The 41,405-nt window shown below is 69.8% G+C and carries 35 protein-coding genes and 2 pseudogenes (1 of these 37 running past the window's edge); 14 read left to right on the top strand and 23 right to left on the bottom strand.

The features are described 5' to 3' along the window. The first annotated feature begins 164 nt into the window (after positions 1-164). A complete protein-coding gene (cofD, locus tag ABZV38_RS09580) occupies positions 165-1,121 on the top strand; it encodes a 2-phospho-L-lactate transferase (protein WP_356326225.1) in 957 nt (318 codons plus the stop codon). Further along, positions 1,118-2,488, top strand: coding sequence for a coenzyme F420-0:L-glutamate ligase (locus tag ABZV38_RS09575; RefSeq protein WP_356326196.1), 1,371 nt, complete (start codon positions 1,118-1,120; stop codon positions 2,486-2,488). Before cofD ends, ABZV38_RS09575 begins: the two co-directional genes overlap by 4 nt. Before the next feature lie 164 nt (positions 2,489-2,652). Here the strand turns inward: ABZV38_RS09575 and ABZV38_RS09570 are convergent, their stop codons facing one another. The 3 genes from ABZV38_RS09570 to ABZV38_RS09560 form a co-directional block, all read right to left on the bottom strand. After that, positions 2,653-3,696: a DNA-3-methyladenine glycosylase 2 family protein gene (locus ABZV38_RS09570; RefSeq protein WP_356326195.1), complete on the bottom strand. Its 1,044-nt coding sequence runs from the start codon at positions 3,694-3,696 to the stop codon at positions 2,653-2,655. Between the two features lie 57 nt (positions 3,697-3,753). Beyond that, positions 3,754-4,845, bottom strand: coding sequence for an NDP-sugar synthase (locus ABZV38_RS09565; protein ID WP_356326194.1), 1,092 nt, complete (start codon positions 4,843-4,845; stop codon positions 3,754-3,756). A 130-nt stretch (positions 4,846-4,975) separates the two neighbouring features. Next, positions 4,976-6,439, bottom strand: coding sequence for a peptidoglycan recognition protein (locus ABZV38_RS09560; protein ID WP_356326193.1), 1,464 nt, complete (start codon positions 6,437-6,439; stop codon positions 4,976-4,978). Between the two features lie 138 nt (positions 6,440-6,577). On the opposite strand from ABZV38_RS09560, the gene ABZV38_RS09555 reads away from it, so the two are divergent. The 6 genes and pseudogenes from ABZV38_RS09555 to ABZV38_RS09530 all read left to right on the top strand — a co-directional run bounded on the left by ABZV38_RS09555 (position 6,578) and on the right by ABZV38_RS09530 (position 13,667). Next, the gene (locus ABZV38_RS09555) at positions 6,578-7,330 is read left to right on the top strand and encodes a TIGR03089 family protein (RefSeq protein WP_356326192.1); all 753 of its coding nucleotides are present in this window, start codon (positions 6,578-6,580) and stop codon (positions 7,328-7,330) included. 360 nt (positions 7,331-7,690) lie between these two features. Continuing rightward, positions 7,691-9,004 (top strand): LCP family protein, encoded by a 1,314-nt coding sequence (locus ABZV38_RS09550; RefSeq protein WP_356326190.1) that lies wholly within the window; start codon positions 7,691-7,693, stop codon positions 9,002-9,004. 223 nt (positions 9,005-9,227) lie between these two features. Further along, positions 9,228-11,030 (top strand): LCP family protein, encoded by a 1,803-nt coding sequence (locus ABZV38_RS09545; RefSeq protein ID WP_356326189.1) that lies wholly within the window; start codon positions 9,228-9,230, stop codon positions 11,028-11,030. A gap of 49 nt (positions 11,031-11,079) precedes the next feature. After that, positions 11,080-12,786, top strand: a complete 1,707-nt coding sequence (locus ABZV38_RS09540) for an LCP family protein (protein WP_356326188.1) — start codon at positions 11,080-11,082, stop codon at positions 12,784-12,786. 100 nt (positions 12,787-12,886) lie between these two features. Further along, positions 12,887-13,054: pseudogene (locus ABZV38_RS09535) on the top strand (TIGR03089 family protein); the annotation flags it as partial. Positions 13,055-13,238: 184 nt separating this feature from the next. After that, positions 13,239-13,667: a hypothetical protein gene (locus ABZV38_RS09530; RefSeq protein ID WP_356326187.1), complete on the top strand. Its 429-nt coding sequence runs from the start codon at positions 13,239-13,241 to the stop codon at positions 13,665-13,667. Positions 13,668-14,048: 381 nt separating this feature from the next. Here ABZV38_RS09530 and ABZV38_RS09525 read toward each other — a convergent pair whose 3' ends face one another. Next, positions 14,049-15,074, bottom strand: a complete 1,026-nt coding sequence (locus tag ABZV38_RS09525; protein ID WP_356326186.1) for a glycosyltransferase family 2 protein — start codon at positions 15,072-15,074, stop codon at positions 14,049-14,051. A 275-nt stretch (positions 15,075-15,349) separates the two neighbouring features. Here ABZV38_RS09525 and ABZV38_RS09520 point away from each other — a divergent pair, with 275 nt between their 5' ends. Beyond that, positions 15,350-16,714, top strand: coding sequence for an LCP family protein (locus tag ABZV38_RS09520; RefSeq protein ID WP_356326185.1), 1,365 nt, complete (start codon positions 15,350-15,352; stop codon positions 16,712-16,714). A 57-nt stretch (positions 16,715-16,771) separates the two neighbouring features. Here the strand turns inward: ABZV38_RS09520 and ABZV38_RS09515 are convergent, their stop codons facing one another. Continuing rightward, entirely contained in the window at positions 16,772-17,323 is a 552-nt protein-coding gene (locus ABZV38_RS09515; protein ID WP_356326184.1) for an acyl-CoA thioesterase, read from the bottom strand. Between the two features lie 120 nt (positions 17,324-17,443). Between ABZV38_RS09515 and ABZV38_RS09510 the strand changes: the two genes are divergently transcribed. Continuing rightward, a complete protein-coding gene (locus tag ABZV38_RS09510) occupies positions 17,444-18,748 on the top strand; it encodes an LCP family protein (RefSeq protein ID WP_356326183.1) in 1,305 nt (434 codons plus the stop codon). Positions 18,749-18,818: 70 nt separating this feature from the next. Here ABZV38_RS09510 and ABZV38_RS09505 read toward each other — a convergent pair. The 3 genes and pseudogenes from ABZV38_RS09505 to ABZV38_RS09495 form a co-directional block, all read right to left on the bottom strand. Beyond that, positions 18,819-19,142, bottom strand: a pseudogene (locus ABZV38_RS09505) (methyltransferase domain-containing protein); the annotation flags it as partial. Continuing rightward, entirely contained in the window at positions 19,114-19,608 is a 495-nt protein-coding gene (locus ABZV38_RS09500) for a hypothetical protein (RefSeq protein WP_356326182.1), read from the bottom strand. The pseudogene ABZV38_RS09505 and the gene ABZV38_RS09500, both read right to left, overlap by 29 nt. 155 nt (positions 19,609-19,763) lie before the next feature. Further along, complete coding sequence (locus ABZV38_RS09495) at positions 19,764-20,921, bottom strand: acyl-CoA dehydrogenase (protein ID WP_356326181.1); 1,158 nt, start codon at positions 20,919-20,921, stop codon at positions 19,764-19,766. Positions 20,922-21,110: 189 nt separating this feature from the next. On the opposite strand from ABZV38_RS09495, the gene ABZV38_RS09490 reads away from it, so the two are divergent. Continuing rightward, a complete protein-coding gene (locus ABZV38_RS09490; RefSeq protein ID WP_356326180.1) occupies positions 21,111-22,454 on the top strand; it encodes a UDP-glucose/GDP-mannose dehydrogenase family protein in 1,344 nt (447 codons plus the stop codon). A gap of 103 nt (positions 22,455-22,557) precedes the next feature. On the opposite strand, the gene ABZV38_RS09485 is transcribed toward ABZV38_RS09490, so the two are convergent. The 3 genes from ABZV38_RS09485 to ABZV38_RS09475 are packed head-to-tail and all read right to left on the bottom strand — an operon-like array spanning position 22,558 to position 25,499. Beyond that, a complete protein-coding gene (locus ABZV38_RS09485; protein WP_356326179.1) occupies positions 22,558-23,802 on the bottom strand; it encodes a dipeptidase in 1,245 nt (414 codons plus the stop codon). 21 nt (positions 23,803-23,823) lie between these two features. Then, on the bottom strand, positions 23,824-24,363 hold the full coding sequence (gene purE, locus ABZV38_RS09480; RefSeq protein ID WP_356326178.1) for a 5-(carboxyamino)imidazole ribonucleotide mutase: 540 nt from the start codon (positions 24,361-24,363) through the stop codon (positions 23,824-23,826). Further along, positions 24,360-25,499: a 5-(carboxyamino)imidazole ribonucleotide synthase gene (locus tag ABZV38_RS09475; protein WP_356326177.1), complete on the bottom strand. Its 1,140-nt coding sequence runs from the start codon at positions 25,497-25,499 to the stop codon at positions 24,360-24,362. Before ABZV38_RS09475 ends, purE begins: the two co-directional genes overlap by 4 nt. A 190-nt stretch (positions 25,500-25,689) precedes the next feature. On the opposite strand from ABZV38_RS09475, the gene ABZV38_RS09470 reads away from it, so the two are divergent. Next, positions 25,690-26,190 (top strand): GtrA family protein, encoded by a 501-nt coding sequence (locus tag ABZV38_RS09470; RefSeq protein WP_356326175.1) that lies wholly within the window; start codon positions 25,690-25,692, stop codon positions 26,188-26,190. A gap of 97 nt (positions 26,191-26,287) precedes the next feature. Here the strand turns inward: ABZV38_RS09470 and ABZV38_RS09465 are convergent, their stop codons facing one another. Together ABZV38_RS09465 and ABZV38_RS09460 are read right to left on the bottom strand one after the other, a co-directional pair. Next, positions 26,288-27,553 (bottom strand): ATP-binding protein, encoded by a 1,266-nt coding sequence (locus tag ABZV38_RS09465; RefSeq protein ID WP_356326174.1) that lies wholly within the window; start codon positions 27,551-27,553, stop codon positions 26,288-26,290. A 15-nt stretch (positions 27,554-27,568) separates the two neighbouring features. Continuing rightward, positions 27,569-28,246, bottom strand: coding sequence for a response regulator transcription factor (locus tag ABZV38_RS09460; RefSeq protein WP_356326173.1), 678 nt, complete (start codon positions 28,244-28,246; stop codon positions 27,569-27,571). Between the two features lie 490 nt (positions 28,247-28,736). On the opposite strand from ABZV38_RS09460, the gene ABZV38_RS09455 reads away from it, so the two are divergent. After that, the gene (locus ABZV38_RS09455; RefSeq protein WP_356326172.1) at positions 28,737-30,227 is read left to right on the top strand and encodes an oligopeptide:H+ symporter; all 1,491 of its coding nucleotides are present in this window, start codon (positions 28,737-28,739) and stop codon (positions 30,225-30,227) included. A 99-nt stretch (positions 30,228-30,326) separates the two neighbouring features. Here ABZV38_RS09455 and ABZV38_RS09450 read toward each other — a convergent pair whose 3' ends face one another. From ABZV38_RS09450 to ABZV38_RS09425, 6 genes are all read right to left on the bottom strand, one after another. Continuing rightward, the gene (locus tag ABZV38_RS09450) at positions 30,327-31,697 is read right to left on the bottom strand and encodes a hypothetical protein (RefSeq protein WP_356326224.1); all 1,371 of its coding nucleotides are present in this window, start codon (positions 31,695-31,697) and stop codon (positions 30,327-30,329) included. A 14-nt stretch (positions 31,698-31,711) separates the two neighbouring features. Continuing rightward, complete coding sequence (locus ABZV38_RS09445) at positions 31,712-32,791, bottom strand: hypothetical protein (protein ID WP_356326223.1); 1,080 nt, start codon at positions 32,789-32,791, stop codon at positions 31,712-31,714. A gap of 77 nt (positions 32,792-32,868) precedes the next feature. Next, positions 32,869-33,804 (bottom strand): hypothetical protein, encoded by a 936-nt coding sequence (locus ABZV38_RS09440; RefSeq protein ID WP_356326222.1) that lies wholly within the window; start codon positions 33,802-33,804, stop codon positions 32,869-32,871. A gap of 164 nt (positions 33,805-33,968) precedes the next feature. Then, positions 33,969-34,634: a peptidase gene (locus ABZV38_RS09435; RefSeq protein WP_356326171.1), complete on the bottom strand. Its 666-nt coding sequence runs from the start codon at positions 34,632-34,634 to the stop codon at positions 33,969-33,971. Between the two features lie 187 nt (positions 34,635-34,821). Beyond that, complete coding sequence (locus tag ABZV38_RS09430; RefSeq protein ID WP_356326170.1) at positions 34,822-35,325, bottom strand: ATP-binding protein; 504 nt, start codon at positions 35,323-35,325, stop codon at positions 34,822-34,824. Positions 35,326-35,564: 239 nt separating this feature from the next. Then, positions 35,565-35,933 (bottom strand): STAS domain-containing protein, encoded by a 369-nt coding sequence (locus ABZV38_RS09425; RefSeq protein WP_356326169.1) that lies wholly within the window; start codon positions 35,931-35,933, stop codon positions 35,565-35,567. Positions 35,934-36,238: 305 nt separating this feature from the next. On the opposite strand from ABZV38_RS09425, the gene ABZV38_RS09420 reads away from it, so the two are divergent. Beyond that, entirely contained in the window at positions 36,239-37,195 is a 957-nt protein-coding gene (locus ABZV38_RS09420; RefSeq protein WP_356326221.1) for an RNA polymerase sigma factor SigF, read from the top strand. Positions 37,196-37,305: 110 nt separating this feature from the next. On the opposite strand, the gene hutI is transcribed toward ABZV38_RS09420, so the two are convergent. The 4 genes from hutI to hutU all read right to left on the bottom strand — a co-directional run. Continuing rightward, complete coding sequence (gene hutI, locus ABZV38_RS09415) at positions 37,306-38,478, bottom strand: imidazolonepropionase (RefSeq protein WP_356326168.1); 1,173 nt, start codon at positions 38,476-38,478, stop codon at positions 37,306-37,308. Between the two features lie 32 nt (positions 38,479-38,510). Continuing rightward, positions 38,511-39,896, bottom strand: a complete 1,386-nt coding sequence (locus ABZV38_RS09410) for a formimidoylglutamate deiminase (RefSeq protein WP_356326167.1) — start codon at positions 39,894-39,896, stop codon at positions 38,511-38,513. Next, entirely contained in the window at positions 39,887-41,101 is a 1,215-nt protein-coding gene (locus ABZV38_RS09405) for an allantoate amidohydrolase (protein WP_356326166.1), read from the bottom strand. Before ABZV38_RS09405 ends, ABZV38_RS09410 begins: the two co-directional genes overlap by 10 nt. A gap of 143 nt (positions 41,102-41,244) precedes the next feature. After that, positions 41,245-41,405, bottom strand: the final stretch of a protein-coding gene (gene hutU, locus ABZV38_RS09400) for a urocanate hydratase (RefSeq protein ID WP_352265590.1). The gene runs 1,501 nt beyond the window's last position; 161 of the gene's 1,662 nt are visible here — the last part of the coding sequence; its start codon lies off the right edge, out of view; it ends in the stop codon at positions 41,245-41,247.

The following is a 41,405-nucleotide window of genomic DNA, read 5'->3' as shown; positions in this document are numbered from 1 at the left end:
GCCCACCCGTCGCCCGCCACCACCCCACCAACGATCAGGCTTCGCCCGACAGCCCACCCGTCGCCCGCCACCACCCCACCAACGATCAGGCTTCGCCCGACAGCCCACCCGTCGCCCGCCACCACCCCACCAACGATCAGGCTTCGCCTGACAGACTGTTCTGTATGCGCATTGTGGTTCTGGCCGGTGGTATCGGTGGTGCTCGTTTTCTGCGTGGCCTCAAGCAGGCCGCGCCCGACGCGGACATCACGGTGATCGGCAATACCGGTGACGACATCCATCTGTTCGGGCTGAAGGTCTGCCCCGACCTCGACACCGTGATGTACACCCTCGGCGGTGGCATCAACGAGGAGCAGGGTTGGGGGCGTACCGACGAGAGCTTCCAGGTCAAGGAGGAACTCGCGGCATACGGCGTGGGACCCGAGTGGTTCGGGCTCGGCGACCGTGACTTCGCGACGCACATCGTCCGTACCCAGATGCTGGGCGCGGGCTATCCGCTCAGCGCCGTCACCGAGGCACTCTGCGCGCGCTGGAAGCCGGGGGTCCGGCTGCTGCCGATGTCCGACGACCGGGTCGAGACGCATGTCGCGGTCGATGTGGACGGCGAGAGCCGGGCGATCCACTTCCAGGAGTACTGGGTGAAGCTGCGTGCCTCCGTGGAGGCCCGGGCGATCGTGCCGGTCGGCGCGGAGCAGGCCAAGCCGGCGCCCGGTGTGCTGGAGGCCATCGCCGAGGCCGACGTCATCCTCTTCCCGCCGTCCAATCCGGTCGTGTCGGTGGGGACCATCCTCGCCGTGCCCGGGATCCGGGAGGCCATCGCCGAGGCCGGGGTGCCGGTCGTCGGCCTCTCCCCCATCGTCGGGAACGCGCCGGTGCGAGGCATGGCGGACAAGGTGCTCGCCGCGGTGGGCGTCGAGTCGACGGCCGCGGCTGTCGCCCAGCACTACGGCTCCGGACTGCTCGACGGCTGGCTCGTCGACACGGTGGACGCCGGGGCGGTCGAGGAGGTGCAGGCCGCGGGCATCCGCTGCCGGGCCGTGCCGCTGATGATGACGGATGTGGACATGACCGCCGAGATGGCGCGTCAGGCGCTGGCGCTGGCCGAGGAGGTACGGGCGTGAGCGGCAGCGGGGCCCCGGGTGAGGCGCCCTCGTACCGGGTCTGGGCGCTGCCCGGGATGCCGGAGGTGCGGGCCGGGGACAACCTCGCGAAGCTGATCTCCACCACCGAGCCAGGGCTGGTGGACGGTGACGTCCTCCTCGTCACCTCGAAGATCGTCTCCAAGGCGGAGGGCCGGGTCGTCGAGGCGGCGGACCGGGAGGCGGCCATCGACTCCGAGACGGTACGGGTGGTGGCACGCCGCGGCACGCTGCGGATCGTCGAGAACCGGCAGGGTCTCGTCATGGCCGCTGCCGGGGTCGACGCCTCGAACACCCCCGCCGGAACGGTGCTGCTGCTGCCCGAGGACCCGGACGCGTCGGCCCGGGCGATCCGGGACGGGCTGCGGGACACGCTCGGCGTCGAGGTCGGGGTCGTCGTCACGGACACCTTCGGGCGGCCGTGGCGCAACGGACTGACCGATGTCGCGATCGGGGCCGCCGGGGTGCGGGTGCTGGACGATCTGCGAGGCGGCACGGATGCGTACGGCAACCCGCTGAGCGCAACCGTCGTCGCCACCGCCGATGAGCTGGCCTCGGCCGGTGATCTGGTCAAGGGCAAGGCGGAAGGCCTGCCGGTCGCGGTGGTGCGGGGGCTTTCGCACGTCGTGGCCATGGAGGGCAGGACGGATGTGTCCGAGCGCGGTGCCGGTGCCTGTGCCGCCGACGTCGAGCCGGGGGCTCGGGCGCTGGTGCGGGTCGCGGTCGATGACATGTTCCGGCTCGGAACGTCCGAAGCGGTACGGGAAGCGGTGACCCTGCGGCGTACGGTGCGGGAGTTCACGGACGAGCCGGTGGACCCGGGGGCGGTACGGCGTGCCGTGGCCGCGGCGGTGACGGCTCCGGCGCCGCATCACACGACGCCGTGGCGGTTCGTGCTCCTGGAGTCCCAGGAGTCGCGGACCCGGCTGCTCGACGCGATGCGGGATGCATGGATCGCCGATCTGCGGCGTGACGGCAAGAGCGAGGAGTCCATCGCCAAGCGGGTGCGGCGGGGTGACGTGCTGCGCCGGGCACCGTATCTGGCGGTGCCGTGCATGGTGATGGACGGCTCCCACACGTACGGGGACGCACGGCGGGATGCGGCGGAGCGCGAGATGTTCGTGGTCGCGGCGGGGGCGGGCGTCCAGAACTTCCTGGTGGCGCTGGCCGGTGAGCAGCTCGGGTCGGCGTGGGTCTCGTCGACGATGTTCTGCCGGGATGTGGTGCGTGAGGTGCTGGATCTGCCGGCGGAGTGGGATCCGTTGGGAGCAGTGGCCGTGGGGCGGGCGGCGGGTATGCCGCGGGAGCGGGGGAAGCGGGATGTGGGGGCGTTTGTCGCGGTGCGGTGAGGGGCGGGGTGGGGTTTTCTCCTCTACCCCCGCCCCTTCCCGACACCGGGGGCGGCCCCGGGCCCCGGTGTCGCGGCCTTCGGCCGCGGTCTGCCCTCAATCGCCGGACGGGCTTGATTTTGCCGGCCGTTCTCAGACGCCGGATGTGCTTGAGGCCGGTGGGGCTACAGGCGGGCGATGTCGCCCCTGGTCATGCGGGGGGCCCGGCGGGGTGGGGTGTGGCCCGACAGCAGGATCAGGCGGGTGGCTCGGTGGCGTTGGCCCTCGTAGGGGGCGAGCAGGGTCAGCATTTCCTCGTCGTCGGCGTTCCTGTTGCCTGCCAGTGCGTGGCCGATGATGCCGGGGAGGTGGAGGTCGCCCACCGTGACCGCATCGGGGGCGCCGTTGGCTCGCTGGAGCGTTTCGGCGGAGGTCCACGGGCCGATGCCAGGGATCAGTTCCAGCCGGGCGGTGGCCTCCGGGAGGGGCATCGTGGCCGCTTCCTCCAGGCGTCGGGCCACGCGTACCGCGCGCAGAATGGTGGCGGACCGTTTGGCGTCGACGCCGGCGCGGTGCCATTCCCAGGACGGGATCAGCGACCAGGTGCGTGGGTCCGGCATCACATGCAGGCCGTGCGTGGTGAACAGGGTGGCCGCGGGGCCGGGGGCCGGGGTGCCGTAGGTCCGGACGAGGAGGCGCCAGGCGCGGTAGGCCTCGTCGGTGGTGACCTTCTGTTCCAGGATCGACGGGATCAGCGACTCCAGCACCAGTCCGGTGCGCAACAGCCGCAGGCCGGGGCGGCGATGCTGGGCCGCGGCGACCAGACGGTGGCGGGGGCGGAACGCCTCCGGGTCGTCCGCCGCACCGAGCAGGGTCGGGAGCTGGTCCAGGAGCCATGAGGCCCCGGGTCCCCAGGCCGTCGCCCCGATCCCGCCGCCCCGGTCGGTGACGTGGAGGGTGCCGGGGCCGGCCGGGGTGCGGGTGGCCCGCCAGACCGAGCCGTCCCGGTCGATACGGAACGTGGGGTCGGCGGGGCCGCGGCGCAGCGGGGCCAGGACGAGGCGCAGGTCGAGCGGGCCGGGTGGGGTCCACTCCCGGGTCAGTGCCCCGTGAGCCTGCGGTGCCTCCGGTTCGTGCAATGCCCCGGATGCCTGCGGAGCCCGGTCCGCTGCGGCCTGGCGCGGGACGGACCTGCGCGGGGCGCTGCGGGGGGCGAATCGTCCTGCCACGGGTGAGGTCCTCGGTCGTCGGGGGGGCCTATCGAGCGTACGCGCCGCGGGGGCCCGTCATTCGTCCGACGAGAAACGCACGGACGCGTCGGGCAGAGTCGCCCCGCACCAGATGCGGATGCCGTCGCGCAGTTCGTTGTCGGCACCGACCTGGGCGCCGTCGCCGACGACTGCGCCCACCAGCACCGTACGACTGCCGATCCTGGCACCGGCTCCGACCAGGGAGTCCGTGATCACGGCTCCCGGTTCGACAACCGCGCCGGCCAGCACCGCGGAGCCGTCGATCCGGGCACACGCGCCGATCAGGGCGCCTTCGCCGACGACCGTACCGCCGCTGAGTTTGGCGTCGGCGGCGACGGAGGCCGTCGGCAGGACGAGCCGGTCGCCGCACCGCCCGGGGACGGCCGGGGACGGGGCGCGGCCGAGGACCAGGTCGGCGGAGCCGCGTACGAACGCCTGCGGCGTGCCGAGGTCCAGCCAGTACGTGGAGTCGACCATGCCCTGGAGGTGCGCACCGGAGGCGAGCAGCCCGGGGAAGGTCTCGCGCTCCACGGAGACCGGGCGGTCGGCCGGGATGGTGTCGATGACCGACCGGCGGAAGATGTACGCCCCCGCGTTGATCTGGTCGGTGACAATCTCCTCGGGCGTCTGCGGCTTCTCCAGGAACGCGGTGACCCTGCCGGTGTCGTCCGTCGGTACGAGACCGAAGGCGCGCGGGTCCTCGACCCGGGTGAGGTGGAGCGAGACATCCGCTCCGGAGGTGGCGTGCGAGGTGACCAGCGCCCGGATGTCGAGGCCGGTGAGGATGTCGCCGTTGAAGATGAGGACGGGTTCGTCCGGTCCGGAGACGAGGCGCGACGCCACGTTGCGGATGGCTCCGCCGGTGCCGAGCGGTTCGCGTTCGGTGACGTACTCGATATGGAGGCCGAGTGACGAACCGTCGCCGAAGTGCGGCTCGAAGACCTCTGCCAGGTACGACGTGGCGAGGACGATGTGCTCGACCCCGGCGGCCCTCGCCCGTGCCAGCTGGTGCGTCAGGAACGGGACGCCGGCTGCCGGAACCATGGGCTTCGGAGTGTGCACCGTGAGCGGGCGCAGTCGGGTGCCTTTGCCACCGACCAGGAGAATCGCTTCTTTTGCCTCTGTCACAGCACTGTCTCTGCTTCCTGCTGGGGCCGGGCCTGGTTTCGGCTGGCCAGTCTAAGCAGACCGGTTGGATCTCCCCGGTCAGCGGCCCGGTCAGCAGTCCGGCGTCCCTCGCCGGAGCCCGCACGGGCCGTCAGCGGCCTTGCAGGTGGGCAGAGCTGGTCCGGGCCGTGCCGAGTTTCTTGTAGAGACGGGTTCCCGGGCATTCGGTTGCGAAGCCGTCCCGATGTCCGGAGATGACGTTGAGTTTGACCTTTGTCCCCTTCTTGAACCGGTTTCCGCCGCCCGACACGAGGGTGGTCTTGGAGCGTGGGTTGGCACCGAACAGTCCGAGCTTCCAGGCGGTGAGCTTCGCGATGGCGTTCACCGCGGCGGCGGGCGGGTTGGACGTGGTGAAGGTGCCGAGCACGGCAATGCCCATGCTGTTGGTGTTGAAACCGAGAGTGTGCGCCCCCAGGACCGGCTTGGTCACGCCCCCGGCACGTCCTTCGTAGATGTTTCCGCACTTGTCGACGGCGAAGTTGTAGCCGATGTCGCGCCAGCCACTGCTCTTGACGTGGTAGCGGTAGATACCACGAAGGACCGACGGCGCCTGGGAGCACGTGTAGTTGTTGCCCGTGGCGCTGTGGTGGATGAAAGCGGCCTTGACGGTCTTCGTGTACGCGAAGGCACGCTCGCGGAGCTTCTCGTCGGCCCCCCAGCCCTTGCGGGTGATGATGCTCGGGCGGGGGCCGATGTACGGCTTGGTGCCCGGCGCGACACCGGCCTCGGCTTCGCTCTCCGCCTCGGTCTGCGCCTTGCTCAGCGCGGGTATGACGGAGCCTTGGTCAGATGTCCGGACGGATCCCTGGAGAGATGCCTGGAGGGACGCCTGGAGTGATGTGGCGAGCCGGCTGCCGCTGCCGGACACGAGACCCGCGGACTCGGCGCCTGCGGCTTCGACGCCCGCCGTTCCCATGCTCGCCGCTTCGAAGTCGCCCTCGTCGGTACCGGCCACGGACGACCGCTGCGAGTCCTCGCCGGGGTCGACGAGTTCGAGCCGCAGGCCTGCGGGCAGCGGTACCCGGGCGGTGGCCCGGTCATGGCCGTCGGGCATCTCCGGGATGACCCGGACCTCGACGCCGTCGCAGTCACCGACCCAGAGCGGGGCGGTGGAGCCGCGGACGGTCCCGGAGTCGCGCTCGGCGCTCCCTGGGTCGGCAGCGTGTTCGGCATTGTGGGTCTCCACGTCCTGCCAGTCCGACCAGTGGCCGGATCCGGTGGCGCGGGCGCGGACCTCGACGGCACCGTGGAGTTCGGCGTCGGCGTCGTCCCAGACGACGCCGACCAGCGAGAAGGGGTGGACGTCGCGTCGGGGCAGACCTTGTACGGCATTGGCCTCGGCGGTCCCGCTGGGGGCGCCGGTCGCCCGCGTGGACGCGGTGGACAGTGGCGACAGCGGCAGGGACTGCGTCGACCCGGGCACTTCTGCGGGGTCGGCGGCCTCGGTCGCTGCGGTGGCGGAGGTGTCGGGGGCGGCGCCCGCAGGCACGGCGGTCGGCAGTACGAGGGCCGCCGAACAGGTGACACCAATGGCAGATGCAATGAAGGCGCGCATACGAATGATATTGACCACAATGCGACAACGACGGCTACCGGGGCATCTCAGGACAATTGACGGGCCGTCTGCCGAACCGGTGTACCCGATGCCTGTGGCACACGTCCCCGCCCGGCACCGCCGCGTAGCCTTGCGCGGATGAATGCCAGCGACCGCACCCCTGCCGACCTGCTGCGTTCCGCGCTCGCCGCGGACCCGGCCCGCCCCATGGTCACTTTCTACGACGATGCCACCGGAGAGCGCGTCGAACTGTCGGTGGCCACCTTCGCCAATTGGGTGGCCAAGACCGCCAACCTGCTGCAGGGCGACCTGGCCGCGGAACCCGGCGACCGGCTCGCCCTCCTGCTGCCCGCGCACTGGCAGTCCGCGGTCTGGCTGCTCGCCTGCTCCTCGGTCGGCGTCGTCGCCGATGTGCAGGGCGACCCCGCCGCCGCCGACCTTGTCGTCACCGGTCCGGACACGCTGGACGCCGCGCGCGCCTGCCGCGGCGAGCGGATCGCCCTGGCCCTGCGTCCGCTGGGCGGCCGGTTCCCGCAGCCGCCCGCAGGGTTCGCGGACTATGCCGTGGAGGTGCCGAGCCAGGGCGACCGGTTCGCGCCGTACGCACCGGTGGACCCGGACGCGCCCGCGCTGACCGTCGGCGGGCTCGGGCTGACGGCGGCGCAACTGGTCACGCGCGCCCGCGAGGACGCCGTGGAACTGGGGCTGGCGCCCGGATCTCGGCTGCTGACGGGGCGCACGTACGACAGCTGGGACGGGCTCAGCGCCGGGCTCTTCGCCCCGCTGGCCGCCGGCGGTTCCGTGGTCCTGTGCCGGCATCTGGGACACCTGGACGAGGACGGGCTCGCCAAGCGCGTCGAGAGCGAGCGGGTCACCAACACCGCGGTATGACGGACGCCCTGACGGCCACTCGTCCGGCCCACAGCGGGCCGAGCCCCCGGGCCTGCGTATCAACTCCGGTACATCATCGGCGGGACAGACCACTCAGGCTCAAGGAACTCTCTCGTTTGGATCATGCCGGATCAGGGAGCCGCCCGCCCGCGAAGCGACTGGTGCCCCTGGTGCGTGCAGCTGCAAGGCGGAGGAGGAAGTCGGCGCGGAGCGCGGCGACTGGCGACAACGCCGCAGATGTGCGTGCCGGACCCGTCAGCCCGGCATGATCCACACGAGAGGACCTGAGCACAACCAAGCGTGAGGTTCAGCCGTCTACTCCTGCGACCGGCGGCCCCAGCGCGCCGCCGAACGTGAAGGATGGACGCAGACGTGACCGAAAGCGCCGGCACGCCGGACGACCCCGACCACTCGGCCGCGGACCAGGACGGGAACGACGGCGAGTCGCAGGACAGGGACGAGTCCCAGGGCAAGGACAGGTCCCGGGGCGACGGCAGTTCTCAGGACGGGCCGGAAGGCGAAGGCCGTCCCGACCCACTCGGCCCGGACGACCCCGCCAAGCGGAGGCACCACTGGCTGCGCTGGTCGGCGCTCGCCGCGTCGCTCCTCGTCCTGGTCGCCGCGGGCGGCGGCTGGTGGCTGTACAGGAAGCTCGACGGCAACATCAGGACCGACACGTCCGCGGCCGCCGAACTGCGGACGTACGAAAAGGAACGCCCCGTGTCCGTCGTGCACGACGCGGAGAACATCCTGCTCATCGGCTCCGACAGCCGCACCGGCGACAACCGCAAGTACGGCCGCAGCTACGGCAGCAGCCAGCGCTCCGACACCACGATCCTGCTGCACCTTGCCGCGGACCGGAAGAGCGCCACCGCCATGTCCATCCCGCGCGATCTGATGACGGAAATCCCCAGCTGCCACCAAGCGGACGGAAAGCCCACCAGGAAACAATTCGCCCAATTCAACTGGGCCTTCCAATTCGGCGGCACCGCCTGCACGATCCGCACGGTCGAGCGGATGACGGGCATTCGCATCGACCACCACATGGTCGTCGACTTCAACGGCTTCAAGGACATGGTCGACGCGGTGCACGGCGTCGAGATCTGCCTCAAGGAACCGATCGACGACTCCGCCGCGCATCTGAAGCTTCGCGCGGGACGCCAGAAGCTCGACGGCGAGGAGGCGCTGGGGTACGTACGGGCCCGCAAGTCCATCGGCAACGGCAGCGACACCGACCGCATGGAGCGCCAGCAGCGATTCCTCGGCGCCCTGGTGAACAAGATGCAGAGCAACGGCGTCCTGCTCAACCCGACCCGCCTCTATCCGGTGCTGGACGCGGCCACCAAGTCGCTGACCACGGACCCGGGCCTGGACAGCCTCAAGGACCTGTATGAGCTGGTGCGCGGCATGCGCAACGTATCTACAGAAAAGGTGCAATTCCTGACGGTTCCACGGCAACCGTATGTTGCCGACGCAAACCGGGACGAACTCGTCCAGCCTGAGGCCGACAAGCTCTTCAAGCGGCTGCGCGAGGACGCCCCCGTCGCAGTGGTCCCGGCGGATGAACTGGAACGCAAAAAACGCGGGAATTCGGACAGCTCGGACTCCACGAGCCCGACGCCCACACCCACCTATTCGGGCAGCAATGCGGCCACCGACCTGTGCGAGCAGTAAAGCAATTCCCAAGTAGGCATCGACAATCGGAGCATAATGAGCAGTATGACCGGTTGTAAGGGCCGTGGAATGTGTCACGCTCGTCGCTTGACAGCGAACCGGGCGGATAGTGTGACGCGATCCGGTGCTTCCGACCGTCAGGTCGCGCACTGCTGGAGCGAAAGATCGAGCGCCTCTCGGGGGAAGGCGCCTCGCGTGGCACCGACGGAGGACTCAAACAACCGTGGATGCGCAAAGCCGTGGGCGGGCGGACGAAATCGACCCCGCAGACCAGTGGGTCCTCAACCCGCAGACCGGCGATTACGAATTGCGACTGCCCCAATCCGGAGGGGATTCATATCGCACGCCAAGTGCGCCGAGTCCGCGTGGTTCCGGGCGCAGAGGCACGGCGCGTGAGGACGGCGGCGAGCGCAGAAGCGCGGTTCGTGACGGTGACGGCGAGCGCGGAAGCGGTGTACGGGACGGCGGGGGCCGGGGTCCGGCGCCGCGCCGTGAGGTGCCCGGGCAGCGCAGCCGTCGTTCGGCCAATGCGCGCGGCCAGGAGGCTCCCGAGACCGCGGGCCGGCGCAAGCGGAAGCAGCCGAAGGCCCGCCGCAGGAAGGCGCTCGTCTGGACGGGCGGCGTGATGGCCTTCCTGCTCGTCGGGCTCTCGATCGGCGCCTACACGCTGTACCGGCACTTCAACAGCAACCTGAGCACCGTCGACGTCGGCGACGCCGGCAACAAGGACGTCGCCACCGCCAACGCGCCCATCAACATATTGATCATCGGTACCGACAAGCGGACCGGTAAGGGCAATGAGGGGTACGGCGACAAGGGCAGCACCGGCCACGCCGACACCAACATCCTCTTCCACGTCTCCAAGGACCGCTCCAATGCGACGGCACTGAGCATCCCCCGCGACCTGATCACCGACATCCCGGACTGCGAAACCACGAAGCCGGACGGCACGAAGACGGTCATTCCGGGGACGCAGAACATCCGGTTCAACGTCAGCCTCGGCCAGGAGGGGCGCGACCCGGGCTGCACCATGCGTACGGTCAAGGAGATCACCGGCCTGCAGCCCGACCACTTCATGATGGTCGACTTCAACGCGGTGAAGGAGCTGTCCACGGCGGTCGGCGGCGTCAAGGTCTGCCTGGCCCACCCGGTCAAGGACTCCAAGTCGCACCTCGACCTGCCGGAGGGTGAGAGCACGATCCAGGGCGAGGACGCCCTCGCGTTCGTCCGCACCCGGCACAGTTTCGGCAATCAGAGCGACCTCGACCGGATCAAGGTGCAGCAGCAGTTCATCGGCTCGATGATCCGGCAGATGAAGTCGGACGACACGCTGACCAGCCCGACGAAGCTGTACGCCCTGGCGGACACCGCGACCAAGGCCCTCACGGTCGACTCGGCCATCGGCACGGGGAAGAAGCTGATGTCGCTGGCCAAGGAGCTCAGCAAGGTCGACACCAAGAACATCACCTTCGTGACGGCCCCGGTGATAGACAACCCGGCCGAGAAGGTCCACGCCACGGTGGTGCTCAACACCGCCCAGTCCGATCCGCTGTTCCAGATGATGCGCGAGGACACCTCGCTGACCGAGGTGAAGAAGCAGAAGAAGGCCGCCAAGAGCAAGCAGGACGCACTGCTCAAGGGCGCCAAGGCTGCTGCCGCCGACGTACGCGTCGATGTCCTCAACGGCGGCGACCGGGCGGGCGCCGCCCAGGAGACGGTCACCTGGCTACAGAACGACCAGGGCGTACTCAAGTCGACGAACAAGGCCAACGCCCCGGAGAAGATCTCCAAGACGACGCTCGCGTACGCACCGAACCAGGCCGACCAGGCCCGTGCACTCGCCGCCATGATGGGGCTGCCCGGCTCGGCCCTGAAGAAGGGCACCACGGACGCGGAGGGGCTCCAGGCGATGGTCCTGACCCTGGGAGCGGACTTCAAGGGCGCGGGTGTGCCCATCACCGGACCGGCAAAGGCGCCGGCCGACGTTCCGCTGGCAAACGCCGCCAAGTCAGAGTGCGCCAAGTGACACGGGGTCACTGCGCCATTCCAAGAGTCTGAGCAGCAGGGGGGTCCTGGTGGGACGGAGCAGCACACCCGGGGAGGGAACGCGACCACGCGTCCGGCACGCCGGACAACTCGGCTGGGACGACGGCCTCTACGACGACGGCCCGTCCGCCGGCTCCGACGACGGGCACGACAGCGGACGGGACGGCCGGCGGAACAGCGGCGGCGCCGGGGACCGGGACCGCCCGGGCCACGGCGGGCGCCGCCGCGGGCAGTCGCACCGGCACGGCCGACGCGGGAAGCGCCGCATACTGCGCTGGATCGCCTGGATTCTCGCTGTGGTCATACTCGGCGGCGCCGGCGCCGGATACCTCTACTACCAGCACCTCAACGCGAACCTCAAGAAGGCGGACCTGACGCTCGGCGACAAGAAGATGACCGAGCACAAGGCCAACGCCGCCGGTCAGACCCCGCTGAACATCCTGCTCATCGGCTCGGACGCACGGAACTCCAAAGAGAACCAGAAGCTCGGCGGGGCCAAGGACACCTTCGGGGCGCCGCCCCTCGCCGATGTGCAGATGCTGCTCCATCTCTCCGCCGACCGAAGCAACATGTCGGTGATCAGCATGCCGCGCGACACGCTGCTGAAGATCCCGAACTGCACCGATCCGAAGACGGGGCACACCTACCCGGCCACCACGGGTCTGGCAATGACCAACGAGACGCTCGGCCGCGGCGGCCCCGGGTGCACCGTGGCCGCCTGGTACGAGCTCACCGGCATCACCATCGACCATTTTATGATGATCGACTTTTCCGGTGTGGTCTCGATGGCTGACGCGATCGGCGGCGTCCCGGTCTGCGTCAAGGGCAACGTCTACTCCCACACGAGGGACGGTAAGGGCTCCGGGCTGAAGCTGGAGGAGGGCACCACGAAGGTCAAGGGCAAGCAGGCCCTCCAGTGGCTGCGGACTCGCTACGGCTTCGAGGACGGCACCGACCTCGGCCGTACGCACGCCCAGCACATGTACATGAACTCGATGGTCCGTGAGCTGCGCAAGGGCACCAAGCTCACCGACCCCACCAAGCTGACGGACCTCGCCGAGGCGGCGACCACCGCGCTGACCGTCGACAAGGACATCGACACGGTCAAAAAGCTGTACGACCTCGCGGGCGAGCTCAAGAAGGTCCCCACCAAGCGCATCACGATGACGACGATGCCGAACGTCTACGGAACCGGTGTGAACAGCGGCCGCGTGCTGCCCAAGCCCGTCGACGCCGACCAGCTGTTCCAGATGGTCCGCGACGACATCCCGCTCGATGGCAAGGCGTCCAAGCGCAAGGCTCCGGCCGCCAAGGAGCCCACGGCCCCCGTCGCCGAGATTCCGGTCAGCATCCGCAACGGGACCCGTACCGACACCGAGTACCCGGTCGAGGGCCGCGCCTCGGCGGTCAAGAAGCTGCTGACCGGGAAGGGTTTCACCCAGGCCACGGTCGACGTGCAGAACACCGAAGCGGCGGCGCGGACCGGGGTGCTCTTCCCGAGCGAGGACGCGGAGGGCAACGCCCAGGCCGTCGCCAAGGCGCTCGGCATCCCGCTGACGGCGGTGAAGAAGTCGACCGCCGTCTCGGGCATCACGCTGACCGTGGGGGCCGACTGGCGCGAGAGCGGGCCCTATCCCGCCCCCAGCGCCGAGGAGAAGACTCCGAAGAGCGCACGGGCTCTGAACGGCGACGACGAGACGGCCTGCATGGAAGTCCAGCCGGGCTTCGGCTGGTAGCTCCGAACCGGGCACAACGCACTGTGGGGGCCGTCCGGCACATCGGAGGCCCCCACAGTGTCGACACTTACACGGTGACGGCCGGGCGGCGGCCGGCGATGACTATGCCGTGGAGGTGCCGAGCCGGAGCGACCGGTTCGCGCCGATGGACCCGGACGCGCCCCCGCTGACCGCCGGCGCTTCCGTGGACCTGTGCCGGAATCCGGGACAGCTGGACGAGGACGGGCTCGCCAAGCGCAGCGAGAGTGAGCGGGTCACCAACACCGCAGACTGCCCCCGGGCACGCACGGGATTCCTGCCTGCAGGTCAAGCATGTGTCCCAACTCCTTCCAGACGAAGGTGACTTCATCGACCACCGGGCGTGACTCACTTCACTTGACGCCCAATTGCCTTGATCGATCACCGACGGTAGCTTCAACGAGCCTTATTTGCTGTCTACTTGGAGCTCAACCATGAACCTTGGCAAGAAGGTCGCCTCAACTCTTGGTGCCCTCACCGCGATAGCCGGCCTCTCTCTCGTCAACGCCCCCTCCGCCGCCGCCAGCACTCCCTCCGGCTGCAGCAGCGTGTCCCAGATCGGGAGCACCCGAGTGATTCAGGTCGGCGGAATAGACGCCGCCTCGGTCAAGCAGTACTACGGCTGCGGATACAACTACGCCTACATCTATGTGTGGCAGCAGTTTCGGGACACGCACACGAACTGGGACCTGTACATCCGCATCGTCAATGAGTCCGACTCCGGCAACGACTACGGCGCGGCTCAGCTGGCCAACACGACGCGATCCGAGCTCTGGGGAACCCCCGCCAACACCGCGGCCTACTGTACGCACGCCACGGGTTACCTGAACAGCACCGGCGGATCGACCTCCACGGTCTGCTGAGCGAAACGGCCCGTCGTCCCTCGACTGCTGCACCTGCCGATCACCCACGACTTCAGCCCAGCGCATCCCTGAATGCACGTCAAAACGCCTTTCCGGCAGTTGACATGCACGTGGCATCACTGAAAGGGCCCCCTGACGTCGTGCGCGCAGTCGTACGTCGACGGCGTCACCGGAGAGGCGCGCACGCGCACCGCCTCCTACTGATGCCTGACGCATCCCGCTGAGGCCTGACAAGCACCACAATGGCTTCGGCATCGTGCCGCGGATCGATGATCCTCGTACAGCGCAGGCGACGGTTCCGCGCCCCAACGGTTCGGCCGGACTTGAGTGGAGCCCTGACCAAATGCCTCGGGGCTCCACCCAGTGAACGTGTGCGTCGGCTCAGACCCCGCCGGAGACCTTCACCCGGGGGCGGCGGCCGGCCATGACTTTCTTCGCCAGCGAGCGCGGGCTGGTCAGGAAGCCGTAGCCCCAGGACATGTGCATGGTGGCCAGCGCCACCGGGATCTGTACCCGCGCCTTCAGCGGCAGGCCCTTGCCCGCCGGGAGCGACCCGGCGACTATGGCCGCGGCGTAACCGGCCGGGACGACGAAGGCCCACGGGGTGACGGCCGCGCCGACGACGATGCCCGCCGCTATGGCGCAGAGGGCGATCGGCGGGGCCAGGTAGCGCAGGTTGATCGAGCCGGCGTGGTAGCGGGCGACGACGTGACGCCAGCGGCCGTAATCCTTGTACTGCTTGGCGAGGGCCCTCACCGAGGGGCGCGGCCGGTACTGCACCTTCAGCTCCGGCGAGAACCAGATCAGCCCGCCCGCCTCGCGGATCCGGAAGTTCAGCTCCCAGTCCTGGGCGCGGATGAACTCCACGTTGTAGCCGTCCGCCTTCTCCAGCGCCTCGCGGCGGAAGACACCCAGGTAGACCGTCTCGGCCGGGCCCGCCTGGCCGCCGGTGTGGAAGGCCGCGTTGCCGACGCCGATCCTCGACGTCATGGCCGCGGCGACGGCGTCCTCCCAGGCATTCTCGCCCTCGGCGTGCATGATGCCGCCGACGTTCTGCGCGCCGGTCTCCTCCAGGAGGCGGACGGCGGTCGCGATGTAGTTCGGCGAGAGCATGCCGTGGCCGTCGACCCGCACCACGATGGAGTGCGAGGAGGCCTTTATCGCGGCGTTGAGCGCTGCCGGGGTACGGCCGGTCGGGTTCGGCACCGTGTGCACCCGGGAGTCCTCGCGCACGAGCTCGGCGGCGATCTCGTCCGTTCGGTCCGTGGACGGGCCGAGCGCGATCACGACCTCCATCTCGCCGGCGTAGTCCTGCTCAAGGATGTGCCGGATCGAGTTCCTGAGATGGCGTTCCTCATTGAGCACCGGCATGATCACGGAGACGGCGGGGTACTGCGCGGCAGACATGTGGTCCTCGGGGGGTCCTCGGGGGCGCCGGGGGTTCACACCCCAGGAGGCGGCGTTATTCGGCCGCCACGTTACCGCGAATGGGGGATGCGGGCGCGCCCCACCGGGTCGCTTCCCGGAGTGGTGATCGTATGGACCTACTGTGCGAACGGTCCCCCATGCACCGCGGAGGTCCCCTCGTGCCCACACCGCACCGCTCCCCCCGTCCGCCGCGCCGTCACGCCGCTCCCCCGCAGCCCAGGTCGAGAAAACAGGATGAGCGGCCCCGCTGGGGCATGCGGGTGGCGACCAGTCTGTCCGTGCTGGTCCTCGGGGCAGGCGGGATCGGTCACGCGGTCGTGACCGGCCTGGAGACCGGGATCGACCGGGTCGACCCGTTCAAGGACATGAAGAACCGGCCCCGGGCCGGCACCGGCATGAATCTGCTGCTCGTCGGCACCGACGGCCGCGACAGGATCAGCCGGGAGGAGAAGCAGAAGTACCGGCTGGGCGGTGCGCCCTGCCACTGCACCGACACGATCATGCTGGTGCACCTGTCGGCGGACAGGAAGCGCGCGACCATCGTCTCGCTGCCGCGCGACAGCTACGCCGAGCTCCCCGAGCACCGGGACCTGACCACCGGCGACGAGCACGCAGCCCATCCCGTGAAGCTGAACGCCGCCTATGCGGAGGGCGGGCCGAGTCTGACCGTACGGACGGTCGAGCACATGACCGGCGTCAAGGTCGATCATTACCTGGAGGTCGACTTCACCAGCTTCATGAAGACGGTGGACACCCTCGGCGGGGTGCAGATCTGCACGGCCCGGCCGATGAAGGACTCGTACACCGGTCTTGATCTCGGCGCGGGCACCCATTGGCTCGACGGCGGGCAGGCGCTCCGGTACGTGCGCTCACGCCATATCGACGCGGCCGCCGACCTGGGCCGGATGCAGCGCCAGCAGAAGTTCCTCGCGTCGCTGATCAAGCGGGCGACCAGCAGTGGTGTGCTGATGAACCCGGTGAAGTTCCGGGACGTCGCGTCGACGATGCTCAGTTCGGTCCGGGCGGACCGGGGGTTCGGCACGGACCAGATGCTGGACCTCGGCCAGGCGATGCGCGGATTCACACCGGCGTCGTCCGAGTTCGCCTCCGTACCGATCAGCAATGCCTCCCTCCCGGTCAAGGGCATCGGCTCGACGGTCAAATGGGACCCGTCGAAGTCGAAGAGGCTCTTCGAGGCGCTGCGCGAGGACAAGCCGCTGGCTGCGAGGCGGCCGAACGCGCCAGTGGCGAAGACGGTCGATGTCGCGCCGCGTGGGATCCGGGTCCAGGTCTACAACGGGACCCCGCAGGACGGGCTCGGCAGAAAGGTCGACGACGCGCTGCGCGCCACCGGCTTCGCCACGACACGGGTCCCGCTCAACGCGGATCCACGCCGCCTGAGGCACACGCTGATCGAGTACGACCCGCGGTGGGACCGGTCGGCGAAGTCGCTGGCGGCTGCGCTGCCGGGGGCCGAGCTGCGGGCGGTCACGGGGCAGGGCAGGACGCTGAAGGTGACTGCGGGCGCGGATTTCGGCACGGTGCAGCGGGTGCAGGCCGAGGAGACGCACCGGGGCGAGTTCGACACGGTCACGGGCGACCAGGTGGTCTGCCCGTAGGGCCTGGGGGAACGGCGGCCGCCGGGACAACCGCTCCCTCCGGACCCGGGGCTGCCGTCAGTCGACGTCGATGCCGTCCGCCACGCGCTTCTCGCGCAGTTCCTTGATCGCGCGGCGCCGGGCGAGGCGGTGGGTGCGCCGGATCTGCGCCTCCTGGTAGCGCCGCTTGTCGCGCTCCGTCTCCGGGATCACGGGCGGTACGGGGCGCGGCTTGCCGTCCCCGTCGACCGCCGCGAACACCAGATACGCGCTGCCGACCTGCTGGGCGGGGGTCGATTCGTTCCACCGCTCGGCCATGACCCGGACGCCGACCTCCATCGAGGAGCGGCCGGTCCAGTTCACCTGCGCCCGGACGTGAACAAGGTCACCGACGCGGACCGGCTCCAGGAAGACCATCTCGTCCATCGAGGCCGTCACCGCGGGGCCGCCGGAGTGGCGGCCGGCCACGGCACCCGCCGCGTCGTCGACGAGCTTCATGATCACGCCACCGTGCACGGTGCCCAGCAGATTGGTGTCACTGCCGGTCATGATGTGGCTGAGGGTGGTCCGGGACGCCGCGGTCGGCTTGCCCGGAATATCGCCCTCCGGGCGCGGGGCCTGATCTGTCATGCCGTCCACCTTATTGCGGCGGCCCGGGGCCGCGGACATTGCATCAGCTTGGCAACAGCCCTGGCCCGATATCTCACACCCCCTGTAATACCGACGGGTCCGGCCTGCACACTGGTCCGCATGAGCGACAGGCCCGGTGGATGGACCGACGACAACCGCGACGACCGCTACGGACGGGGCAGTGACAGCGCCCAGCCCGAGAGTGCCCGTGTGATGCGGCATGTCCAGCGGAACCCCGTACCGCCGCAGCAGCGCCCGGCTCCGCCGCGGCAGTATCCGGCGCCGCCGCAGCAGCGCCGCCCGGAGCCGCCGCGGTACGCCGACGGCTACGACGACGGCGCAGGGTACGACAACGGTTACGGCGCCGGTCAGGTCTACGGCGGTGGCAACGGCGGCGGCCGGGGTTACGGCGGGGGTGACGGCGGTTACGTCCAGGGCCGGCCCGCACCGGACTGGCGCCGTCGAATAAAGATAGGCGCCCTGACCCTCGTGGTCGTGGTGCTGGCCGTCTCCATCAGCACGTACTTCTGGGCCGACTCCAAGCTGAAGCGTGAGGTCGACCTCTCCAAGGTGATCGAGCGTCCCGGTGAGGGCGACGGCACCAACTATCTGATCGTCGGTTCCGACAGCCGCGCGGGCATGTCGGCCGAGGAGAAGAAGAAGCTCCACACCGGCTCCGCCGAGGGCAAGCGGACCGACTCGATGATGATCCTGCACGACGGATCGAACGGCCCGACGCTGGTTTCCCTGCCGCGTGACTCGAACGTCGAGATCCCCACCTTCGTCGGCTCGGAATCCGGCAAGACCTTCAAGGGCACGGGCCGCATGGTGAAGCTGAACGCCGCCTACGCGGAGGACGGCCCCGAACTGCTGGTCCGTACCGTCGAGTTCAACACCGGACTGCACATCGACCACTACGTCGAGATCGGCTTCGGCGGCTTCGCCAAGATCGTGGATGCGATCGGCGGGGTGGAGCTCGACATCCCCAAGGCATTCAAGGACAAGAACTCCGGCGCCGACTTCCAGGCCGGCAAGCAGACGCTGAACGGCGAACAGTCGCTCGCCTTCGTGCGGACCCGGTACGCGTTCGCGGGCAGCGACCTGGACCGTACGAAGAACCAGCAGAAGTTCCTTGCGGCGCTGGCGAGCCAGACGGCCACGCCGTCCACGGTCCTCAACCCGTTCAAGCTGTACCCGACGATGGGCGCCGGTCTCGACACCCTCATCGTCGACAAGGACATGTCGCTGTGGGACCTGGGCAACATGTTCTTCGCGATGAAGGGCGTCACGGGCGGTGACGGCAAGTCGATGAACATCCCGATCTCGGGCAGCACCGGCGGGAACCTGGTCTGGGACAAGGCCAAGGTCAAGCAGCTGGTGCAGCAGCTCAACGACGACGAGAAGGTCACCGTCTCCGGCAACTGACGGCAGACAGGAGCAGGGCCCGGACGGTTCGCCGACCGGGCCCTGCCGGGGTGCGCGGGATGTCGTGCTCGGCGTCGAACCCGCCGTCTCCATAGGGAAGTTCCGGCAGCCGGCCGAGCCGGACATCGACTCCGGGTGCGGCGCGCCGGGTCGCCTCGACCATTCCGGGTTCGGCGTCCACGGCCCGTACGACCGCTCCGCGCCCGACAGCCGCCACCGTCACGCCGCCACTGCCGCACCCCGCATCGAGCACCTGCGTCCCGGCCCCGACCCCGGCCGCGTCCAGCAGCGCGGGCACGGGATGAGCGCAGAGCCTGGCGAAGGTGCGCGCGTAGGCCTCGGCGCGGCCGTCCCATATCCGCCGCTCACTCAGATCGAAGGCGGTCCCGCACACCTTCCACGGGCCCCTGCGGTTCGAGCTCGTCCAGATCTTCGTGCAGCGCGTCCAGGATCCGTCCCGTGGGCTCGCCCTGCGGGGACAACTCCGCCAGGCACCAGCCGGGCAGCTGCTCCTCGACCTCGGGCGGAAGATCGCCGTCCGTCGGGCCGGTCAGGCTGCAGAGCAGGCCGAACGCGGTCTCCTTCGCCACCTCGCGGGCTATCTCGCCCAGTTCACCGGGCGTCAGCCCGAGCCGCACCGCCCGCTCGACGGCGCCGCCCGCGAGGCCCTCCTTGCGGTGCACCTCGACCCAGTCGGGCGCCGCCGAGCTCCAGGCGTCGATGTCCTGCCAGATCATGCGCAGGAACCGGTAGCGGGCGAGCTGCGGAATGTTCTCCTCGGCCTCCGAGTCGGCCCAGCCCGGTGCATCGTCGGCCCCGAGTGCGGTGAACAGGCCTGTGAGCGTGTCGATATCGGTCATGGACAGGGAAGTTACGCCATCGCGAGCATCGTCCCCGGAGCGTTCATGAACCCGCTGCGCAGGGGAAACACGGCCGGCCCCCGGCAGGGAGCCGGGGGCCGGTCGATGGTCACCAACCGTTCGCAACGGTCGCCGAGTTGTGGAAACAGGCCGGGTTACGGCAGGTTGCGGGCCATCACTATCCGCTGGACCTGATTCGTGCCTTCATAAATCTGCGTGATCTTGGCGTCGCGCATCATCCGCTCCACCGGGTAGTCCCGCGTGTATCCGTAGCCGCCGAGCAGCTGGACCGCGTCCGTGGTGATCTCCATCGCGACGTCCGAGGCGAAGCACTTGGCCGCGGCGCCGAAGAACGTCAGGTCGCTGTCGAGGCGCTCGGACTTTGCAGCGGCCGAGTAGGTGAGCTGACGGGCCGCCTCCAGCTTCATCGCCATGTCGGCGAGCATGAACTGGACGCCCTGGAAGTCACCGATCGGCTTGCCGAACTGCTTGCGCTCCTGGACATAGCCCTTGGCGTAGTCGAGGGCGCCCTGCGCGATACCGAGGGCCTGCGCCGCGATCGTGATGCGGGTGTGGTCCAGGGTCTTCATCGCCGTGGCGAAGCCGGTGCCCTCCTCGCCGATCATGCGGTCGGCGGGGATCCGGACGTTGTCGAAGTAGACCTCGCGGGTCGGGGAGCCCTTGATGCCGAGCTTCTTCTCCGGGGCGCCGAAGGAGACACCCTCGTCCGACTTCTCGACGACGAACGCCGAGATGCCCTTGGAGCGCTTGGTCGGGTCGGTGACGGCCATCACCGTGTAGTACTCGGAGACGCCCGCGTTGGTGATCCAGCGCTTCACGCCGTTGAGGACCCAGAAGTCGCCGTCGCGGACGGCCTTGGTCTTCATGCCGGCGGCGTCGGAGCCCGCGTCGGGCTCGGAGAGGCAGTACGAGAACATCGCGTCGCCCTTGGCGAGCGGGCCCAGGTACTTCTTCTTGAGCGCCTCGGAGCCGGAGAGGATCACCGGGAGCGAGCCCAGCTTGTTCACGGCCGGGATCAGGGAGGAGGAGGCGCAGACGCGGGCCACCTCCTCGATCACGATCACGGTGGCGAGGGCGTCGGCACCGGCGCCGCCGTACTCCTCGGGGACGTGCACGGCCTGCAGGTCGGAGGCGACCAGGGCGTCCAGCGCCTCCTGCGGGAAACGGGCCTCCTCGTCGACCGCCGCCGCGAACGGGGCGATCTTCGCCTCGGCGAGCGCACGGACCGTCTCGCGGAGCATGTCGTGCTCCTCGGCCGGACGGTACAGGTCGAAATCGGTGGAACCCGCCAAGACTCTCACTCCCCAGGGATGCTAACTACCGTTAAGTAACCCAATTTTAGGCGCCATGCCCCGCAAAGACCTATGCGAGCTGCACGTGAGCTACGCGACAGGGGTCCGCAAGGCCGGTAAAACAGGGCGTCCGGGGGCACGACTATGCTCGTTCACCGCACGTCTGTCCGCATCTCCCAGGAGCACTCCATGGCCCTCAGGATCACTGTGATCGGCACCGGCTACCTCGGCGCCACCCACGCTGCGGCCATGGCGGAGCTCGGCTTCGAAGTGCTCGGGCTCGATGTCGTGCCCGAGAAGATCGAGATGCTGAGCGCCGGCAAGGTCCCGATGTACGAGCCGGGTCTGGAGGAGCTGCTCCGCAAGCACGTCGCGGGCATCGAGGGATCCACCGGCCGGCTGCGGTTCACCACCTCGTGGGAAGAGGTGGGTGCCTTCGGTGATGTGCACTTCGTCTGCGTGAACACTCCGCAGAAGCACGGCGAGTACGCCTGCGACATGTCCTACGTGGACAGCGCCTTCGAGTCGCTGGCGGCGCAGCTGACCCGTCCCGCCCTGGTCATCGGGAAGTCGACCGTGCCGGTGGGCTCCGCGGCCCGGCTCGCGGCGCGGCTGGCCGAGCTGGCGCCGGTGGGTACGGACGCGGAGCTGGCCTGGAACCCGGAGTTCCTGCGCGAGGGCTTCGCCGTGAAGGACACCCTGCACCCCGACCGGATCGTCGTCGGTGTGGAGAGCGAGCGGGCCGAGAAGCTGCTGCGCGAGGTGTACGCGGTACCGGTCGCGGAGGGGTCGCCCTTCGTGGTGACGGACTTCCCGACCGCCGAGCTGGTCAAGACCGCCGCGAATTCGTTCCTGGCGACCAAGATCTCGTTCATCAACGCCATGGCGGAGGTCTGCGAGGCCGCCGACGGCGATGTGAAGAAGCTCGCCGAGGCGATCGGCCACGACGAGCGGATCGGCAACAAGTTCCTGCGGGCCGGTATCGGTTTCGGCGGTGGCTGTCTGCCCAAGGACATCCGTGCGTTCATGGCGCGCGCCGGTGAGCTGGGCGCGGATCAGGCGCTGACGTTCCTCCGTGAGGTCGACTCGATCAATATGCGGCGCCGCGGCCACATGGTGGAGCTCGCCAGGGAGGCCGTGGGCGGCGACTCGTTCCTCGGCAAGCGGGTGGGCGTGCTGGGTGCGACGTTCAAGCCGGACTCGGACGACGTACGCGACTCGCCGGCGCTGAACGTGGCCGGGCAGATCCACCTCCAGGGCGGCCAGGTCACCGTGTACGACCCGAAGGGCATGGACAACGCCCGGCGGCTCTTCCCGACGCTCGGGTACGCGGAGTCGGCGCTGGACGCCGTGCGCGGCGCGGATGTGGTGCTGCACCTGACGGAGTGGCGCGAGTTCCGCGAGCTGGACGCGGTGGAGCTGGGCGAGGCCGCGGCACGCCGGATCATTCTGGACGGCCGTAACGCGCTGGACAGTGCGGTGTGGCGCGAGGCGGGCTGGACGTACCGGGCGATGGGCCGGCCCCGGGCCTGAGCCACCGGTTCAGGGGGCGGCCGCCGGTGCCGGAACCGGCCTCAGCCGTTGAGGGCCCGAGCCGCCTCCTGGGAGCGCTCGGGCCGCCTCTCCCGGGCCGTTCTCAGGCCTGGGGAGCGTCGAGCGCGTCGATCGTGGCGTGGGACGGGCCGCGCCGCGTACGCAGGTCACGGGCGACGTCCTCCGCGTCCCGGAGCACCCGTACCGCGTTGCGCCAGGTGAGCTTGGCGAGGTCGGTGGCGGACCAGCCGCGGCCCAGGAGTTCCGCGATCAGGTTCGGGTAGCCCGCGACGTCCTCCAGACCGGTGGGGAGGAACGCGGTGCCGTCGTAGTCGCCGCCGATACCGATGTGGTCGATCCCGGCGACCTCACGCATGTGGTCGAGGTGGTCGGCGATCGTCGCCACGGTGGCCATCGGTCGCGGGTTGGCCGCCTCGAACACGGCGTGGATCTTCATCGCCTGCGGGGTGGTGTCGAGATGGTGCAGGCCGTGGGCGCGCATGTTCTCGTCCGCGGCCCGGGTCCAGGCGACGGCGGCCGGCAGGACGAACTTCGGTACGAAGGTCGCCATGGCGATGCCGCCGTTGGCCGGGAGCTGCGCGAGGACGTCGTCGGGGATGTTGCGCGGGTGGTCGCAGACCGCCCGTGCCGAGGAGTGCGAGAACATCACCGGCGCGGTGGAGGTGGCGAGCGCGTCACGCATCGTCGTGGCCGCCACATGGGAGAGGTCGACGAGCATGCCGGTGCGGTTCATCTCCCGTACGACCTCGTGGCCGAACGGGGAGAGGCCGCCGACGCCCGGTTCGTCGGTCGCCGAGTCCGCCCACGCGATGTTGTCGTTGTGGGTCAGCGTCATGTAGCGGACGCCCAGAGTGTGCAGGGCGCGCAGAGTGCCCAGCGAGTTGTTGATGGAGTGGCCACCCTCGGCGCCCATCAGGGACGCGATACGGCCCTCGGCGCGGGCCGCCTCCATGTCGTCGGCGGTCAGGGCGCGCCGCAGGTCGGCGGGGTGGCGGTCCAGCAGCTCGGCGACCACGTCGATCTGTTCGAGGGTGGCGCTGACGGCGGCGCCGCCAGCCATGTCGGACCGTACGTAGACGGACCAGAACTGGGCGCCGACGCCACCGGCGCGCAGCCGTCGGATGTCGGTGTGGAGGTGGGCGGACTGGTCGGTGGCGATGTCCCGGGCGTCCAGGTCGTAGCCGACCTGTTCGCGCAGTGCCCAGGGCAGGTCGTTGTGGCCGTCGACGACGGGGTACTCGGCGAGGAGTTCCCCGGCCCGGGTGAGCCGCTCCGCGGTGCGGTCGGTCGTGTGGTCCGCGATGTTGTCGGCGCTGTGATCCGCCATGGTCGCCCTCCCCCTCTGCCGTTACTTGCCGAAGCCGAAGGAGTCGCTGCCCTCGACCTTGCTGCGCAGCCGCTTGCCCTTCTCGGTCGCCTGGTCGTTCAGCTCCTGCTGGAACTCCCGCATGCGGGCCAGCAGCTCGCTGTCGTGGGCTGCGAGGATGCGCGCGGCGAGCAGACCCGCGTTGCGCGCACCGCCGACCGACACGGTCGCGACGGGCACACCGGCCGGCATCTGCACGATGGACAGCAGGCTGTCCATGCCGTCCAGGTACTTCAGCGGAACCGGGACGCCGATGACGGGCAGCGGGGTGACCGACGCGAGCATGCCGGGCAGGTGTGCTGCGCCGCCCGCGCCCGCGATGATCGCCTTGAGGCCGCGGTCGGCCGCGTTCTCCCCGTACGCGATCATTTCGCGCGGCATGCGGTGGGCGGAGACGACGTCGACCTCGTAGGGGATCTCGAACTCGTCGAGCGCCTTGGCCGCTGCTTCCATGACGGGCCAGTCGGAGTCCGAGCCCATGACGATGCCGACGAGGGGCGCGGCGGAGGCGGGGGCAGTCATTCGGTGATCGTTCCTCGCAGGTAGTCGGCCGCGTGCCGGGCGCGCTCCCGCACGTCCGCCAGGTCGTCGCCGTAGGTGTTGACGTGTCCGACCTTGCGGCCGGGCTTCACGTCCTTCCCGTACATGTGGATCTTGAGCTGCGGGTCGCGGGCCATGCAGTGCAGATACGCCTGGTACATGTCCGGGTAGTCGCCGCCGAGGACGTTGGACATCACCGTCCAGGTGGCGCGCGGGCGCGGGTCGCCGAGCGGCAGGTCGAGGACGGCCCGGACGTGGTTGGCGAACTGCGAGGTGATCGCGCCGTCCTGGGTCCAGTGCCCGGAGTTGTGCGGGCGCATCGCGAGTTCGTTGACGAGGATGCGGCCGTCGCCGGTCTCGAAGAGTTCGACGGCGAGGTGGCCGACGACGCCGAGCTCGGCGGCGACCCGGAGGGCCAGCTGCTGGGCTTCGCCGGCGAGCTTCTCACTCAGCTCGGGGGCCGGGGCGATGACCGTGTCACAGACCCCGTCGACCTGGATCGACTCGACGACCGGGTAGGCGACGGCCTGGCCGTGCGGCGAGCGGACGATGTTGGCCGCCAGCTCCCGTACGAAGTCGACCTTCTCCTCGGCGAGGACCGGGACACCGGCCCGGAACGGGTCGGCCGCGTCCGCCTCGGAGCGGACCACCCAGACGCCCTTGCCGTCGTAGCCGCCGCGGACCGTCTTCAGGATGACGGGGAAGCCGCCGACCTCGGCCGCGAACGCCGCGGCGTCGGCCGGGTCCGTCACGATGCGGTGGCGGGGACAGGGCACGCCGATCTCCGAGAGCTTGGCGCGCATCACCCCCTTGTCCTGGGCGTGCACCAGCGCGTCGGGTCCGGGGCGCACGGGGATGCCGTCCGCCTCCAGGGCCCGCAGGTGCTCGGTCGGGACGTGCTCGTGATCGAAGGTGATCACGTCACAGCCGCGCGCGAAGGCGCGCAGCGTCTCCAGGTCGCGATAGTCGCCGACGACGACTTCGCTCACCACCTGGGCCGCCGAGTCCTGAGGGGTGTCGCTGAGGAGCTTGAATCTGATGCCGAGGGGGATACCCGCCTCGTGGGTCATACGGGCGAGCTGACCGCCGCCGACCATGCCGACTACCGGGAACGTCACTCCTCCAGGGTATCCGGCGTCCCGGGGACCACCCGACGATGCCCCGGTGGGCGGTCCCGTGACATTCCCCGTCACAGGGTTCCGCGTCATAGGCCGGCCACACCTGGCCCCGCGCTCACAGGCATCCCACAGGGGTGCTGGTTAGCATGACTGGGTTGACCGAATCCACGGACGGGGCTGAGCGATCACCATGAGCGAACGGGGCGCACTGCGAACCCGGCTGGATCGGCTGGCCCGGGAGGTCGCCAAATTCGGCGCCGTCGGCGCGCTGGGTCTGCTGGTCAATATCGCGGTCTTCAATCTGCTGCGGCACACCACGGACCTTCAGGTGGTGCGGGCCAGCCTGCTGGCGACGTTCATCGCCATCCTCTTCAACTACGTGGGCTTCCGCTACTGGACGTACCGGGACCGTGACAAGACCGGCCGGACCCGGGAACTGATGCTGTTCCTGCTGTTCAGCGCGGCGGGAGCGGTGATCGAGAACGGTGTGCTGTACGCGGCGACGTACAGGTTCGAGTGGAACACCCCGGTCCAGAGCAACGTGTTCAAGATCCTCGGGATCGGCATCGCGACGCTGTTCCGGTTCTGGTCCTACCGGAGCTGGGTGTTCAAGGCGCTGCCTGCCAAAGAGGGTGTAGGCGTGGTGGCGCAGGGGCGGACGCCGGTGCCGGCTGAGCCGGTACGGCGGTGAGGCACCGGAGTCGTCCGGTGGCCGCTTCGCCCTCAACCGCCGGGCGGGCTTGATTGCGCCTGCCGTCTCAACAAGCACGGCTCCGAGCCCGCTCGGTTCAGCGCACCGGGCGCTCCGGTTCCTTGCGGGGGATGGGCACGCGGCTCAGGAACAGGGCGAAGACCGCCGGCTGCTGCTGGAGCAGCTCCAGGCGGCCGCCGTCCGCCTCGGCCAGGTCACGGGCCACCGCCAGGCCGATCCCCGTGGAGTTGCGGCCGCTGATCGTCCGCTCGAAGATCCGGGCGCCCAGGTCGGGCGGGACCCCGGGGCCCTCGTCCGTCACCTCGATGACCGCCTGGTTGCCGGTGACCCGGGTGCGCAGCGCCACCGTGCCGCCGCCGTGCATCAGTGAGTTCTCGATCAGCGCGGCCAGCACCTGGGCGACCGCACCCGGGGTGCCGACGGCCCGCAGACCCTGCTTGCCCGAGCGGACGATGGCGCGGCCCTCGCCGCGGTAGGCCGGACGCCACTCCTCGATCTGCTGCTTGACGACCTCGTCGAGGTCGAAGACCACCGCGGAGCCGGTGCGCGGGTCGCGGGCGTTGGTCAGCAGCCGTTCCACCACGTCGGTGAGGCGCTCGACCTGGGTGAGGGCGATGTTCGCCTCTTCCTTCACCGTGTCCGGGTCGTCGGTGACGGAGATCTCCTCGATCCGCATGGAGAGCGCGGTCAGCGGTGTGCGGAGCTGATGGGAGGCGTCGGCGGCGAGCCGGCGTTCCGCGGTCAGCATCCGCGCGATCCGCTCGGCGGAGGAGTCGAGGACGTCGGCGACCCGGTCCAGTTCAGGCACCCCGTACCGCTTGTGACGCGGTCGCGGGTCGCCGGAGCCCAGGCGTTCCGCCGTCTCGGCGAGGTCGGTGAGCGGCGAGGCCAGTTTGTTGGCCTGGCGTACGGCGAGGAGCACCGCGGAGACGATCGCGAGGAGCGCCACCGCGCCGATGATCATCAGAGTGCGGCCGACCTCGCGGGTGACGGCCGAGCTGGACTCCTCGACGGTGACCTTCTCGCCCTGCTCCCCCGACGCCGTACTGCTGATCACTCTGCCGGTGGGACGCGTGCCCACCTCGAGGGGGGCGCGGCCGGGGATCCTGACGAGCGCGTACCGGTTGTCGTCGACCTGTTCGGCCAGCACCCGGGGGTTGATCCGCTCGGCCCCGAGCAGCCGGCTCTCGACGACGCTGATCAGTCGCAGCGCCTCGGAATCGACGCTCTCCTGGGCACTGTTGCTGATGGTGCGGGTCTCGACGATGACGAGGGAGACGCCGAAGACGGCGATCACCACGAGCACCACGGCCAGCGTGGAGTTGATCAGTCGGCGTCGCATGACTGTTCCTGTACGTCAGCTCTTCTCGAAGCGGAAGCCGACGCCCCGGACGGTCGCGATGTAGCGCGGGTTCGCGGCGTCGTCGCCGAGCTTCTTGCGGAGCCAGGAGATGTGCATGTCGAGGGTCTTCGTCGACGACCACCAGGTGGTGTCCCAGACCTCGCGCATCAGCTGGTCACGGGTGACGACCCGGCCCGCGTCGCGGACCAGGACCCGCAGCAGGTCGAACTCCTTCGCGGTGAGCTGGAGTTCCTCGTCGCCCATCCAGGCCCGGTGCGACTCGACGTCGATCCGCACGCCGTGTGTGGCGGGCTGCGCGGCGGGCTCCGTGGCGCCGCGCCGGAGCAGCGCCCGGACCCGGGCGAGGAGCTCGGCCAGGCGGAACGGCTTGGTGACGTAGTCGTCGGCTCCGGCGTCCAGCCCGACGACGGTGTCCACCTCGTCGGCGCGGGCGGTGAGCACCAGGATCGGCACGGTGTGGCCGTCGGCGCGGAGCCTTCGGGCTACTTCGAGGCCGTCCATCCCGGGCAGGCCCAGGTCGAGCACGACCAGGTCGATGCCGCCCTGAAGGCCGGCGTCGAGAGCGGTCGGACCGTCTTCGCGGACTTCGACCTCGTAACCCTCCCGACGCAGGGCACGAGCCAGCGGCTCCGAGATGGATGCGTCGTCCTCGGCGAGCAGTACACGGGTCATGGAGTGATGGTAGTCCGCATGAGGCGGCTGCCGTGAGGTGATCGACAAGGCCTGCGGGTTCGCGGCCTGGACCGAGGCACACCTTCGAATATGCGAGTCTAGTTGCATCCGCCCCTGTGATTCATCTCTCAAGTCCTTCCATATCCGTCACTGTCATGCCGTATGGTGACTCAACGCCTGTTGCACTACTCAAGGACCTTTGGGCTGCTTTAAGCGCCAAGGGTCTCTTTTGTATGCGGGCTGGCACTCGCCAGTCCTCGTTTCAGTGAATGACCTGTGGCCGGGCCCGGAGCGCAAGACGTGCGCCGGGCGTGGATCCCGATGCGGTCGGTCCCCCGACTCCGGCATCGACTCCGTACTCCCGTACGGAGTCCGGAGCGAATCCCCTCTCAGGCGTGAGGGGTGGGCGCAGCCACATCGGTGCCGGCCTCCCCCCACCGGGCGCGTCACGCTCATAAGGCGCCGCGTCCCGAGCAAGCAAGGATCGACCATGGCGTCCAGCCTGACGAAGGATTCCGCCAGCACGCCTGGCGCCGAGAAGACCTTCTTCGGCCACCCCCGCGGCCTGGCCACTCTCTTCCTGACCGAGATGTGGGAGCGCTTCAGCTACTACGGCATGAGGGCCCTGCTCCCCCTCTACTTGATCGCCCCCAACGGGCTTCACATGAACCCGGCCACGGCCACGGCGATCTACTCGGTCTATGTGTCGCTGGTGTACCTGCTCGCCCTGCCCGGTGGCTGGTTCGGCGACCGCGTCTGGGGCCCCCGTAAGACCGTCGCCGTCGCCGGTGTGGTCATCATGATCGGCCACCTGGCGCTGGCGCTGCCCTCGCAGGGCACGTTCTTCGCGGGTCTCGGCCTGGTGGCCATCGGCTCCGGTCTGCTGAAGTCCAACATCTCGACGATGGTCGGCCACCTCTACGACGGCCCGGACGACCCGCGCCGCGACGGTGGCTTCACGATCTTCTACATGGGCATCAACGCAGGTGCCTTCGCCGCGCCGCTGGTCATCGGCACCGTCGGTGAGAACGTGAACTGGCACCTGGGCTTCGCGCTCGCCGCGGCCGGTATGGCGCTGGGTCTCGTCCAGTTCCTGCTGGGCACTCGCCACCTGAACGAGCGCAGCCTCGTCGTCCCGAAGCCGCTGTCCGCCGCCGAGCGCGCGAGCACGCTGCGCAAGGGCATGATCTGGATGGCCATCGCCGCGGTCTTCTACATCGTCACGGTCGTCACCGGCGTCTACACACTCAACTGGATCCTCGTCCCGATCACCGTCGCGGGCCTGGTCATTCCGGTGCTGGTCCTGACGCGCATCAAGCGCGACAAGGAGCTCAGCGCCGCCGAACAGTCGAAGATGTCCGGCTACATCTGGTTCTTCGTCGCCGCCGCCATCTTCTGGATGATCTACGACCAGGGCGGTTCGACCCTGGCGATCTTCGCCGACTCCTCGGCCGACAACAGCGTCCTCGGGTGGGACTTCCCGGTCTCCTGGTACCAGTCGGTCAACCCGGTCCTGATCATGGCGCTGGCCCCGGTCTTCGCCGCCTTCTGGCTGGCGCTGAACCGGCGAGGCAAGGAGCCGAGCACGATTGTGAAGTTCAGCTCCGGCCTGGTGCTGATCGGTGCGTCGTTCTTCCTCTTCCTGATGCCGCTGACGATCGCCGCCGACGGCCACAAGGCCGCCGCCATGTGGCTGGTCGCGATCTACTTCGTCCAGACGGTCGCCGAGCTGACGCTGTCCCCTGTGGGTCTCTCCGTCACCACGAAGATGGCTCCGGCCAAGTACGCCAGCCAGATGATGGGTGTCTGGTTCCTCGCCGTCACCGCCGGTGACTGCACGACGGGTCTGCTCTCCATCGCGGGTGTCGACCTCAACGGCACCGGTGTGGTCGCTCTGCAGGCCGCCCTCGCGGTGGCCGCGGGTGTGGCGATCTTCATGTACCGCAACAAGGTCAAGCAGCTCATGGGCGATGTGCACTGATGCGCTGACGCGCTGACGCACCGATCGCTCGTACGAAGGGCCGTCGCACCGGTTGACCGGTGCGACGGCCCTTCGCGTTGTCCCGGTACGGAGCTCAGCTCACCGGGTGCCGCGCAGCCTGCGCCACGGGGTGAACGTGAACACGGCGCCGCCCAGCAGGATCGCCGTACCGGCCACCAGGCCGAGTGCGCGCAGGGTGCCGTTGTCCTCGGCGCCGGTGGCGGCCAGTCCGCCGCCCGAGTCCGTACCGCCACCGCTCGTGGCGCCTCCTGTGTCCGAGCCGCCGACGGCCCCGCCGGGCTGGGACGACGTGTCCAGCTCCAGGGAGACCGCGACATCGGCGGGCGGGGTGCAGGTCGTCGTCGTGCCGAGCGCCATCACGGTCAGTACGCCCGGGCTGAGGGTGGACTTGCCGCTTGCGCCCGGCTTGTACGTACCCGTGAGATCGGGAATCTCGATCGGATCACCGGACTTGATGGGCTCCTTGTTGGTCGGGCCCTCGACATGGACCGTGCCCTTGTCGGCTCCGCCGAGCTTGATCTCCATCGAGGGCTTCACCGAATCGGCCGGGATGTCCGCGGGGCTGTCCATGACCGACTTGCTGAACTTCACCGTGAGGTCGAAGCTGCCGCCGTTCTTCTTCGCGTTGATCTTCACCGGAGAGGTGGCGTTCTTGTCACCGATCGGCGTCTTGCAGGCGTACGCGACGGACACCTCCTTGCCCTCGAAATCGGTCTGACCGCCGCCGCCACCGCTCGACCCGGTGGTGGTGCCGCCGGAGTCCGTGCCTCCGGTGTCCGTACCACCGGCCGTCGTGCCCGCCGTGGTCCCGCCGTCGGTCGTCGTGCCGCCCGCGGTGGTGGTGCCGGTGGTGGTGGTGCCGGTGGTCGTGCCACCCGCTGTCGTGCCGGTCGTCGTGCCCCCCGCTGTCGTACCGCCGCCACCGTCCGTGACCTTGATCGTCGCGCCCGGCTGCACGGCCTCCTTCGGGGAGCACTTGGTGTCGGTGGAGATCGGCTTGGAGACGTTGATGTTGTACGCGTCCGGCGTCAGCGTGATGTCACCGGCCTTCTCCAGCTTCAGCGTGCCCTTCATGTCGGGCAGCACCATGGGGCTGTTCTTGGGGATCGGCGGGTTCTGCCGGGGCCCTTCCATCGACAGGTCGCCACTGGCCGCGCCGCCCACCTTGATCGTGCCGGTCGGCTTGACCGTGTCCTTCTCCAGGTCGAGGACGTCGGGGTTGCTGGAGGCGGCCTCGACCGTCTTCCACACCACCTCGACGGTGTCCCCGACCTTCGCCTCGGCGGGCGCGGTCAGCTGCACCTTGGTGGTGCCCTGCACGGGCGGCAGCCCGGAGATGGACGGCGGAATGCACTCCGTCCTGTACGAGACGTCGGCGGCCTGGGCCGGGCTCGCGGCCAGCAGGATCCCCGCGCCGCCGAGCATCAGCGCGACACCGGCCGCGCTCATCCTCCGTTGGGTGCTCACGAATGTCCCTTCGTCATGGGTCTGTTCTCTGACGGTGCGGATTCCGGTGTGAACCACGGCAGCGCGGCCGTGGTGGCCGCGCCCGCAGCGGACGCGGTGCGCCCTGCCCGGTGCTCTGTCGCGGGGTTCACAGGGGTGGTGCCCGGTGCCCGGCGCAGCTTCGGGAGCTTCGCGGTCACGTCGGTGAGCTGCGGGTGGCGGTGGCGTCCGGCCCGGAGCGAGGCGTGCGGGGTGCGGGGCCGGACCTTGTCGACGATCGCCATGCCGATCCGGAACACGGCGGCCGGTACGACGACGCAGAGCAGGATCCAGAAGAGGGTGACGCCCCACGGACGGCCCACCCCCCACGGCTGTTCGGCCAGCACCTTCGTCCCGTACCGCAGGGAGATCTGGTAGTCGCCGTGCGCGCCCGCCGTCAGTTCGACCGGGAGTCTGATCTGTGCCTTGCGGCCGGGCGCGATGGTGCCGCGCCACTGCTGTTCCTCCCACTGCGGGGCGAAGACGCCGTGCGCCGTGCCGACCTGGAAGACCGGGTCCTCGACGGGTGCCGTGCCGAGGTTGCCGACGGTGAGGACGAGCCTCCGTGCGGGCGGTGCGCCGAACCAGGTGAGGATCCCGCTGTCGCCCTCCAGCCGGGTCGTGGCGAGCACGGCGAGCTTCCCGCCGTCGGTCTGCTTCGGCAGCGGGGCGACCGGATGGCCCGCGACGACGAACACGGCGTCGGCGGTGTCCTGTTCCCCGGTGACCGTCGCGACATGCACCACGCACGGGCACGGCTCGGGCGGCTCGGCGACGGGCATCTTCTTGCTGAAAGCGCCCTTGGCATCCGTGGTGACGGCGCGTCCGTCGGCGTTGGAGCAGGAGTTGGTGCCGCCGATGACGCCCCTGCCGGGTGCGGACTGCCCGCAGATCAGCATCATCAGCAAGGTGCCGGGCCGCCAGCCGGTGCCCTTGACGGTGATCTCACCGCCCTTGCCGGCCTGCTGTTTCGAGAGGGTGACCGCGGGCTGACCGTCCGCCGCGCGGGCACCGGGTGCGGGCAGGAGCAGCAGGGCGGGCAACAGGGCGACGAGCAGTGCGGCGGCCCATCGGTGGCTGCCGCGCCGGAGGAATGCCGCTCCGGTCCGTCGCCCCACGTGTCCGGTCTGTCGTTTCACGTGTCCGCTCCCGCCTTCACCAAGTGCCTTTCGTCCGACATGGGTCGAGATACCGGGCCGGCTCCGTCCGGCGGCCGCCGATGTCTGCGCCGTAGCCGGTACGCGTACGCGCCCGCGGCGGCCGCGGCCAGGGCCGGCAGTACGCCGCCGGTGACCGGCGCCCAGGGGACGAGGACCACCGAACCCGTCGCCTCGCTGTGCGCGCCGCCCCCTGCGGTGACCCGCAGCCGGACGGTGACGGAGTCGAGGACGGGGACGTCCCGCCACGGCTCGGAGAGCTTCACCCGCTGTCCGGGCAGGAGCTCCACCGGCAGGGTCCGGGCCTCGCGCCGCAGCAGCGTGCCGAACACCCCGTCCGCGCTGAGGGCGAGGCGCGGGGCGAGGACCGCGTTGCCCCGGTTGACGAGGGTGTAGTGAATGGTCCGGCCGGACACGCTGACGTCCTCGACGGTCAGGGCGGCCAGGCTCGGCCCGCTGACCCTCAGGTGGACGCGTACGCCGACCGAACGGCCGGCGCTCTCGGCGACGATCGCGCCGGGGTGATCGCCCGGTGGCACACTCGTCGGCACGGTGACGGAGATCGGCACTTCGGCACGCGTACGGGCGGGCACGGTCACCCGGTCCGCCGCGAGCCGCAGCCAGGCGCCGGTCCCGGTGGAGCCCTTCGATCCGCGTACGGCGAAGTCACCGTCCCCGGTGTTGTACGCGTCGGCCCCGCGCAGCCGCACCGTGACCGGGGTGGGGCCCGGGTTGGTGACGGCGAGCCGGTCCTGCAGGACGGTGCCGGGCACGCCCTCCAGGTAGAAGTACGGTCTGCCGCCGTCGTCGCCGGCCCGGGTCCCGGCGCCGCTCGCGGCGGGCCGAGCCGTCCAGTCCGTGGCATGGTCCGCCCGGTCTGCGGCCGCCGCCGGGGTCATGACGAAGGCGCACATCAGGACGGCGAGGAAGGCTCGGGTGACGGGACCGGTCAACGGCGGCATGGGCGGGGCTCCCTGGTGCGTACAGAGCTGGTGCGTACCGAGCCGGCGCGTACGTACGGTGCGCCGAGGGGGCTGTGGCGGTGGTGGCCATGGGGTGTGGCGGTGGCGCGGCGAGCTCAGCCCGTGGCCCGCTGCCCTCGCCGGGTCAGCCACAGCACTCCGGCGGCACCGGTCAGCAGCACCGTGCCGCCGAGCGTCCCGAGCACCGTCGCGGAGTCGAGCGGACCGGTCTTCGGCAGCTGACCGCCCTCGTCCGACGTGTTCTGCACGCCGCCCGCCGCCGTCACATCGAGCTCCAGCGACGGCTTGGGGCTGTTGCCCGGGGTGCAGGTCGTGGTCGTGCCGAGAGCCTTGATGGTGAGCACCCCCGGGGTGAAGGTGACCTTGCCGCTCTTCTTCGGGGTGTACGTACCCGTCAAGTCACTGATCTTGATGGGGGTATTGGCCGGGACCGCCGCGGCGTTCGCCGGTCCGGAGACCTGCACCTGGCCCGATTCGGCGCCGCCCAGCCGGATCACCGCGCTGGGCTTCATGGCGCCCTTGCCCAGTTCGACGGGGCTGGACGAGACGCCCTTCTGGAAGGACATCGTGAGCGTGTAACCGTTGCCGCTCTTGACGCCCTTGATGTCGATGGGCGATACGGCGCTCTTGTCCCCGATCGGGGTCTTGCACTGATAGTCGACGTCCACGACCGTGGCGTGTGCGGCGGGCGCGGCCAGCAGCACCACCGAGCCGGCCAGCGCGGACGCCAGGGCGAGAGCTGTTCGCTTCGGGTACGACACCTCGAGTTCCCCTCATGCCGGTGGTCGCCGCACGCCGCATCACATCGACGCAAGTTACTGACGACACATCAGATTGGGCGCTCAAGGTACGCCTGAGGCCTTGTGGAGGGAAGACAAAGAGCGCGCCGATCCGGCGCGCTCTTCGGGGATGCAAAGTCAGGGGTACGGAGTCGGGGCGGGCCCGTGACTACGCCGGGGCGGCCAGCTCCGCCCAGACGGTCTTGCCGGGTTCGCCCGGCACCCGCAGAACCCCCCAGTCGAGGCAGAGCCGCTGGACGATGAACATGCCGTGCCCGCCGGGCCGGCCTGCACGGTGCGGGGTGCGGGGTGCGGGCTGTCCCGCACCGCCGTCGAGAACCTCCACCCGCAGCACCTTCGAGGTGCAGCCGATGCGCAGCTCCTCGGGTCCTTCCGCGTGCAGGCAGGCGTTGGTGACCAGCTCGGAGACGACCAGCAGGACATCCTCGGCAGCCGCGCGGCGGTCGGCGCTCGACGCGGGCAGCCAGCCCCAGTCATGGAGCGCCTGGCGGGCGAAATCGCGGGCCGTCGGCACAATGCCGCTGACCTGCCGCAGCGGCAGCGTGCGCCACTGTCGGTCGACCGGCTCGGCGGAGGGTGCGTCGGCGCCGTCGCCCGCGCCCTCCGGCTCGCGGCCGAGATCGCCCGGCTGATGCTGCCGGGTGGTGCTCATCAGCGCTTCACCTCACCGATTCACCATGTCGCCATTGAACAGATACAGATACGGGAACTGCTGCGGGTCCCGGCACAGGTTTCGATACAGGTACCGACCGAATACAGAGTGTGCAGGACGTCCGGGGCTCGCCGGGGAATCTTCTGCCCGGCCGAATCGTGACAACACCCACTTCGTCTACGCGGATCGCGTGACTCGGGCAACACTCGCGGCGCCCGATGCCGTGAACCGCGTCACGATCAGGTGTCCAGGGCCTCTTCCAAGGAGTCGTGGACGGTGAAGACCGCCTCGGCCCCGGTGATCTCGAAGACCCTCGCCACCACCGGCAGCATTCCGGCCAAATGGACCCCTCCTCCGGCCGCCTCCGCCTTGAGGCGGGCACCGAGCAGCACGTTGAGCCCGGTGGAATCACAGAATTCGAGTCGCGAACAGTCGACCACCAGGCGCACCCGTCCTTGCTCGACCGCACTCTCCAAGGGTTCGCGGAGCAGATCGGCGGTGTGGTGGTCCAGCTCACCCACCGGCGTCACGACCTCACTGCGTCCCTCGGTCCGGACCTCGACCTCAAGTCGACCCCGGTTCGCACTGCCGACCGTCTGGCGGTCCATGCCCGTCCCTCTTCACCGTTCGCCATTGCCTGCGTCACCGCACGCGTCACTGACTGTCACTGCACGTGCGGTTGCGTGTGTAGCTGTCGCTGACGTTCATAAAACAGTACGCGTTCCGTACGCCACGCGGTAGCCGAAGACCTCAACAAACCGGGCATTTATCACCAATTGGAAGTTGTAACTCGTCGTCCGAACCGGGTAAGGGTAGGAGGACACCGAAACACGGCCGGCTTTGGAGGCGCCGCTTCACCGCAGGAACACGTATGGGCATCGGCAGCCATATGCCGAGAACGATGGAGGAGACCATGTCACCCCGGCTCGACGAACCGCGTACCCACAGCGCAACGTCAGCATGTCCTCAGGGACTGACCGAATCAGACTCCCCTGCAGCGGTGGCCGTACCCGGCCCGCGCAGCAGCACCCGCAACACCGGTAAGACCAGCAGCACCGGCGACGGTCTCGATGGACTTCCCGAGATCCCGCCGTACTCCGAAGTGGTTCCGCTGGACGCCAGAGCGCTGTCGAAGACGCTCTTCGCGCGGCTCGAATCCCTCGAAGAGGGCACCCATGAGCACGCGTACGTGCGCAACACGCTCGTCGAACTCAACCTGGCTCTGGTCAAGTTCGCCGCCTCCCGGTTCCGCTCCCGCAGCGAACCGATGGAGGACATCATCCAGGTCGGCACGATCGGCCTGATCAAGGCGATCGACCGGTTCGAGCTCAGCAGGGGCGTCGAGTTCCCCACCTTCGCGATGCCGACCGTCATCGGCGAGATCAAGAGGTTCTTCCGCGACACCAGTTGGTCCGTGCGCGTCCCGCGCCGGCTGCAGGAGTTGCGGCTCGACCTGGCCAAGGCAGGCGACGAACTCGCCCAGCAGCTGGACCGGGCGCCCACCGTGGGCGAGCTCGCCGACCGCCTCGGGGTCACCGACGACGAGGTCGTCGAGGGCATGGCCGCGAGCAACGCGTACACCGCGAGCTCGCTCGACGCCAAGCCCATGGAGGACGACACCGAGGGCGCGCTGGCCGACCGGATCGGCTACGAGGACCACGGACTCACCGGCATTGAGTACATCGAGTCCCTGAAGCCGCTGATCGCCGCGCTGCCCGGCCGCGACCGGAAGATCCTCTCGCTCCGCTTCGTCGCCAACATGACGCAGTCGGAGATCGGTGAGGAACTCGGCATCTCCCAGATGCATGTCTCGCGGCTGCTCTCCCGGACGCTGGCCAAGCTCAGGAAGGGCCTGACGCTGGAGGAGTGATTCCCCGGCACGTCCCGCGCCCCCGCGCGACCTCATGCGGAAGGACCTGACCCGGCAACGGGCAGGTCCTTCCGCATGGTTGACGCAGGGTCGGTGCGCCGTTGACGCAATCAGAGCGTGCGTACGCCGCGCTGCCAGACCGCTTGGACCAGCGGGACACCCGGCCGGTAGGCGAGGTGGACATGACTGGGGGCGTCGAGGAGGACCAGGTCTGCGCGGGCGCCGGGGGCGATGCGGCCGATGTCCGTACGGCGCAGGGCCGCGGCGCCGCCCGCGGTGGCGGACCAGAGGGCCTCGTCGGGGGTCATGCCCATGTCGCGTACGGCGAGGGCGATGCAGAACGGCATCGAGGAGGTGAACGACGAGCCCGGGTTGCAGTCCGTGGAGAGCGCGACGGTGGCTCCCGCGTCGAGGATGCGGCGGGCGTCGGGCCAGTCGGCACGGGTGGAGAACTCGGCGCCGGGGAGAAGCGTGGCGACGGTATTGCCCTGGGCGAGGGCGTCGACGTCCGCGTCGGTCAGGTGGGTGCAGTGGTCGGCGGACGCGGCGTCGAGCTCGACGGCGAGCTGGACACCGGGGCCGTAGCTGAGCTGGTTGGCATGGACGCGGGGGTGGAGGCCCCTGGCCATGCCGGCGGTCAGGATCGCGCGGGCCTGGTCGCCGTCGAACGCGCCCTTCTCGCAGAAGACGTCGACCCAACGGGCGTACGGGGCACAGGCGTCGAGCATCGGTCCGGTCACCAGGTCGACGTACCCGGCAGGATCGTCGGCGTAGTCGGGGGACACGACGTGGGCGCCGAGGTAGGTGACCTCGTCGGTGTGGCGGGCGGCGATACGCAGGGCGCGGGCCTCGTCCTCGACGGTGAGCCCGTAGCCGGACTTGGTCTCGAACGTGGTGGTGCCCTGGCGGAGCGCCTCGCCGAGATAGCGGGCGACGTTGGCGGAGAGCTCGTCGTCGGTGGCGGCGCGGGTGGCGGCGACCGTGGTCCTGATGCCGCCCGCGGTGTAGGGGCGGCCGGACATCCGGGCGTTGAACTCCTGGGTGCGGTCGCCCGCGAAGAGGAGATGGGAGTGGGAGTCGACGAACCCCGGGATCACCGCGCGGCCGTTCGCGTCGACGGCGTTGTCAGTGGCCGGTGCTTTGCTTGACTCACCGGTCCAGACGACGCGGTCGCCCTCGATGACGACGGCCGCGTCCAGGATCAGGCCCAGGGGGGAATTGTCACCGAGGGAGGGGTCGTTGGTGACCAGACTGGCGATGTTGGTGATGGCGGTCGTCGTCATCGGGGGGCTGCTCTCCTTGCGAGGGTGCGGCGTCAGCCGTGCAGGGCGGCGATGGCCGAGGCGAGTGCTGCGGGTACGTCTTCGACGCGTGCGTGCTGCCCGTCGCGGACGATGTGCCGCCCTGCTACGACCGTATGGCGTACATCAGCGGCGGAGGCGGCGAATACGGCTGCTTCGGCTGCCAGCCGGGGCGCCGGCCCCGCTGTTCTGACGGAGTCCAGGGCGACGGTGGTGAAGTCGGCGAAGGCGCCCGGTTCGAGGGTGCCCGCGTCGGGACGGCCGAGTGCGGCGTGTCCGTCGGCGGTGGCGGCGCGCAGCAGTGCGGCCACGGTCCAGTGACCGCGGGTTTGGGTGCGCAGCCGCTCGTTGAGCTCCATCGCGCGGGCCTCCTCGAAGAGGTCGATCACGGCGTGGCTGTCGCTGCCCAGGGAGAGCGGCGAGCCCGCGCGCTGAAGGGCTACGGCGGGGCCGATGCCGTCGGCGAGGTCGCGTTCGGTGGTGGGGCACATGCAGGTGCCGGTGGCCGAGGAGCCGAGCAGCGTGATGTCCTCGCCGCTGAGGTGGGTGTTGTGGATGCCGGTGGTGCGCGGGCCGAGGACCCCGTGGTCGGCGAGGAGCCGGGTGGGGGAGCAGCCGTGGGCAGCCTGGCAGGCCTCGTTCTCCGCGACCTGCTCGGAGAGGTGGACATGGAGGGGGGCCTGCCGTCCCTCGGCCCATGCGGCCACGGTGGCGAGCTGCCCGGCGGGCACGGCGCGCACGGAGTGGACGGCCGCACCGATCAGGGCGTGGTCGGTGTCCTTGAGGAGGGAAGCGCGTTCGGCCCAGGCCTCGGCTGTGGTGTCGGAGAACCGCAGCTGGTGCCGGTTGGGCGGCTGGTACTGCCCGGCCCGCTGCCCGAAGCCGGCGGCGAGATAGGCGGTGTCCAGCAGGGTGATCCGGATACCGGCCGCGTCGGCGGCGGCGATCAGGGCCTCGCCCATCGCGTTCGGGTTGTTGTACGGGGCTCCGCCCGGCGCGTGGTGCAGATAGTGGAACTCACCGACGGCCGTGATACCGGCCAGCGCCATCTCGGCGTACACGGCGCGGGCGAGGTCGTAGTACGTCTCGGGGGTGAGCCGGGACGAGACCTGGTACATGAGCTCGCGCCAGGTCCAGAAAGTGCCGGAGCCGACCTGGACGGTGGAGCGCAGGGCGCGGTGGAAGGCGTGCGAGTGGGTGTTGGCGAGACCGGGAAGGGTGAGCCCGCGCAGCACGGTGGCGCCCGGCGGCGGGGCGTCGACGCCGGTGCGCACTCCGGCGATCCGCCCGTCGGCGACGTCCAGGGTGACGCCCGGCTCGACATGGGTGCCGAGCCAGGCGTGGGACAGCCAGAACGTCGCGGTGTCGTGCTTTCCCGCCGGTGTCGTTGTCAGCTGCACGCGAGACCTTCCAGTACATCGGCGAGTGCGATCACACCGGCCGCGCAGTCGTCCTCGGCGGCGTGTTCGGCCGGCGAGTGCGAGATCCCGGTGGGGTTCCGTACGAACAGCATGGCGGTAGGAACCGAAGCGGACAAAATACCCGCATCGTGCCCGGCGCCGGTGCCGAGGACGGGCACAGTGCGGCCCGTGTCCTGGCCGCCCCTGCCCGTCAGGATCTTGCCGAGTTCATCGCGCAGGGCGTGCTGGAACTCCACGACGGGAGTGAAGGACTCCCGTACGACATCGAGATCGATGCCTGCACGCTCGGCGTGTTCCCGGGCGGCGCGCTCGATGCCGGTGACGACGGCGTCGAGGGTCTCCTGGTCGGCGGCGCGCGAGTCGAGCCAGCCGCGGACGAGGGAGGGGATGGCGTTGACCCCGTTCGGCTCCACAGCGATCTTGCCGAAGGTGGCGAGGGCGCCGGTGAGCTGCGCCTCGCGACGGGCAGCCAGCACGGTCTCGGCGTACGTGAGCATCGGGTCGCGCCGGTCCACGAGCCGGGTGGTGCCCGCGTGGTTGGCCTCGCCCCGGAAGTCGAACCGCCAGCGGCCGTGCGGCCAGATGGCGGAGGCGATACCGACCGGGTCGCCGGTGAGGTCGAGGGAGCGCCCCTGTTCGACGTGGAGCTCGACGAACGCACCGATCCGGGCCAGCCGTTCGGGGTCCGGACCGATGGCATCGGGGTCGTAGCCGGCGGCCTCCATGGCCTGCGGCAGTGTGATGCCGTCGCCGTCGCGGAGCTGGTGCGCCTTCTCGACGGTCAACTGTCCGGCGGCGAGCCGGGATCCGACACACGCGAGCCCGAACCGGGCCCCTTCTTCGTCACCGAAATTGGTGATGGCGAACGGCCGGGTGAACTCCGCTCCCCTGCGGCGGAGTTCATCGAGCGCGGCGAAGGAGGAGACCACACCGAGCGGCCCGTCGAAGGCGCCGCCGTCGGGCACGGAGTCGAGGTGCGACCCGGTGACGACGGCGTCGTCACCGAGCGGATCCCCGAGCCAGGCCCACTGGTTCCCGTTCCGGTCCACCTCGTACACGAGCCCACGGGCTTCGGCCTGCGCCCGGAACCAGACACGGCAGTCACCATCGGCAGCGGTCCAGGCGTAGCGGCGGTAGCCGCCGCTCTCGGGGTGCCGCCCCATGGGGGCGAGCTCCTTCCACATGCTCTGGAAGGAGACCTGTCGGCCTTCGTTCCGCGGGGCGGGGGAGGCGTCTCCCCCGCCTCCAGAGCCATGGCGTAGGTCGGGCGCAGGCGCACCCGCGCCCGACAACGAACCCCCCACCGAGCCGACCGCGCCGGGCATCGTCACTGCCCGCCCTCAGTCATCGGCACCCGCACGCCCTTGTCCGCGGCGACGGACTCCGCAATGTCGTAGCCGGCATCGACATGCCGGATGACGCCCATGCCCGGGTCGTTCGTCAGCACCCGGCGGATCTTCTCGCCCGCCAGCTTCGTACCGTCGGCCA

Source organism: Streptomyces sp. NPDC005181, assembly GCF_040608395.1.
Lineage (GTDB): Bacteria > Actinomycetota > Actinomycetes > Streptomycetales > Streptomycetaceae > Streptomyces.
Note: the sequence above shows the minus strand (reverse complement) of the source record. Positions and strands in the feature narration are given on the sequence as shown.

Coding starts and splice junctions, on each gene's coding strand:
- cofD (WP_356326225.1), top strand. CDS start 165: ATGCGCATTGTGGTTCTGGCCGGTGGTATCGGTGGTGCTCGTTTTCTG.
- ABZV38_RS09560 (WP_356326193.1), bottom strand. CDS start 6,439: ATGCGCGCCTTCATTGCATCTGCCATTGGTGTCACCTGTTCGGCGGCC.
- ABZV38_RS09555 (WP_356326192.1), top strand. CDS start 6,578: ATGAATGCCAGCGACCGCACCCCTGCCGACCTGCTGCGTTCCGCGCTC.
- ABZV38_RS09550 (WP_356326190.1), top strand. CDS start 7,691: ATGGACGCAGACGTGACCGAAAGCGCCGGCACGCCGGACGACCCCGAC.
- ABZV38_RS09530 (WP_356326187.1), top strand. CDS start 13,239: ATGAACCTTGGCAAGAAGGTCGCCTCAACTCTTGGTGCCCTCACCGCG.
- ABZV38_RS09525 (WP_356326186.1), bottom strand. CDS start 15,074: ATGTCTGCCGCGCAGTACCCCGCCGTCTCCGTGATCATGCCGGTGCTC.
- ABZV38_RS09520 (WP_356326185.1), top strand. CDS start 15,350: ATGCGGGTGGCGACCAGTCTGTCCGTGCTGGTCCTCGGGGCAGGCGGG.
- ABZV38_RS09515 (WP_356326184.1), bottom strand. CDS start 17,323: ATGACAGATCAGGCCCCGCGCCCGGAGGGCGATATTCCGGGCAAGCCG.
- ABZV38_RS09510 (WP_356326183.1), top strand. CDS start 17,444: ATGAGCGACAGGCCCGGTGGATGGACCGACGACAACCGCGACGACCGC.
- ABZV38_RS09500 (WP_356326182.1), bottom strand. CDS start 19,608: ATGACCGATATCGACACGCTCACAGGCCTGTTCACCGCACTCGGGGCC.
- ABZV38_RS09490 (WP_356326180.1), top strand. CDS start 21,111: ATGGCCCTCAGGATCACTGTGATCGGCACCGGCTACCTCGGCGCCACC.
- ABZV38_RS09485 (WP_356326179.1), bottom strand. CDS start 23,802: ATGGCGGATCACAGCGCCGACAACATCGCGGACCACACGACCGACCGC.
- purE (WP_356326178.1), bottom strand. CDS start 24,363: ATGACTGCCCCCGCCTCCGCCGCGCCCCTCGTCGGCATCGTCATGGGC.
- ABZV38_RS09470 (WP_356326175.1), top strand. CDS start 25,690: ATGAGCGAACGGGGCGCACTGCGAACCCGGCTGGATCGGCTGGCCCGG.
- ABZV38_RS09465 (WP_356326174.1), bottom strand. CDS start 27,553: ATGCGACGCCGACTGATCAACTCCACGCTGGCCGTGGTGCTCGTGGTG.
- ABZV38_RS09460 (WP_356326173.1), bottom strand. CDS start 28,246: ATGACCCGTGTACTGCTCGCCGAGGACGACGCATCCATCTCGGAGCCG.
- ABZV38_RS09455 (WP_356326172.1), top strand. CDS start 28,737: ATGGCGTCCAGCCTGACGAAGGATTCCGCCAGCACGCCTGGCGCCGAG.
- ABZV38_RS09450 (WP_356326224.1), bottom strand. CDS start 31,697: ATGAGCGCGGCCGGTGTCGCGCTGATGCTCGGCGGCGCGGGGATCCTG.
- ABZV38_RS09440 (WP_356326222.1), bottom strand. CDS start 33,804: ATGTGCGCCTTCGTCATGACCCCGGCGGCGGCCGCAGACCGGGCGGAC.
- ABZV38_RS09430 (WP_356326170.1), bottom strand. CDS start 35,325: ATGAGCACCACCCGGCAGCATCAGCCGGGCGATCTCGGCCGCGAGCCG.
- ABZV38_RS09425 (WP_356326169.1), bottom strand. CDS start 35,933: ATGGACCGCCAGACGGTCGGCAGTGCGAACCGGGGTCGACTTGAGGTC.
- ABZV38_RS09420 (WP_356326221.1), top strand. CDS start 36,239: ATGTCACCCCGGCTCGACGAACCGCGTACCCACAGCGCAACGTCAGCA.
- hutI (WP_356326168.1), bottom strand. CDS start 38,478: ATGACGACGACCGCCATCACCAACATCGCCAGTCTGGTCACCAACGAC.
- ABZV38_RS09405 (WP_356326166.1), bottom strand. CDS start 41,101: ATGTGGAAGGAGCTCGCCCCCATGGGGCGGCACCCCGAGAGCGGCGGC.